Annotated in this window: 37 protein-coding genes; 14 read left to right on the plus strand and 23 right to left on the minus strand. The window is 59.1% G+C overall.

What is annotated here, in order from left to right:
* Positions 1-159 precede the first annotated feature (159 nt).
* Entirely contained in the window at positions 160-819 is a 660-nt protein-coding gene (locus PspCFBP13508_RS20660; RefSeq protein ID WP_137215544.1) for a hypothetical protein, read from the plus strand.
* Positions 820-1086: 267 nt separating this feature from the next.
* On the opposite strand, the gene PspCFBP13508_RS20665 is transcribed toward PspCFBP13508_RS20660, so the two are convergent.
* Together PspCFBP13508_RS20665 and PspCFBP13508_RS20670 are read right to left on the minus strand one after the other, a co-directional pair.
* The gene (locus tag PspCFBP13508_RS20665; RefSeq protein WP_137215545.1) at positions 1087-1986 is read right to left on the minus strand and encodes a nucleotidyltransferase; all 900 of its coding nucleotides are present in this window, start codon (positions 1984-1986) and stop codon (positions 1087-1089) included.
* 12 nt (positions 1987-1998) lie between these two features.
* On the minus strand, positions 1999-2964 hold the full coding sequence (locus PspCFBP13508_RS20670) for a patatin-like phospholipase family protein (RefSeq protein WP_137215546.1): 966 nt from the start codon (positions 2962-2964) through the stop codon (positions 1999-2001).
* Positions 2965-3769: 805 nt separating this feature from the next.
* Between PspCFBP13508_RS20670 and PspCFBP13508_RS20675 the strand changes: the two genes are divergently transcribed.
* A complete protein-coding gene (locus tag PspCFBP13508_RS20675) occupies positions 3770-4618 on the plus strand; it encodes a hypothetical protein (RefSeq protein WP_137215547.1) in 849 nt (282 codons plus the stop codon).
* A 238-nt stretch (positions 4619-4856) separates the two neighbouring features.
* On the plus strand, positions 4857-5444 hold the full coding sequence (gene rimJ / locus PspCFBP13508_RS20680) for a ribosomal protein S5-alanine N-acetyltransferase (protein ID WP_137215548.1): 588 nt from the start codon (positions 4857-4859) through the stop codon (positions 5442-5444).
* Between the two features lie 28 nt (positions 5445-5472).
* Here the strand turns inward: rimJ and PspCFBP13508_RS20685 are convergent, their stop codons facing one another.
* Together PspCFBP13508_RS20685 and PspCFBP13508_RS20690 are read right to left on the minus strand one after the other, a co-directional pair.
* Positions 5473-6294, minus strand: coding sequence for a phosphatase PAP2 family protein (locus PspCFBP13508_RS20685; RefSeq protein WP_137215549.1), 822 nt, complete (start codon positions 6292-6294; stop codon positions 5473-5475).
* A complete protein-coding gene (locus PspCFBP13508_RS20690) occupies positions 6291-6962 on the minus strand; it encodes a histidine phosphatase family protein (RefSeq protein ID WP_137215550.1) in 672 nt (223 codons plus the stop codon). Before PspCFBP13508_RS20690 ends, PspCFBP13508_RS20685 begins: the two co-directional genes overlap by 4 nt.
* Before the next feature lie 253 nt (positions 6963-7215).
* Here PspCFBP13508_RS20690 and PspCFBP13508_RS20695 point away from each other — a divergent pair, with 253 nt between their 5' ends.
* Positions 7216-9135 (plus strand): methyl-accepting chemotaxis protein, encoded by a 1920-nt coding sequence (locus PspCFBP13508_RS20695; RefSeq protein ID WP_137215551.1) that lies wholly within the window; start codon positions 7216-7218, stop codon positions 9133-9135.
* A gap of 880 nt (positions 9136-10015) precedes the next feature.
* Here PspCFBP13508_RS20695 and PspCFBP13508_RS20700 read toward each other — a convergent pair.
* The 3 genes from PspCFBP13508_RS20700 to PspCFBP13508_RS20710 are packed head-to-tail and all read right to left on the minus strand — an operon-like array spanning position 10016 to position 14759.
* A complete protein-coding gene (locus PspCFBP13508_RS20700) occupies positions 10016-11566 on the minus strand; it encodes an FGGY-family carbohydrate kinase (protein ID WP_137215552.1) in 1551 nt (516 codons plus the stop codon).
* The gene (locus PspCFBP13508_RS20705; RefSeq protein ID WP_137215553.1) at positions 11563-13158 is read right to left on the minus strand and encodes a glycerol-3-phosphate dehydrogenase/oxidase; all 1596 of its coding nucleotides are present in this window, start codon (positions 13156-13158) and stop codon (positions 11563-11565) included. The genes PspCFBP13508_RS20700 and PspCFBP13508_RS20705 overlap by 4 nt, the downstream gene beginning before the upstream one ends.
* Positions 13155-14759, minus strand: a complete 1605-nt coding sequence (locus PspCFBP13508_RS20710; RefSeq protein WP_137215554.1) for an FAD-binding oxidoreductase — start codon at positions 14757-14759, stop codon at positions 13155-13157. The genes PspCFBP13508_RS20705 and PspCFBP13508_RS20710 overlap by 4 nt, the downstream gene beginning before the upstream one ends.
* Positions 14760-14947: 188 nt before the next feature.
* Between PspCFBP13508_RS20710 and PspCFBP13508_RS20715 the strand changes: the two genes are divergently transcribed.
* Both PspCFBP13508_RS20715 and PspCFBP13508_RS20720 read left to right on the plus strand, forming a co-directional pair.
* The gene (locus PspCFBP13508_RS20715) at positions 14948-15964 is read left to right on the plus strand and encodes an AraC family transcriptional regulator (RefSeq protein ID WP_137215555.1); all 1017 of its coding nucleotides are present in this window, start codon (positions 14948-14950) and stop codon (positions 15962-15964) included.
* Positions 15965-16443: 479 nt separating this feature from the next.
* Positions 16444-16809, plus strand: a complete 366-nt coding sequence (locus tag PspCFBP13508_RS20720; protein ID WP_122602659.1) for a DUF6124 family protein — start codon at positions 16444-16446, stop codon at positions 16807-16809.
* Positions 16810-17060: 251 nt separating this feature from the next.
* Here PspCFBP13508_RS20720 and PspCFBP13508_RS20725 read toward each other — a convergent pair whose 3' ends face one another.
* From PspCFBP13508_RS20725 to PspCFBP13508_RS20740, 4 genes are all read right to left on the minus strand, one after another.
* Complete coding sequence (locus PspCFBP13508_RS20725; RefSeq protein WP_137215556.1) at positions 17061-17429, minus strand: glyoxalase superfamily protein; 369 nt, start codon at positions 17427-17429, stop codon at positions 17061-17063.
* Between the two features lie 176 nt (positions 17430-17605).
* Positions 17606-19063, minus strand: a complete 1458-nt coding sequence (locus tag PspCFBP13508_RS20730) for a D-aminoacylase (RefSeq protein ID WP_137215557.1) — start codon at positions 19061-19063, stop codon at positions 17606-17608.
* 1 nt (position 19064) lies between these two features.
* Positions 19065-19925, minus strand: a complete 861-nt coding sequence (locus PspCFBP13508_RS20735) for a MurR/RpiR family transcriptional regulator (RefSeq protein WP_137215558.1) — start codon at positions 19923-19925, stop codon at positions 19065-19067.
* 16 nt (positions 19926-19941) lie between these two features.
* Positions 19942-21291: a GntP family permease gene (locus PspCFBP13508_RS20740; RefSeq protein ID WP_039759733.1), complete on the minus strand. Its 1350-nt coding sequence runs from the start codon at positions 21289-21291 to the stop codon at positions 19942-19944.
* A 417-nt stretch (positions 21292-21708) separates the two neighbouring features.
* On the opposite strand from PspCFBP13508_RS20740, the gene PspCFBP13508_RS20745 reads away from it, so the two are divergent.
* The 4 genes from PspCFBP13508_RS20745 to PspCFBP13508_RS20760 are packed head-to-tail and all read left to right on the plus strand — an operon-like array spanning position 21709 to position 34961.
* Complete coding sequence (locus PspCFBP13508_RS20745) at positions 21709-24090, plus strand: Tc toxin subunit A (protein WP_137215559.1); 2382 nt, start codon at positions 21709-21711, stop codon at positions 24088-24090.
* A gap of 10 nt (positions 24091-24100) precedes the next feature.
* Entirely contained in the window at positions 24101-27667 is a 3567-nt protein-coding gene (locus tag PspCFBP13508_RS20750) for a neuraminidase-like domain-containing protein (protein WP_137215560.1), read from the plus strand.
* Positions 27664-32112, plus strand: a complete 4449-nt coding sequence (locus tag PspCFBP13508_RS20755) for a SpvB/TcaC N-terminal domain-containing protein (RefSeq protein ID WP_137215561.1) — start codon at positions 27664-27666, stop codon at positions 32110-32112. The genes PspCFBP13508_RS20750 and PspCFBP13508_RS20755 overlap by 4 nt, the downstream gene beginning before the upstream one ends.
* The gene (locus PspCFBP13508_RS20760; protein WP_137215562.1) at positions 32109-34961 is read left to right on the plus strand and encodes an RHS repeat-associated core domain-containing protein; all 2853 of its coding nucleotides are present in this window, start codon (positions 32109-32111) and stop codon (positions 34959-34961) included. The genes PspCFBP13508_RS20755 and PspCFBP13508_RS20760 overlap by 4 nt, the downstream gene beginning before the upstream one ends.
* Positions 34962-35061: 100 nt before the next feature.
* On the opposite strand, the gene PspCFBP13508_RS20765 is transcribed toward PspCFBP13508_RS20760, so the two are convergent.
* From PspCFBP13508_RS20765 to PspCFBP13508_RS20775, 3 genes are all read right to left on the minus strand, one after another.
* Positions 35062-35955, minus strand: coding sequence for an NAD-dependent epimerase/dehydratase family protein (locus PspCFBP13508_RS20765; RefSeq protein WP_137215563.1), 894 nt, complete (start codon positions 35953-35955; stop codon positions 35062-35064).
* A 103-nt stretch (positions 35956-36058) separates the two neighbouring features.
* Complete coding sequence (locus PspCFBP13508_RS20770) at positions 36059-36970, minus strand: LysR family transcriptional regulator (protein WP_039759645.1); 912 nt, start codon at positions 36968-36970, stop codon at positions 36059-36061.
* A 108-nt stretch (positions 36971-37078) separates the two neighbouring features.
* On the minus strand, positions 37079-37669 hold the full coding sequence (locus PspCFBP13508_RS20775; RefSeq protein ID WP_042608814.1) for an NAD(P)H-dependent oxidoreductase: 591 nt from the start codon (positions 37667-37669) through the stop codon (positions 37079-37081).
* A gap of 181 nt (positions 37670-37850) precedes the next feature.
* Here PspCFBP13508_RS20775 and PspCFBP13508_RS20780 point away from each other — a divergent pair, with 181 nt between their 5' ends.
* On the plus strand, positions 37851-38165 hold the full coding sequence (locus tag PspCFBP13508_RS20780; protein WP_130910271.1) for a putative quinol monooxygenase: 315 nt from the start codon (positions 37851-37853) through the stop codon (positions 38163-38165).
* Here PspCFBP13508_RS20780 and PspCFBP13508_RS20785 read toward each other — a convergent pair.
* Positions 38155-38916 (minus strand): sulfite exporter TauE/SafE family protein, encoded by a 762-nt coding sequence (locus PspCFBP13508_RS20785; protein WP_137215564.1) that lies wholly within the window; start codon positions 38914-38916, stop codon positions 38155-38157. The two genes, PspCFBP13508_RS20780 and PspCFBP13508_RS20785, sit on opposite strands and share 11 nt — an antisense overlap.
* 215 nt (positions 38917-39131) lie before the next feature.
* Here PspCFBP13508_RS20785 and PspCFBP13508_RS20790 point away from each other — a divergent pair, with 215 nt between their 5' ends.
* Complete coding sequence (locus PspCFBP13508_RS20790) at positions 39132-40070, plus strand: LysR family transcriptional regulator (protein WP_137215565.1); 939 nt, start codon at positions 39132-39134, stop codon at positions 40068-40070.
* 42 nt (positions 40071-40112) lie between these two features.
* Positions 40113-40463: a cupin domain-containing protein gene (locus PspCFBP13508_RS20795; RefSeq protein WP_016770579.1), complete on the plus strand. Its 351-nt coding sequence runs from the start codon at positions 40113-40115 to the stop codon at positions 40461-40463.
* Positions 40464-40690: 227 nt separating this feature from the next.
* On the opposite strand, the gene mmsB is transcribed toward PspCFBP13508_RS20795, so the two are convergent.
* Both mmsB and PspCFBP13508_RS20805 read right to left on the minus strand, forming a co-directional pair.
* Positions 40691-41578 carry a 3-hydroxyisobutyrate dehydrogenase gene (gene mmsB / locus PspCFBP13508_RS20800; RefSeq protein ID WP_042608810.1) on the minus strand — a complete coding sequence of 296 codons (888 nt, stop codon included), beginning with the start codon at positions 41576-41578 and terminating at the stop codon, positions 40691-40693.
* A gap of 10 nt (positions 41579-41588) precedes the next feature.
* On the minus strand, positions 41589-43115 hold the full coding sequence (locus tag PspCFBP13508_RS20805) for a CoA-acylating methylmalonate-semialdehyde dehydrogenase (RefSeq protein ID WP_137215566.1): 1527 nt from the start codon (positions 43113-43115) through the stop codon (positions 41589-41591).
* Between the two features lie 149 nt (positions 43116-43264).
* Here PspCFBP13508_RS20805 and PspCFBP13508_RS20810 point away from each other — a divergent pair, with 149 nt between their 5' ends.
* Positions 43265-44212: a LysR family transcriptional regulator gene (locus PspCFBP13508_RS20810; protein WP_051600376.1), complete on the plus strand. Its 948-nt coding sequence runs from the start codon at positions 43265-43267 to the stop codon at positions 44210-44212.
* On the opposite strand, the gene PspCFBP13508_RS20815 is transcribed toward PspCFBP13508_RS20810, so the two are convergent.
* The 6 genes from PspCFBP13508_RS20815 to recC form a co-directional block, all read right to left on the minus strand.
* Positions 44209-44703 (minus strand): OmpA family protein, encoded by a 495-nt coding sequence (locus PspCFBP13508_RS20815; RefSeq protein WP_137215567.1) that lies wholly within the window; start codon positions 44701-44703, stop codon positions 44209-44211. The two genes, PspCFBP13508_RS20810 and PspCFBP13508_RS20815, sit on opposite strands and share 4 nt — an antisense overlap.
* A 5-nt stretch (positions 44704-44708) precedes the next feature.
* Positions 44709-45977, minus strand: coding sequence for a diguanylate cyclase (locus PspCFBP13508_RS20820; RefSeq protein ID WP_137215568.1), 1269 nt, complete (start codon positions 45975-45977; stop codon positions 44709-44711).
* A complete protein-coding gene (locus PspCFBP13508_RS20825; RefSeq protein WP_130910266.1) occupies positions 45974-46543 on the minus strand; it encodes a YfiR family protein in 570 nt (189 codons plus the stop codon). Before PspCFBP13508_RS20825 ends, PspCFBP13508_RS20820 begins: the two co-directional genes overlap by 4 nt.
* Positions 46544-46662: 119 nt before the next feature.
* A complete protein-coding gene (gene recD / locus PspCFBP13508_RS20830; RefSeq protein WP_137215569.1) occupies positions 46663-48771 on the minus strand; it encodes an exodeoxyribonuclease V subunit alpha in 2109 nt (702 codons plus the stop codon).
* Positions 48768-52454 carry an exodeoxyribonuclease V subunit beta gene (gene recB, locus PspCFBP13508_RS20835; RefSeq protein ID WP_137215570.1) on the minus strand — a complete coding sequence of 1229 codons (3687 nt, stop codon included), beginning with the start codon at positions 52452-52454 and terminating at the stop codon, positions 48768-48770. Before recB ends, recD begins: the two co-directional genes overlap by 4 nt.
* Positions 52451-55903, minus strand: coding sequence for an exodeoxyribonuclease V subunit gamma (recC, locus tag PspCFBP13508_RS20840; protein ID WP_137215571.1), 3453 nt, complete (start codon positions 55901-55903; stop codon positions 52451-52453). Before recC ends, recB begins: the two co-directional genes overlap by 4 nt.
* Positions 55904-56084: the final 181 nt, after the last annotated feature.

Raw genomic sequence — 56084 nt, forward strand, 5'->3', positions numbered from 1 at the left:
GCTCGCCAATCCGCACGCTGACTGGCCGCATGGCGCTCGCCAAATGACCGCACTTTTAATCTCGACTCTACCTCAGGTTGAAATTGCGGCAGTGGTATCCGCCGATGGGGATGTACAACTCTATGAGAACGGTGCACAAACGATAAGTGGAATGCATAAGTGAACCATCTCAGTCTAACAACCGCAGAATTCGAACGCCTTCTAAAGGTTTTTGGCTACCTGCTTGGCCTGCTCTGCCTTGCATGCTTCCTAGTTCAATGGAAGTGCTTCCACACACCCGTTGCCTCTGCGGCCTGGAAAGCATTCAGTTCGGCACTTGGATTGGGAGTTCTATTATTTGGTGTATTTACGAAGGTCGCTTGGCGCTGGGAACGACTTGCAAAGTGGATGAGCCGCCCGATCGTTCACGGCATTTGGAAGGGGGAACTGCGGTCCGACTTCGGAGCAGTTGATGGCAACCGATTGATCATCCCCATTTTCTTTGTGATTCGCCAAACTTACCTAACTCTTTCTGTCCAATCCTTTACCGAGCACCAAGAAGGTGAGTCACGCCTCGAGGCTCTGTTGAAAAGCTCAAAAACAGATACAACTCGTCTTTGTTACGTTTTCGAGTTGCGCAAGCTATTCTCTGGCGCAAACTCTTTAACAAGCGGCGCTGGCGAACTAAAGCTGGCTGGCGATCAACTTACACTTAGAGGAACTTACTGGACAAACACACCGACACATGGCGAAATATATTTGGAACACGTCACCCGCAACTGTGAAGGCGTCGCATCGTTCCAAGACGTGCAAAAAAGGGTCCAGCAAACAGGACCTTAAAATCCGTCTAAATAAAAACCATGGCAACTACATATTTTTTAAAGCTTGCGCAGCCCTCTACCTGACATATTTAGAAACCACGAGTGATATTTTATTATGGTCGAAAGTTGGCTGCTTTTTTCCCGGCCGAGGGTGCAGTGGCACACATCAGGAGAAGCGCCGAAATCTTGGCTCGCTCTCTTGAACCAGGACAGCTATTGGATAAAACTTCCTTGGCACCGCAGTTAGTTCGAGGTTGAATTTGTCTGGGCAGCTTTATTTCACGGACTAGCTACCCCACCCTTTCCATAGCTGAGCAGCTGCCTCAAGAAACTCATTGCAATTAGCCTGAGACCAGCAAGTGTGAGCATTTTCCCGCAACAGATAGTACTGCTCATTTGCACAGACCAACTTACTTTTATCCGCCTCCTTTTGAATCCAGTTGAAGACGTTGACAAATGAGTCTGCGTAGCTACCTCCGAACTTTTCAGCGGGAACATTATAAAGCAACCCCTCAATGTAGTAGGACGGTGCAAGCCCGGCCTTGATAACTCCATCATTGACAAGTTTAGTACGCATATTTTTCCATATACGCACCATAGGCTTTAGCCAGCTGCTGGAGCCTTGATGCATTTTGGTAAGATTTGCGGAATGTTGTTTTGGATAATTCGCTATCCGTTCACCTGCAGAATTGAAGAAGCAAATGCCTTCTTCATACGACTGATCCTGGAATCCATTGAATTTGTAGTAGCGTCGAAACTGCATTGACGCAATTACGTCAGTTTTCCTCCTACTACTGCTGGCATCAATCATGATTGCCTTATCTCCGGCCTCCACATCTTTTCCATATGCAGCAGTCAATACCGAAAGCACATCCTTCTTGAAGGTCGTATACGTGTAAGTTGCATCGCTATGGGCGCTCTTCCATGCCTCCTTTTCCGCGTCAGATAACGCTTCAAGGTCACTGTAAAAGCAGTCCTTCATAAGGATGACTACGTCAACGTCGCTTTCAGCATAAATATTGGTGTCGTTGCCATACGACCCCTGCAGAAAAATTTGGTAGTTCCTGTCGGCATAGGGGGTGCTCTTCGCTTCGAGCACACTTTTAACTGCGTTATAGGTAGTGCTAGACCCTTGGATAGCCCCCTGATGGGACCAAGTTTCGAGCTGCGCCTCAGGTATAGCCATCTACATTCACTCCTATAGCAAAAAATCACGCAGTTGAGCCTCACGAGAGGCGAAAGACTCACTTCCCCGTTGCCGTAAAATGTTCAGCTTACCCAAATTGTGCTCCATGAGATCTGTTGCCATTTCCGGACGCTCGAACGTGTCGCTGATACGGATGGTTGGCACGTCCTTAAATAGAATTTCTCGTAACTGATCCATCGACTGAGTATTTATTTCCAGTGTCTTTTGGAGGAGCTGCACGCTAAGCAAGTATTTCTTGGCTAGCCACATTTTCAGACCAGGTTTCGGATCCGGATAGATTCCCACTCCAATGCTAACGACGCGCAAATCCTGATGCGGTCGCTCCATTGCAACAAGCGCATCGGCAATCGCATACAGAGTGGGGTTGTTGGCACAGTATCCGCCATCAACGAGTTCGACTTGGTCTCCCGTTGACGTGATCACAACCTTCCGATTGAAGAAAGGGTATGCGGAGCAAGAGGCTTGAACAGCATCAGCCATCTTTACTCCGAAACCGGGAATGAAAGAGCTCTTGCGTCCGTGCGCTTGAGCTATGTTGGCCTTGAAGATCATCGGCTTCTCGGTCAGCCAGCGGGTGGCAACCACGCCAATGCCCGTTTTCACCTCGTCAAAGGTACGGTCTCCAAATACGTCCTTGGCAAGTTTGGCAAGAGCATCGGTTTTCTCAGACGGTGACCGCTTAGACATGACGGTCGGTACATGCTTCTTGTAAAGCTCATGGATTTCCTCGACTCGATACCCCAAGGCGAGGAGCGAAGCAATGATAGCCCCAGTGCTTGTTCCAAAGATGAGATCGAAGCGCTCAGAGAGCGGGCAACCTATCATGGCTTCGATTTCTCTCAGTACACCGAGCGTGTAGAAGCCCTTGGCCCCGCCGCCATCCAGCGAGAGGATTCTGTAAGGTGACCCCGATTGGTTCTGGGGCCGCTCTTCCTTGCTAACACTTACATCGACCATGTATTGCTCCCTGCTTTTTTAGAAGTGTAACAGTAGGGAGGAACCGGCCCGATTTAAATAGCGGATTTTGACTGCCCGCTTCGGGTTCAGACTGTGTGAAAACGCATGCGCCGTTTTGAAGGCTGCGTGGCTACGCAAAATCTGTCGGCGATTGGTTAGTCAACCAGACTTGAAATTTACGTAGGAATGCGATTTCGTTCCGATTTCGACTGGAGCCGCCCGAAAACTCGCTCTATTAGCTTCGCGATGGCTTGATTAAATTGGCGGAAATCATCGCAGCCTCCGCGTAATCAGCCTCTGTTTTCCCAGCAACTATGAGTGGACGTACAAGACAGACTCACGAACATAGAAATCGTCAGAGCGGCACACGGCGATAGTAAAACAACCGAACTGGCCGGTATTCCAATTGGTATTCCACATAAAAATAAAATTTTATATTAATGTTATAGATCAATATGTTATCGAACGAATTCAAATTACCCCGGCCGACCAACTCTCAACTACAAAGCCCGCCCAGTGCGGGCTTTGTCGCATCAGGGGTTTGGCAATGTGCGCCATTCGCTCTCCATTGGCTCAAACCTGCCGTCGCTGTTCGTATTCGACGCTACAGGTTTTTGGAGGTGAACGGCCCAGCTTCGGCTCCTTCTCCAATTTGATAAAACCCACTTGGCTGTGAAGTAAATACACTTGCGGAAATAGCCAAACCACACCCATCCCCTTACCATTCCGCAGCTGGCTGGATGCCTCGCAGAGAAACCCGATCGGCACGTGAAACACTCAACCTGCACAAGGAAGGCAATAAAACATGAGCTTCATCGAAACAATCCAATCCAAGGAAGTCGATATCTACATATCGGCGTTCTTCACCATCCTCGGCCTGATTCTGGGAGCCATTCTGGATCGGGTACTGAAAGGCGATTCTCCACAATCCGCCAATCAGCCGGGCCATTCGGTAAACCTGACCTTCAACACTGTGGTCAATCCACCGCCGGGCGTGAACGCCGCCAGCACAAGCCAGGATATGACTCCAGTCATCTGCATGATGATGGTGATTGCCGGGCTGATTTATGTGTTTTTCCGGGCTGAGATACTCAACTTGCTTTCCTGGATCACGCTATTCACCATTTCCCTGTGGGCTGGCGGAACCTTGCATAGCCTTTACCGGGGCTTCTTCGCGGGCATTAAGTGGGTCGTTGCGCTGTTGTTTTGCTTGGCATTTTGCGTGGCCGCGACGTATGTCACCGACGAAGCTTTTATGCCCACCCTGGCGCCGCAAAACTTTCAGTACAGCCAGCAGATCATCAATGAGCAGGGCCTGACGGGAATAAAGAAATATTTCGTCCTGCTAGACATGCACTGGTTCCTGCTGCACCTGACAGGCGTAATGCTGTTTATCTATACCAGCATTCGGATGATGCTTTTTTCAACCTACTTCATCGTTGCGGGTGCTCATGCCAACAACAATGGCACTGGCGAACCATGGCTTTCCAGAAAAACCCGCAAGTACGCCAATCTGCGCAAAAACATCATCTTCATGCCTCTCCTGCTGGTTCTCGCGTATCTGCTTACCTCGGGTCTTGCTTTCGACTGGTTCATCCACACGATGCCAAATCAGGTCAATGCGTTGATGAATACGGTGCTGTATGGGCGCTGATATTTTCATCGTGCGTTGAAGATCGACTGTCGGGACATCGACCCGGTCGGCGGAAGCGAGATGAACTTTTCTTCACTAAGCCCACCCGACCAATCCCATAAAATCCCCCCGCTCATTCAAGAAACTACGGTTCGCCCGCGCTCCTAGCGGGCTTTTTTTCGTCCTTCATTCCCCAAACCTTGCCGCTCCCCAGCATATGCGCGACTCTGCCAGCAGATCCCTCGCCAAGGAGCGCTCGATGCCGCTGTTATCCCTGCCCTGCCCGCGCCTGACCCTGGCGATCCTCTCCCCCGATCAGGCCGAGCTCGAAAGCGCTTTTTACCAGCGCAACCTCCGCCACCTGGCGCCGTGGTCGCCCATCCGCACCACCGACTACTTCTCCACCGCCAACATCCGCCGTCGCCTCGAGATCCAGGCCAGTGCTTTCGAAGCCGGGTTAGCCATGCATTTCGCGCTGCTGTCGCCGGACGGTCAGCAGATGATCGGCGCGTGTAATTTCAGCGGGATTATTCGTGGGGCGTTTCAGGCGTGTTATCTGGGTTATCACATCGATGAGGCGCATCAGGGACGGGGTTTGATGCAGGAGGGGCTGCAAGCGGGGATTGGCTATATGTTCGATACGCAGAATCTGCATCGGATCATGGCCAATTACATTCCCGGCAATGAGCGCAGTGCGCGTTTGCTTGAGCGGTTGGGTTTTGAGCGTGAGGGGTATGCGAAGGCGTATCTGAACATTGCCGGGCGTTGGCAGGATCATGTGCTGACGGCGCTGGTCAATCCGGGGTTCGAGGCGCCGGATCAACGTTGGTCGCGGCGCCTGGGTTGACGTTCAATCCAGGTTTTTCTGAACGCGTTCAGAGCGATACCTCAGGCTCTGCGTTGAAAGCTTTCTGCGTGCTTTTGGCCCGCACCGGTAAATCCAATCGTGCGCGTCCGTAGAAGGCCAATGCCGTCAGTAAACAGGTCAGCCAGACGAAGATGCCGGCCCAGAACGTGTGGGACATGTAGTGCCAGCCCTGCAGGACGCGGGTGGTGCCGTAGACCAAGCCCAGCAGCAGCGAGCCCCACAAGATCGCATTGGAAAAACGCCACTGATGCCGTCGCGCCACGAAATACAGCGCCAGCATGGTGAAGCCACCCGACGCATGGCCGCCCGGCCAGCAACGGCCACTCCCGGCTTCGTGGAACAGTTGGAAATTGCTGTACCACTCGATGTGGGGCATTTCCCCCCCGTACAACGTGGTCTCGATCGGGCAGTAGACGCTGGTGTGGGATTTGAGGAAGTGGATCACGCCCGTGCAGAGCGCAAACGCGATCACGACAAAGAAAAAATCCCTACGGTGATCTGCGGCAAATCGCAGCACTGGTGCGACTCTGCTGCGCTCCAGAAAGGCGCCGAGTCGTGGCCGTTCGTGCGGATTGGCCCCTGGCCAGATCAGCGACAGCAGTGCGCCGATCAGCGCGATCTCCGCCGTCCAGTTCGGAATGATCCGCGCCCATTTGTGGGTAAGTTTCTCGAAGAAGTGGATTTTGTCGATCGGGAAGGTTTGGCTCAGTGGGTCGAACAGCAGATTGCTGAAGGCGATGTCGATGTTGGTCATGTCGAACATCAGGAACACCACTGCCGCACAAACCAGCGGAATGCCGAGGTTGTAAGCGTAGAAACGGGATTTCATCGGGTAGTCACCGTGCGCCAGTCGGAGGCTTCAATGAAGCCGAGCATCTTCGGTGCAGCCGGGCTGGCAACGGATATGAACAAGGACGCGCCGTACCCCATGTTCGAGGCTGGCACTTTCAGGTCTTTTTCGATCTGCGCCATGCACTCGCTGTGGGTCACCAGAACCAGGTTACGCCCGGGGACCTTGTGCGCAAGGGCATCCTGCAACATGCGGCCTCTGCAGTTGATCAACCAGTCATCGCCACTGGCGGCATGGTTGAACATATAGCCGGCCGTCTGCACGGTGCGCATTGACGGGCTGTTATAGATGTCGGCGTCGGTCAGGCCCAGTTGTTCGAAACGAGCACCGACTGCCGCTGCGACACTGCGCGAGCGGTCGGTGATGCCGTCACTGCCGCTCAGGCACGCAGCTTTGGAGTGATCGCAACGTTCGACGTGGCGCACCAGCACGATCATGTCGCCCTTGGCCCACCCCGCCGCCAAAGCTTGTGCACCCGCCTGATTACCGTGGGCCAGGTCCGGCACGGCATTTGGCGCCAGCAACCACAGGGTCAGCGGGATCACCAAAATCGATGCCGCGAGCACCACCCATGCATCGCGAAAACGCGCCAGACCGCTCAGATCGATCGAGCGTTTGACGCCGAACAGACTCAGTCTCAATTCCACAAAAACCGCCTCGCCACTCTGCATCACAGGTCATTCGATGCGGTGAAACTACAGAGGCGCGCGTGGGCAGTCAGTGAAACCCATGTGAAAAAGTCCTTGAGATTCGTTGCTTCGTGGACTGTCAGACAAAAATCCTTTCAGCTCTCGGGTTTGCGGCCGATACAGACCTGCTAACACCCCTGCTGGCTCAAAAGAACAACAATCTTCCAGCTTAACTGACGACCAAGAAACCCAACGTTTCTGGAGGATTTGCATGAATAGCTGGTTCGGTAACATCAGCGTGAACATGAAACTCGGCCTGGGCTTCGGCCTGGTGCTGGCCCTGACCTGCATTCTGGCGCTGACCGGCTGGACCAGCCTCGGCGGCCTGATCGACCGCAGCAACTGGATGAGCGACATCACCCAGCTCAACGCCGGCCTGACCAGATTGCGCGTGGTGCGCCTGCAATACATGCTGACCAACGGCGACGAAACCGCCGCGCAGAATGTGCAGACCACCCTGGAAAGTTTTGCCGCTCAGCAGCAGGCATTGATCAGCAAATTCAAGAGTCCGGAGAACGTCAAACTGCTCAAGCAGCAGGCCGCGACCATCGCTGAATACCAGACCTCGCTGAACAAAATGCGCAACGCCTATCGCACCGGCAACAGCGCGCGCGACACCATGAGCGCCAACGCTCAGACCGCGTACAACCTGATCGAATCGATCAGCCAGCGCGTGCAGCAGATGGAGTTGAGCGATCAGCGTTTCGAACAGTTCCAGGCTGTCACTGCGGCCAAGGAAGCGTTCATCCTCGCGCGCTATGAAGTGCGTGGTTACACCGCGACCAGCAACGCCGAGACCGAGCAGAAAGCCGTCGGCCAGATCGACGCGGCCATCGCCAGCCTCAAACCACTGAATGCGCAATTTGCCGCGACTCAGCAGGATGCCCTGCGCCAATTGGAAACCGCGCTGACCAGCTACCGCAGCGCGTTGATGGCGTACAAGAACGCCAACACCGATGCCGTGCAGGCGCGTAAGGAAATGACCGATCAGGGCACCACCATCGTCGCCCTGAGCGAGCAGCTGTACCAGATTCAACTTGACCGTCGTGACGCTGAAAGCGCCCAGGCGCGCACCTTCCAGTTGATCAGCACGTTGCTGGCGCTGCTGGTGGGCATCATTGCTGCCGTGATCATCACCCGTCAGATCACCCGTCCGTTGCGCGAAACCCTGGCCGTGGTCGAGCGCATCGCCAGCGGCGACCTGACCCAGAATGTCACCGTTACCCGTCGCGATGAACTCGGCGTATTGCAGCAAGGCATCGCGCGCATGGGCGTGACCCTGCGTGATTTGATCAGCGGCATCCGCGACGGCGTCACTCAAATTGCCAGCGCCGCTGAAGAGTTGTCGGCAGTGACCGAGCAGACCAGCGCCGGTGTGAACAGCCAGAAAATCGAGACCGATCAGGTCGCCACCGCCATGCACGAGATGACCGCCACCGTGCAGGAAGTTGCGCGCAATGCCGAGGAAGCGTCGCAAGCCGCTGCCGCTGCGGACGGCGAAGCACGTGAAGGCGACAAGGTGGTGAATGAGGCCATCGCGCAGATCGAACGTCTGGCCAGCGAAGTGGTGCGTTCGACCGAAGCGATGAGCGTGCTGCAACAGGAAAGCGACAAGATCGGCAGCGTCATGGACGTGATCAAGGCTGTTGCCGAACAGACCAACCTGCTCGCGCTCAACGCCGCGATCGAAGCCGCGCGTGCCGGTGAAGCCGGGCGCGGTTTTGCCGTGGTCGCCGATGAGGTGCGTGGTCTGGCTCAGCGCACACAGAAATCCACCGAGGAAATCGAAGGCCTGGTCGCCGGTCTGCAGAACGGCACCCAGCAGGTTTCTGCGGTGATGAACAACAGCCGCGCGCTGACCGACAGCAGCGTCGCCCTGACGCGCAAGGCCGGCGCCTCACTGGAAAACATCACCCGCACGGTGTCGAACATCCAGTCGATGAACCAGCAGATCGCCGCCGCTGCCGAACAGCAAAGCGCCGTGGCCGAAGAGATCAGCCGCAGCATTATCAACGTCCGCGACGTGTCCGAGCAGACCGCAGCGGCGAGTGATGAGACGGCAGCGTCGAGTGTTGAGCTGGCGCGGTTGGGTGGTCAGTTGCAGCAGATGGTCAGCCACTTCCGCGTTTGATGTTCGTCTTGCGCTGAGGCTGAAACCGAATCGCGGGCAAGCCCGCTCCCACAGGTTTTCGTGGTCGAGCACTGTTGATGTGTTCATCTCGATAACTGTGGGAGCGGGCTTGCCCGCGATGGCGGTGGGTCAATCAAATCGACGTTGCCTGACACTGCGCATTCGCGAGCAGGCTCGCTCCCACCTTTGGATTTGTGTGGCTCGCTGGATTTTGAGCACACCGCAATACCCCTGTGGGAGCGGGCTTGCCCGCGATGGCGGTGGGTCAATCAAATCGACGTTGCCTGACACTGCGCATTCGCGAGCAGGCTCGCTCCCACCTTTGGATTTGTGTGGCTCGCTGGATTTTGAGCTCACCGAAAATCCCTGTGGGAGCGAGCTTGCCCGCGATGGCGGTGGGTCAATCAAATCAAAGTTGCCTGACACTGCGCCTTCGCGAGCAGGCTCGCTCCCACCTTTGGATTTGTGTGGCTCGCTGGATTTTGAGCTCACCGAAAATCCCTGTGGGAGCGAGCTTGCCCGCGATGGCGGTGGGTCAGTCAAATCAACATTGCCTGACACTGCGCCTTCGCGAGCAGGCTCGCTCCCACATTGGATTTGTGGGGCACGCTGGATTTTGATCAGACCGCAAAACCCTTGTGGGAGCGGGCTTGCCCGCGATGGCGGTGGGTCAATCAAATCGACGTTGCCTGACAGTGCGCATTCGCGAGCAAGCTGCTCCCACATTTGGATTTGTGTGACTCACCGGATTTTGAGCGCACAGCAAAATCCCCGTGGGAGCGAGCCTGCTCGCGAAAGCGGTGGATCATTCAGATCATCATTGACTGACACTGCGCACTCGCGAGCAGGCTCGCTCCCACAGGGGTCTAGGGTGTCAGGACTATTGGGGATACCCGGTGATTCTGCGGATGCTTTGGTACAGCGGTTTGAGCTGCCGGTACATGCGCAAATACACCTCTCTGTACAACTGCTCATAAACCTTCTGCGCCTCAGGCTGCGGTGTGAAAACCGCTCCAACCCGGGTCATCGCCGCAATGGCCGATGGAAAATCCCTGTGCATTCCCAACCCCACCGCGCAGCAAATCGCCGCCCCCAACCCGGACGCTTCATACACATGCGGGCGCTCTGCCGGCAGGCCGAAGATGTTGGCGGTCAGTTGCATGGCGGCGTCGCTTTGCGAGCCGCCGCCGGCGACGCGCAGGCGCAGGATCGACACTTTTGAACGCCGTTCGATGTTTTCCATGCCCTGGCGCAGCGCGTAGGCCAGGCCTTCGAGAATCGCCCGGTAGATGTGCGCGCGGGTGTGCACGTCGCCGAAGCCGATCATCGCGCCTTTGGCTTCCACGCCCGGTTCGCGGATGCCCGGTGACCAGTACGGTTGCAGCATCAAACCCATCGAGCCCGGCGGCACCGCGTTGACCAGCGCGTCGAACAGTTGCTCCGGTTCGATGCCCTGGGCTTTCGCCTGCTGCATCTCGCGCAGGCCGAATTCGTTCTTGAACCAGCTGACCATCCAGTAGCCGCGATAGATCATCACTTCGCAGTTGTACTGATCGGGCACGGCTGAGGGGTACGGCGGGATCAGCGGGACGATTTCCAGGTAGCGTGAGCGTGTGCTGGTGATGGTCGCGGTGGTGCCGTAGGACAGGCACACGGTGCTGGCATCGACCACGCCGGAGCCGATCACTTCGCAGGCCTTGTCGGCGCCGGCGGCAATCAGCGGCAGGCCTTCGGGAATGCCGGTGTGCCGGGCGGCTTCGGCGCTGATATAGCCAAGGGTTTCGCCGGGTTTGTGCAGGCTCGGCAACTGCTGCGGGCGCACCGCCAGTGCCTGCCATTTCCAGTCGCGCGGCGCCGCCCATTTCAGCCGCTTGAAGTCGAAGGGCAGATAGCCGACGCAGCAGCCGACCGAATCGACGAAGCGTCCGCACAAGCGATGAGTGAGAAAGCCCGAAAGCAGCAGAAACTTGTCGGTCGCCGCCCACACTTCGGGCTGATGCCGGGCGATCCAGTTGGCCTCGGCCTGGGCGCGAAAGTAATCCACCGTTGCCTTGGCGCCGACCAGTTTGAACAGCCAGCCCCACGGCCCCTTGGTGCCGCCCTCGACCTCGGCCTGACGTTGATCAAGCCAGACAATCGCCGGGCGCAGCGGTTTGCCGCTGGCATCGACATTGATCACCGTGCCGCGCTGGGTAGTCAGGGACACGCCGGCAATCTGCGCACGGTCGATGCCGGTCTGCTGCCAGAGTTGCTGACAAGCCTCGCCGAGTTTCGCCCAGTAATATTCCGGATCCTGCTCGGCCCAACCGGGTTGCGTCGAGTAGTACGCCTGCAAGTCGACTTTGCCTTTGCCGAGCAGATTGCCCTGCAGATCGAAGAGCAATGCGCGCACGCTCTGGGTGCCGTTGTCGATGGCTAACAGGTATTTCATGGCGTGATCTCCGGCAAGCCGTGATCGCGCAGCCACAACAATCGATAACGCTGGATTTCCGCTTGCCAGCGCTCATCATCCCAAGCCAATCGCGGCTGGCAGAGCGTGCGAATCGCAGGCAGATAGTCCTCGCCACCGCGCGGCAGCAACAGGCCCAAACGGGTGCGGCGCAGCAGCAAATCATCCAAATGCAGAATCATTTCCGCCTCGCAGGCGAACGCCAGCTCTGCCCACAACGTATCGGTGGCGCCAACCGTTTCCAGACCGAGTTCGCCGAGCAATTGCGCCAGCCTCGGCAGGTCTCGACCGTGACGTCCGGCCAAGCGTCGCCATTGACTGGCGCCCAGTCCCGCAATTGTCAGCAGCGGCACAGCGGCGAACACCGGCGCGCCGTCATCGACAAAGGAGCGCCCAAGCATCACCGCACACGCCTTGAGCACTTCGATCGCTTGCGGGCGAAATGTGGTCAGTTTGCCGCCGGCCAAAGTCACGCAACCCGGCTCCTGCCACAGCACATGTTCGCGGGTTTCGTTGGACGGTTTGTCCTGCTGCGCACCCGCCGCGCTGCCCACCACCGGACGCACGCCTGACCAGGTCGACAGCACGTCGTCGACGCCCACTTCGGCGCCGGGAAATTGCTGTTGGCACGCGGCGAGCAGATAGTCGAGTTCGTCGCTGGAAATGCGCGCGCTGTGGTCGAGATCTTCGCAGTGATCAAGGTCCGTGGTGCCGACCACCGTCGCGCCTTCCCACGGAAACACGAACACCGGGCGCCGATCGCGCTCATGCAGAAAAGTGAACGCCTGCGCGACCGGCAGACGCCAGCCTGGCAGCAACAGATGACTGCCGCGCAACGGTCGTAATTGCCGTGGTGCCTCAGTCGGACGCAGCCGTTCGGCCCATGCGCCGGTGGCAACGGCCAACACAGCGGAGCGCAATTGCAGCGTCGCCCCGCCCTCGCCATCTTCCACCTGAACCCCGCACACCCGCCCGCCTTCACGCAGCAGTTGCGTGACGCGCACACCATTGAGCACCACCGCGCCGTCAGCCCGGGCCTCGCGCAGTACGCGCATCACCAGCCGCGCGTCATCAGTCAGCGCATCGACAAAACAGCTGCCGCCGAGCAGGCCGTTTTCCTTCACCCCCGGGGCGAGAAAACGCAGTTGCTCGGCGTCATGAAAACCATGGTTGCGCCGTCCCGCCAGCGCGTCGTACACCGAGAGCAAGCTGCCCATGACGCGCGGCCCGGGAAAGCCGCCGCGATAGTGCGGCATCATGAAACTCATCGGCTCGACCAGCCCCGGCGCTTCGTCGAGCAGGCGCTGACGCTCGCGCACCGAATCGCGGGTCAGGCGCCACTGGCCGTTGGCGATGTAACGCAAACCGCCATGGACCATTTTCGATGATCGGCTGGAGGTGCCCCAGGCAAAATCGCGCTGTTCCAGCAGCAGACAGCGCCAGCCCCGGCGCGCGGCTTCGCGGACGATTCCGGCGCCGCTGATGCCGCCGCCGATGACGATCAGGTCCCAGGTTTCATCCGCCAGTGTCGGCAGAATCTGCTCGCGCCACTGCGCGTTCCAGTTCGCCGTCATGGCCGCGACTCTGGCAACAGCGTGCCCGGGTTGAGGCGCCCTTCCGGGTCGAAATGTTCGCTCAGCGCCTGCAACGTCTGCATCGCCAGCGGGCCTTTTTCCCGTAGCAGATACGGCGCATGATCCTTGCCGACGCCATGCTGATGGCTGATGGTGCCGTGGTTGTCGACGATGGTTTGGCTGGCCGCGTGTTTGAGCATCCGCCAGCGCGCCAGCGTCGCGGCATAGTCGGCTGCCGGGCGAAACACGTAGGTGGTGTAAATGCTCGAGCCCTCACCGTAAACGTGCGAGAGATGAGTGAACACATGCACCCGTTCGCCCTCGGCGGCCAAGGCGTCGCGCAGGCTGTTTTCGATCAGGCTGAGCAAGTGATCGACGTTGCTCCAGTCGGTGGCGGTTTCGAGGGTGTCGACCACGTAACCGGCGTTCCACAGGTTCTCGCGCAGGTAGGGAAAGCGGAAGCGGTTCTGCGCCCACTTCTTGCCCAGCAGCGTGCCGGTGAACACACCGCCGAAGGCTTTCAGATGTTGGCGCGCGTGTTTCAGCGACAGTGCGTTTTGCTGGCGATTGCCGGTCACACCGAAGGTCAACAGGCATTTGCCGTCGCCGGCGCCGCGCAGCTTGAGGTACTTTTCCAGCCAGGCAATCTGCTGCGGATGGCCGGCCAGCGCCAATTGCGTTTCGGTTTCCACCGCGTTGGACAGACGCAGCATCGACAGCGGTACGCGCGCCTGCGCCAGTTGCCGGATTGCTTGCAGCGCTTGCGGCCAATCGGGCAGAAACACGCCGTAGAAACGCTCGTCCGCCGGCAACGCGCTGACTCGCACTTTGACTTCGGAAATGATCCCGAAACGGCCTTCGCAACCGAGCACCATTTCACGCAGATCGGGACCTGCCGCCGACGCGGGAAAGGTTGGAATCTGCAGAGGCCCGGCGAACGTTTCCAGGGTGCCGCCGGCGAACAATTGCTCGATCCGACCGTAGCGCAACGACTGCTGGCCACTGGAACGACTGGCGACCCAACCGCCCAGCGTCGACAGCTCCCACGACTGCGGAAAATGCCCCAGCGTGTAGCCGCGCGCGCGCAACTGGCTTTCCACTTGCGGCCCACTGGCGCCGGGGCCGAATGTCGCCAGCAGGCTCTGTTCGTCGAGGTCGGTCAGGCGATTCATTCGCGCCAGCGACACCGTCAGCACCGGGCGCGTGGAGTTTGGCGGATTGATGTGTCCGGCCACCGACGTGCCGCCGCCGTAGGGAATCAAGCACAGATCCTGATCATGGGCGAGGGCCAGCAATTGGCGGATCTGTTCGGCCGTTTCAGGAAACGCCACGGCATCGGGATAAGTACCCAACGCGCCTTCGCGCAACGCCAACCAATCCGGCAGGCTCTGGCCGCGCGCGTGCAGCAGGCGATCGTGAGTATCGATGCTGTACAAGCGGTGCGGCACCAGGCGCGAGGTCGGCACTTGCGCCAACGCCGCTGCCAGGGTCGCATCGGGCAATGCCCGGCCAGCGCCCAGACGTTCGTGGAGAAATGTCGCGCCCTGGGCCGGCAGTTCGACCACCGTGCCTGCCTCTCCCCAGCCGTTCCAGCGTCGCATGCGTGTGTCCTTTTTCTGCCGTTGGATCAAGCTTGCATACTAGTCAGCGCTGGAGATCTGTCACGGTCGCATCCGGCCAGAACCTGTAGCGAATGGCGCCAAACGTCCGGGCATTTACTTTCGCCGGGCAATCCACTTACCTTGCGCCATTCATTCGCTCACGCGCCGTCGATCAAAGGACCGCGACCATGCCATCGCTCGGCTTCACTTCCGTTCCGCCGCTGCTCAAATACCTGCGCCATGCCGAACAGTTGGGCATGGCCATCGAGCCTGCGTTGGCGGCGGCCGGGTTGCAGGCGCAGCAGTTGAGCGACAACACCTTGCGCCTGCCGGGTGAGGTTCACGAGCGCTTGCTGGATTATTTCTGCGAGCACTCGGGCGATGGCTTGTTCGGGCTGCATGCGGCGAATTTCGTCCTGCCCAATTCGTGGAGCGTGCTCGGTTACATCACCATGAATTGCGCGACGCTGGGCGATGCGATGAGCCGGATCATGCCGTTCGAAAAACTCGTCGGCGACATGGGCGTCAGCCGCGCCGAGGTGCAGGGCGAGCACGTGCACCTGATCTGGACCTGCCGTTACCAGCGGCCACGGATTCGTCGGCATCTGGTGGAAAACGTGCTCGGCTCGTGGCTGCACTACGCGCGCTGGATCGCCGACACGCAGCTGTCGCCGGCCTGCGTATGGCTGGAGCATGCGCGGCCGGATGCGGTGACGCAGGCCGAGTACGAGGCGTTTTTTGGTTGCCCGGTGCTGTTCGATCAGGCGTATTCGGCGCTGGTGGTGCCGCTGGATTATTTGCAGTTGCCGCTGCGACAGGCCGATGCGCAGTTGCTGCGAACTCTGGAAGAACATGCGATGGGCTTGCTGGCGACGCTGGAGGATGCGTCGCTCGGGGAGCAGGTGAAAAACATCCTGCGGGGTTTGCTCAAGGAGGGCTTGCCGCGCAAGGAGCAAGTGGCGGAGCAGCTCAGCATCTCGGTGCGCACGTTGCAGCGGCAGTTGCAGCAGGTCGGGACGTCGTATCAGCAGATTCTCGATGAGCTGCGTCAGGAGTTGGCGGAGCATTATTTGCTTAATAGCACGTTGCCGATTCAGGACATTGCGCAGTATCTTGGTTTCACCGAACCGCGCTCGTTTCATCGCACGTTCAAGAGCTGGCGCGGGATGCCGCCGGGGGAGTTTCGGCTGCGGAATCGGCGGTGATGCTGATGACCTCTTCGCGAGCAGGCTCGCTCCCACAGTAGTTCTCGGTTGTCTGCATTTCCGAGTTCACCGCAGATCCCCTGTGGGAGCGAGCCTGCTCGCGAAGGCGTCATTCGCCACACCGATTAAACACGTCTTGGCACAACTGTTTAAAGCGACACGGCATTCCGCGAAACCACCCACAATTCCTTGCGCCGTTGCCTACGCCTGCGCCAGAATCCGCCGGCTTGTGCGCCTTGGGGCCTGCCGTTAACTTGATTCCGTCACTGATTTCTCAGTGATCGAGCTTAGCGGCTCGGACAGCATTCCGGTTGTACAAGTCCAATCCGGTCAGGCTCACGCCTGCACTCGATGGTGGCTGTGCGCATGGCATCTTCGGATGCACCGGGTTGAATGCTTACCGGTCCGCTAACTTGCGCACAGCTGCCTCCCTTTGCTTAGCGGCGAAACGGATGCAGCTTCATAAGAGGCAAGCATTCATGTTCAAAGTAACCCCAAACCCGCCCCCCACAGACCCGGCATCTCCCTACGAATCCGCCGACTCAAAGAAATTCCACGAAGCCGCCGACCGCGCCCTCGACCATTACCTCGGCCCATCCAGCGCCGAATTCATGGCCCCGCCCTACAAGTCCAACACGCTGTACATGGCCAATCCCGACGCCGACAACGAATCGCTATTGGCCGACGCCTGCGAAACACTAGGGTCGGCGACGGTGATGCTCAACGATCAGGCGGGGCTGGTGAACGGTTCGCAACGCAAGACGTTGCAGGGCATTGCGCAGATTGTGATGGTCGCGGAGATGGCGGTGAATCGGGTGCTGGATCGGTTGGTGCCGACTGATTGAGGACTTTTGCGGGATTTGGTGTGGGCTGGTTTTTGTGGGGTGTCAGGGGTTGCCCTCACCCCAGCCCTCTACCCAGGGAGAGGGAGCCGACCGTGCGATGCTCACGAATTACGCCGACCAGAAATGACCGCTGTGAATCCATATTCGACTCGGCCGTTCAGGTCGACGTTTGAAGCGCGGTCAACTCGGTCGGTCCCCTCTCCCCCCGGGAGAGGGCTAGGGTGAGGGGCTTTTGATCTCAGGCATGCAGATCAAAGACTGATCGCATTGGTAAACACCAACCGATTGCCAAACGGATCGGCAATGGTCATGTCCTGACTCCCCCAAGGCATCGCCTGAATCTGCGGATGCGAGAACGTGTAATCCTTGGCCATCAACTGCTGCTGAAACGCCTCCAGCTCATCGGTCTCGATACGCAGCGCCGAACCCGGGCAGGCATCGCCGTGATGCTCGGACAGATGCAGCACACACTCGCCCCGTGACACCTGCAGATACAGCGGAAAATTCGCTTCGAAGCGGTGCTGCCAGTCGATCTTGAAACCGAGAAAATCGACGTAGAACTCGACAGCCTTGGCCTCATCGAAGATCCGCAGGACCGGGGTGGTTTTGCCGAAGCTCATGGGGTGCTCCCTGACTGATTGGCCCCACAGTGTAGACGGGGAGGATGTCAGCAAATCGGCTTGTGGATGGCTTTCTTTAATTGCAATGTGCCATCACCACAGAAAATCAAAAGATTGCAGCCGGGTGTACACCTGTAGGAGCTGCCGAAGGCTGCGATCTTTTGGCGTCATCACCATCAATCAAATCCTTCGCGCAAATCACCTTCTCGTGCCAGAAACCGACCTGCCCTGCCCCCACTCGCCTGTCCATCGCGATAACTCAACACGCCGTTGACCCAAACCCCGTCAATCCCCTGCGCCGCCCGCTGCGGATCGTTGAAATCGGCCACATCGCGCACGGTCGCCGGATCGAACAACACCAGATCCGCCCAATGTCCTTCACGAATCTCGCCCCTTTCCTGCAAGCCAAAACGCGCCGCCGACAGGCCGGTCATCTTGTGCACGGCGGTGTGCAGCGGAAACAGGCCAACGTCGCGACTGAAATGGCCGAGCACCCGTGGGAAAGCGCCCCACAGGCGCGGATGCGGGAACGGGTCTTCGGGCAGTCCGTCAGAGCCGACCATCGACAGCGGATGAGCGAGGATTCTTCTGACGTCGGCCTCATCCATGCCGTAGTACACCGCGCCCGCCGGTTGCAGACGTTTCGCGGTTTCTTCCAGCGACAGTTTCCATTCGCCAGCAATGTCGATCAGGTCGCGCCCGCTGACTTCCGGATGCGGTGTCGACCAGGTGATGGTGATGCGGTGGGCGTCGGTGACTTGCTTCAAATCCAGGGTCGAAGAACTCGCCGCGTACGGGTAGCAATCGCAGCCGACCGGATGGGTTTTCGCTGCCTCTTCCAGCGCTGCGAGCAATTGCGGACTGCGCCCCCAGTTACCGACGCCGGCGCATTTGAGGTGGGAAATAATCACCGGCGATTGCGCGTGTCGGCCGATCTGGAAAGCTTCATCCATCGCCTCCAACACCGGGGCGAATTCGCTGCGCAAATGGGTGGTGTACACCGCGCCGAACGCCGTGAGTTCTTCGGTCAGTTGCATGACTTCATCGGTCGAGGCGTTGAAGGCGCTGGCGTAGGCCAGGCCTGTGGATAAACCCAACGCGCCGGCCTCGAGGCTGTCGCGCAACTGCTCGCGCATGCCGGTGATTTCGTCGGGGGTCGCGGTGCGGAACAAGTCGTCGAGGTGATTGCTGCGCAGCGCCGTGTGGCCAACCAGCGCGGCGACATTCAGCGTGGTATTGGCCGCTTCGACGGCGGCGCGGTAGTCGCTGAAGCGCGGATAGACGAACGCCGCTGCGCTGCCGAGCAGGTTCATCGGATCCGGCGGATTGCCCTTGAGGCTGACCGGCGAAGCGCTGATGCCGCAATTGCCGACAATCACCGTGGTCACGCCCTGGCTGAGCTTGGGCAGCATCTCGGGTTGGCGGATGACCACGGTGTCGTCGTGGGTGTGCACGTCGATGAAACCCGGCGCCAGCACCCGGCCGGCAGCGTCGATTTCTTCGCTGGCGCGGGTGTCAGGCAGATCGCCGATGCGCTCGATGCGGCCATTGAGAATTGCCACGTCGGCCTTATAGCCGGGCGTGTTGCTGCCGTCGATAACCAGCGCGTTGCGGATCAGGGTGTCGTACTGCATGTCAGTCTCCCAGCGGCAGGTGATCGTCGCCGCCACGGTATTCGTCGAGGGCGAGTTTGATTCGCCGCAGACGTTCTTGATTGTCTTCAGGGCTGGCCAGCGCCAGCTCGGTGGCGAGCACGTCGATGGCCAGCAGCATGCCGTAGCGCGCCGCCGTCGGTTTGTAGATGAACGAGGTTTCCGCGCCTTGCAGCGGCAGCACGACGTCGGCCAGTTCGGCCAGCGGTGAATCGCCGCGAGTGATGGCGAGGATGCGCGCGCCGTAGTTGCGCGCCAGCTCCACGGTTTCCAAAAGCTCCGGGGTGATGCCGGTCAGCGAGCAGGCGATCAGCACTTGCTCGGCGTTCAAACTGGCGGCGGTGACGCGCATCATCACCGCGTCGTGGCACACCGCAATCGGGTAACCGAGGCGCACCAGGCGCACCTGCAATTCATCGCTGCACAGGGTCGAGCAACCGCCCATGCCGAACGCGTGAATCATCCGCGCCTGGCCGAGTAATTTCACTGCGTCGGCGAAGCGCGATTCGTCGAAACCGGCCAGATGCTGGCGCAGCGTGGTTTCGATGTCGCCAACGATCTGCCCATAAAAAGCCGATTGCTCGGGCGTGCTCCCAGGTTCAAGAAAGCGGCTGCCAACGCCGCTGGCCTGGGCCAGTTGCAGGCGCAGATCACGCAGGTCGCGGCAGCCGACCGTGCGGGCAAAGCGCGACAGCGTGGCGGTGCTGACCTCGGCGCGTTGCGCGAGGTCTTCGAGGCTGGCGCTGGCGGCAAACCCGACATCGTCGAGCATCAGCCGCGCAATGCGCCCCTCACCGGCGCTGAAGAAATCCTGGCGGGCGCGGATCTGGTAGAGGATGTCCATGGGCGGCGGGCTCCGGTTACAGCAGGTAGGAAAGGCCGACGGTCAGCGCGAAAGCGACCAGCGAAATCAACGTCTCAAGCACCGTCCAGGTCTTGAACGTCTGCGCGACCGTCATGTTGAAGTATTCCTTGATCAACCAGAAGCCGCCGTCGTTGACGTGGGAAAAGATAACCGAGCCCGCGCCGGTCGCCAGCACCAAAAGCTCAGGGTGGGGATAACCCAGACCAATGGCCACCGGCGCGACAACGCCTGATGCGGTGGTCATCGCCACCGTCGCCGAACCGGTGGCGACACGCATCAGTGCGGCGAACAGCCAGCCCATGATCAGCGGCGACAGATGGAATTCGTGAGCGAGGCCGACGATCTGATCGGTGACGCCGGCATCCACCAGAATTCGGTTCAAGCCGCCACCAGCGCCGACCAGCAAGGTGATGCTGGCAGTGGGCGCGAGGCATTCGTTGGTGAACTTGAGGATCGATTCGCGGTTGAAACCCTGAGCAATGCCCAGCGTCCAGAAGCTCAGCAAAGTCGCCAGCAACAACGCGATCACCGAATTGCCGATGAACAACAAAAACTGGTTGAACGCACTGCCGGGGGTGGAAATCAGATTGGCCCAGCCACCGATCAACATCAGCACCACCGGCAGCAGAATGGTCGCCATGGTAATGCCGAAACCCGGCAGTTTGTCGCGCGGTTCGCGGTCGAGAAATTGCTTTTCCAGCGGGTTGTCCGCCGGCAATTGAATGCGCGGCACGATGAATTTCGCGTACAGCGGCCCGGCGATGATTGCGGTCGGAATGCCGATCGCGATCGCGTACAGCAAGGTCTGCCCGACCGACGCCTGATAGGCCTGCACCGCGAGCATCGCCGCCGGGTGCGGCGGCACCAGCGCATGCACCACCGAGAGCCCGGCGACCATCGGCAGACCGACCATCAGAATCGACACGCCAACCCGGCGCGCAACGGTGAAGGCGATTGGCACCAGCAAGACGAACCCGACTTCGAAGAACAGCGGCAAGCCGACCAAGAAGGCGATGCACACCATCGCCCAGTGCGCGTTCTTCTCACCGAACCTTTCGATCAGCGTGCGCGCCATCTGCTCGGCTCCGCCGGACTCGGCCATCATCTTGCCAAGCATCGTCCCCAACGCCACCACCAGCGCAATATGCCCCAGCGTCTTGCCGACGCCAGCTTCATATGCGCCGACCACCGCCGACGGCGGCATCCCGGCCACCAGCGCCAGGCCCAGGGAAATCAGGGTGATGACAATGAACGGATTGAGCCGGTAACGGGCGATCAACACGATCAGCGCAATGATGGCGACGGCGGCATAGACCAGCAGCCAATAGCCGAAGGAAGGCGTCATGCGGTACTCCTCGAAAGGGTCACGTTCGAATGGGTTGTGAAACTCATAAATCATTTCGAGATCGAGATTTCAAACCGCATGAAAATAATTTTCGTGGAGAGATAAGGTGTGTCGCTAATGGATATGCCAAGTCGCGTTTTATGAAAATCACCCCCATCCATTTTCGCCATCGAAATTTCTTATAAACATTCGCGCCGACGATTGCACCGCACGTTCGGTAACAAACAACTAGCTGAAGTCGAATAAAACGTCCTGAATACCGAGCCAGAACAATCCTTTCAGAACTTTTCCTACAAACCACTTAGTTCAAGTTTTTTCTTCTTACCCTCAGCAGAGAATATTCCTACACCTAAAATTCTTTGGACTAAGTTATGTTCGCCGCCACGACAACTCACAGCACTAACCGGCGAATAGATCATGAGTACAAGAGAACCAGACATACTCAAAAAGACTTGCGAAACGGCAGACACTTGGACTTTGGCTTATGCCAGCAGTCCTGCCCGGCAAATGACGCGGGAACAAATGGAGCGCCAACTGCACAAAGCTGACAAGACAGACGAGACAGATAAAACACGAAACAAGCGCGACCTGACAAAAATCGAGGCAACTTATAACAATCTCTTCAAAGAGAACTGGGGGGAGTTCTGCGCTCATGACGATATCGCTTCGATCGATTCTCCAGTTGCTTATCTGCGCGCGTTGTACTTGTTTGCCAAGCAATTCGACGCGAAAGCTAAACCCGGGCGAAAAATAACAGACCTTCGTCCGGATATCGCCGAGCAAAAGATAGATGCCAGCACTGTTTTTGAATCACTCTCGACATTGAAATTCGTCAACAATGTACTGGGCCGAAAAATAACAAACGATGCAAAAAACGTCAGCCGCAAGCAAGCATTGGAGATAATGTCGAAAAAGACTAAGCCCCTTTATTTCCCCTACCATCACGCTCACCAGCAATGTGTGGTAGCGCTCGCCGCGAAGAATCTGGGACTGGGCATTCTGGATTACAAATTGCGGTTTGAATGGCCACATTGCCATGTTGCGGATTCCGAAAACCTGAAGACAAAAGAGCTTTGCAAAGCCCAGCTAAAGATGTCGAATCTGAGCAACAGGCAAATCGAAGTCCTCACCGTCAAGCTCGCAGAATATATCGACCGGTCAGATATCCCGACAGGCACAGCAAACACTGTAGTCAACAGATCCGAAATAAACGACGGGCGTTACCCGCTGGACCTGTTCGCTTCTCAGACCCATTGCTCACCATCGGAAATCAAGCAGCTCCTGGACCTTCAAGTTAGCAAATCATACCCGTCACAAAATTCACATCCTGTCGTGGAAGATATAAAGGGTAGCGAACTGAAAAACATTTGTCTGGCACACGAAAATGACAATGCACACCTGTTTACCGCCCTCGACCGCCTCCAACGCATAATACGCTTGCATCGATGGAGCAAAATCTCGCTGGGGGATCTCGACACATTGGTCTGCAACGCAATTTCCAGCGATGGCAGCGATGGCAGTGATGGCAGTGATGGCAGTGATGAATTCATCAGTACGTCCACATTGCGCGCCTTGGGTGTTTATCAATATTTCAAACTACATTACGGGATTGAGGCAGAGGAATTCGCCGCGTTGCTGTATCGGTTACCTACCCACTCGGTCGACGGCCGCACGCCGTTGTCTTATCGTGTTTTGCGTCGCAATTCCCTGACGGCCAATTTGTTCCAACAAGAGGGGGGAGAGATTGAAGCAACTATCGCCTCTCTTGCCGAAGGAATGGATCTCGGGATTTCGTACCATTCGCTCAAGCAGATGGCGCAACTAAGCAAAACATATTCGAAAAACCTGCGTCAAAACTTGCAGACCGCTTCATCGCTTTATCGCCAGGCGCGCATCGCAAAGCTGTTTGGTTTGTCCCCGCTCGAATGCGTCGAGTTGGTCAATGTATTGGGAGGCGAAGCCTTCAAGGAATTGCTGGTATCCGGAAAATTAGGCAATGACAAACCGGACATTCTCCATTTGCTGATGGCACTGGACGGAGTAATGGCATGGTTGCGATCCGCCGGCCTGACTGCCGCGCAACTGTTACGCATGCTCGGGCAGCGCGTTCCTTTTGCGCGTGAAACGCTGCCCACGCATATCGCTGCGATAAGAGCCATGCGCGATGCCAGCGCTGAAGAACCACAAAGGCTTGCCGTGCAGCAAATGCTGCAGGACGTCGCCGGGCTTTCGGCGCAATACATTCCCTGCGTCATGAAAATGGTCAACACCAGCGAACAGGCGCTATGTACGCAAATCAGAGCCGGGGGAATCCTGCTGCTGAAACAATCACTGGCCGCCGCTGAAATCTGCCAGACATTAAACCTGAGCAGCGACGTATTGCTAAAGCTGTTGAATACGCCCCAGCTGCTGAAATCAGGCTGGAACAACGTATTTGCACTGGAAGACTTCTATTGCCTTGAACGCTTTGCCAATTACAGCCGAGGCAACGCGAGAGCAGGCGGAGATCTTCTAGGTTACTTAGACATCGCCTCCACCGATGAAAAAAACAAAGCCAATGAAGCGCTGAAAGACTTTCTTGATATCAAGTATTCGTTGAGCAGCCTAACCCAGCCTTTATCCCGGGAGCGTGTTGAAAACATGCAGCAACTGGATTGGGTCACGCGTCACCTTGAAGTCTGCAAAAGCGCTGGGCTTGCATTGGAAAGCCTGCATGAAACGTTGGCTTTGGATAACGAAAGCTCAATGGACGAATGGAGCACCGTCGCAGCCAAACTTCTCCACGCCGCAAATGTTTAAGGAACTGAACATGAACACCCTGAATATGGAAAAGCAGTTGGAGGAAGGCCTGCGCGATGCTCAGGTAGCCTATTACCTTCATCTGAAAGACGGACCAACGAAAAACACTTCTGCTGAAACGCTTTACGATAACTTCCTGTTGGACCCATTCGTCAGTCACGATGTCTCGACGACGCCGGTAAGCTTCGCGATATCCAGTCTTCAACACTACATCGAACTGATCATGACTCGTCATTCCTCTGATCATTCGCCGACCGAGGAGCAGCGTTCCTCGTGGCACAATATTTTGAGCCACTACTCCACTTGGGCAGCCCACCAGCAACTGATGTATTTCCCGTCGCTCTATCTCGACCCTGCATTGCGGATCGATAAAAGCGAAAATTTCTGCCAATTGGAAAACGACTTGACGCAGGGTCGGCTCGACGCTGCGACCGCGCATAAAGCGATACTGGGTTACCTCACGCGCTTTGAGGAAGTGGCGAACCTGAAAATCCTCAATGGTTATATTGATGGCGATGACGTTACTAACGGTGTTTGTTATCTGCTGGCCAAATCACGCACAGCTGATCGCTACTATTGGCGCTCGCTCGATATGTCGCAGCGACCTGAGAAGCTGATCGGCGAAGGGAAGAAAAAGCGCCAGCGTCCTGAACCTCAGGCCTGGAGCCAATGGAAAAAAGCCGATGTACCGATTTCACAGAACGCCATCGAACATACCATTCGGCCCGTCTGGTTCAACAATCGGTTATTCATATTCTGGGCAGAAAGTTACCGTCAGCACCCCGGCCAGCTTGCAGATCAAAGTGCAACGGGCAAGAGCAACCCGCAGCTGAAACTCAATTATGCATGGCGCAAAATCGACGGGAACTGGAGCCTGCCGGCAACCTGCCTTGAACGTTTTTTTGAGAGCATCTGGAACGCCCTAACACCAGAGCGATTCAATCAATACGTCGAAATCTACGCATATGAGCTGAACGATAAGATCGCCATAGGAATTGCGTTGGGTGCGGAAAGCCTGACTGGCGATATCGATAAGAATTTTTCGGTTTCGATAACCGCTGGAACTACCGCAGAAAATGATGCAAAGGAGAACGGTGCAAAGGAGGATTATGTAAAGAAGCAATTGAAGCTTACGATCGACTTCCTTTCACTCCGAGAAGTCTTGATGGCGAAAAACCACAAGATCACTGACTGGAAGATTGCCACTAAAGAGTCGTCGCAGACTTTGCAGTACAAGCCCGACGCCAGCAAAACGTCTCCAGACGCTGATGACCAGATCAGCCTCAATACCGGTTTCGCCTCCGAGATGATCCGGCGCGCGGAGAACAGTCTGGACGAACTGTTCAACCTCGACTCACCGAAATCCGAGTTTTCCGCGCCGAGCTCATCCCCCACGCAGGCGCTGGATTTTCATGGCGCTTACGGCCAGTACTTCACAGAACTGTTTTTATACGTGCCATGGGTGGTCGCGACCCGATTGAATACCGAGCACCGTTACGAAGAGGCGATGACCTGGGTCAATTATCTCTTCGATCCTTGGGGGCAGGACAAGGCTAGCCAGCCACAGCACTGGAAGTCAGAACCCCTGAGTCCTGTCGAAGAGCCCTCCTATGCGCAGAACAATCCGTATGACCCGCATCAGATCGCGCTCAGCCATCGCGTGCATTTTCGCAAGGCCGTGTTTTTTCTTTATGTCGACATACTGCTCAATCGCGCTGACGAGGCTTATCGCCGCCTGACAACCGAGAGCCTTGACCAGGCGAAGTCACTCTATCTGCAAGCGCAACATCTGCTCGGTGCTCGGCCAGTGATCAACCGGCGTAACGCCCTCTGGCAGAGCATCACACTGGGCGAACTGGTAACCGATCAGCCTGAACAGGATCTTGGCGAGAACGACAAGATCTCGCCGAAACCCAGATTGCATATTCCCTTCCACCCGCAATTGCTCAAGCGCTGGGATCAGGTGGAAAGTCGCCTGTACAACTTGAGGCATGGTCTGGACATCGCCGGTAAACGCAAACTCGTTCGCGTGTACGAATCGCCTCAAGAGCCGCGCGCGCTGTTGCAGGCCGGCAACGTCGGTGGCGAGAGCGGTACGCGATCGTCTTTTGCCTCGACGCAGATCCCGCATTATCGCTTCAGTGTGATGCATGGGCAGGCGCTGAGCGCCGTTGATAGCCTGATCCAGTTCGGCATTACGCTGCTGTCGCTGATAGAGCGTCAGGAACAATCGCAACTCCAGGAGGTGCAGCAGCAGCAAGCCTGGGCACTGGCGTCGCTGTCGGTTGACTTGCAGACGCAGGCATTGCGCGCCGAGCAGCAGAATCACAAAGCGCTGCTGGTGGGCAAAACAATCGTGCAGCAGCGGTTTGAACATTTTGAAAGCTTGCTCAAACAGGACCTCAGTGTCGAGGAGGCCAGCGCCAGTCAGTTGTACTTGCGCAGCGGTGTAGCCGAACAGCTGGCGTTAGCCTCCCAGGTCGGTGCCGGCGCGTTGATGCTGGCGCCAAACACCTTCGGCCTCGCCAATGGCGGCATGCGCTGGGAAGGCGCGCTGCATGCCTTGACCGCACTCGCCCAAGGCGGAGCGGCCGCTGACCGAACCGCAGCCAGCCATCTGGATCGTACGGCGCAGTTCAGTAGACGACGTGAGGAATGGACGCTTGCGCGCGACCAGGCCGCACTGGAGTTGACCCAGATTGCCTCCCAGTTGACATCGATGGAAGAACAACAGAAAGCCGCAGAGTTATTGATTCGCCAGGCCCAGACAACATTGTCCCAAGCCAGGAGCAACCACGAGTTCCTCAGCAGGCGCTTCACCCAGGCGCAGTTGTATCAGTGGCTTGGTACGCAGCTTGCTCCTCTTTACAGCCAGGCCTACGACATGACACTGGCGCTGTGCCAGGACGCGCAGGCCGCGTGGCAATACGAGATTGCAGATTTCAACACAACGTTCCTGCCGCAAGGCACCTGGCAAAACAATCAGCGTGGGCTTGGAGCCGGAGAGCACCTGAAGCTGGCTTTGATGAAAATGCAGGCTGAATACTTGCGGCGCAATCACCGGGAACTGGAGATTCGCAAAACCGTGTCGTTGCATCAGCTCAAAACCGGGAAAAAAGAAGACTGGAACAGCGTCCTGAATACTTTCAAATCCACGGGCAAGTGCGATTTCGAACTCACAAAAGAGCTGTTCGAACAGGATTACAGGAATCACTATCTGCGCCGGATCAAAACCATCAGCGTTTCCTTCCCGGCAGTTCTCGCTCCGTACGAGAACGTCCGGGCGACCCTGATGCAACTCTCCAGCGAAGTCCAACTGACCTCAGCAACAGACTCCATCCTGAGAAACCAACGGGTCAACGAAATCATTGCGCTGTCGACCGGTGTTGACGATAACGGCCTGTTCACTCTCAATTTCAACGATGAGCGCTACCTGCCCTTCGAATTCACTGGCGCCATTTCCAGTTGGCGGCTGTGCCTGTCCGATAAGGATGGGCAAACGACTTTCATCGACTCGCTGACTGACGTGCTCATACACATCAACTACACGGCCAGGTCGGCAGGAGGCCAGCAGTGAGCCGCCCGGAGCCCTTGTCCATCAATATTCCCGCGTTGCCCAAGGGCGGTGGCGCCATTCAAAGCGTGGGTAAAGGCTGGGGGCCTGTCGGACCGACCGGCGCTTCCAGTTTCCAGCTGGGGTTGCCGATTTCGACGGGGCGCGGGTTTGACCCGTCCCTGACCCTGGGCTACTCGAGTTCGGCAGGCAACGGTGTGTTCGGCATCGGTTGGAGCCTGCCGACACCGGCGGTGACGCGCGTGACCGCCAAAGGCGTGCCGACCTACACCAGCAAGGACGAAATCGCCGGCCCCGACGGCGTCGAGTGGTATCCGGCAGAATCGAGCAAACAAGATCGGTACAACGACCTCGATCTAAAAAAAAGCTATGCGGTTACGCGCTATCTGGCTCGCGTGGAAAGCGCTTTCGACCGGATTGAACATTGGTCTGCCGACGATGACCGCGCCGGCTTCTGGCTGGTTCATGGTGCCGACGGAACCCTTCACCTGTTCGGCCGTCAGGCCATCGCACGACGGGCCGACCCTGCGGATCCACTGCGTGTCGGTGAATGGCTGTTGCAGGAAAGCGTCAACGCTTCAGGCGAGCACATTTTCTATGACTATCAGACCGACATTGAAGATGGAAAAACAACGGCACAGCGTTATCTGAGCCGTGTCTGCTATGGCAACGAGAAATCCCAGCAACACCTGTATCTGTGGCGTCCCAAGCGTCTGGAGGCCGTGCGCTGGCATTTTGAACTGATACTGGACTACGGAGGACGCCATACCGGGTATTCGCAAAAACCCGATTATGCCTCTGGCAATGCGGTCAATCGCGACGATCACGTTCTTGATTACGCGTACGGCTTTGAGTTGCGCACGAAGCGCTTGTGCCGGCAGATTCTGATGTTCCATTGGTTCCCCAACGAACTGGGTGAGGATCCGCAGTTGGTCCGGCGCTTGCTGCTCGACTACCGGCAGACCGAGGCGGGTTACCATTTGCTCTCGGCAGCTCATCAGCAGGCATTCGCTGACGGGCCGGCGCCCGAAAGTCATCCGCCTGTGGAGTTCACTTACAGCGAATTTGCACTGCGACCATCGCCCTCTGCCTGGGAGCCTTTCAGCCAGATGCCCAAAGTGGCCAGCCACCAGATGGAGTGGGTCGATCTGTATGGCGAAGGCCTGCCAGGGTTGCTCTACCAGCAGCATGATCATTGGCGCTACCGTGAGCCGCTGCGCGGAAAACCGAATAGCGAACAAGTCGTTTACGGCGAAGGGCAGCTTCTGCCCGCCATGCCTGTGTTGAACGGAACATCCCGGCAATCGCTGTCCGACCTGACCGGTGACGGACGCCTGGACTGGGTCATTGCGCAACCGGCCATGAGCGGTTTTTTCTCCATGGCGCCGAACCGCTCGTGGACCGGTTTCAGCGCTTTCGATTCGTTTCCTCTGGACTTCTTCAACGACAAGGCACATCAAGCCGATCTGATGGGCGCAGGCTTGGCCGATCTGGCCGTGATCGGGCCACGCAGCATCCGGCTGTACGCCAACCAGCGCAGTGACGGGTTCGGCGCTGCCCATGAAGTCGCCCGCTCCGCTGACGAAGATAACCTTCCGGTTTTCAGCCATTCGAAGCAGGAGCTGGTCGCGTTCAGCGATTTGCTTGGCAGCGGCCAGCAGCATCTGGTACGCATCCGTCACAATGAAATCAAAGTGTGGCCAAACCTGGGCCGCGGACGTTTTGGCAAGGGTCGGGTTTTGCGTTGGCCGGGGCGTGCGCGGGAATCCTTCGACGCCTCGCGCATCCGTCTTGCGGATCTGGACGGTTCGGGCGCGGCAGATCTGATTTACCTGACAGCCGAACACGCGCTGATCTTCAGCAATCGCGCCGGCCACGGCTTCGATTCAGCAGTGACACTGGCCTGGCCCGAGAATTGGCGCTTCGATGATCTGTGCCGTGTCGATCTGGTGGACACCCGTGGTCTGGGCTGCTCCAGCCTGGTGATCCATGCGCCTGGCCATTCTCCACATCACTGGCGCTATGACTTCGTCCAGCACAAGCCCTACCTTCTGACCACTTCGAACAACAACATGGGACAGTCCACGAGCATCGCTTACCGCAGTTCCGCGCAGGAATGGCTGGACGAAAAAACCGAGCGCATGAAAGGGAACAAGGTCGACCTGACCTGCCACTTGCCCTTTGCCTTGCATCTGGTCAGGAGCCAGACGCAACGGGATGAAATCACTGAAAACCAGCTGACTCAACGTTTCAGCTACCGCCAGGGCTACTACGACAGCAAGGAGCGGCAACTGCGCGGATTCGGACTGCTGATCGAAAACAGCAGCGAAGCCTTGTCCAGCGCCGATCTCATGCCGCCAGGCAGGACCCGCCAATGGTTTCATACCGGCCAGCCAGGCGAGCCGTCGCGCCGCGGCTACGACGCGTCCGACAAAGACGCGCAGCGCTTGGGCAAAGTCTATGTGAGTCGGTATGAGGGAGAAGAAGAACTCGCCGTCGAAGCGAGCGATGAGGCTACCCGCCGGGCGATTGCCAGAGCCCTGTGCGGCCGCCTGCTGCGGCGCGAGGTCTTTGATCTCGGCGCCGGGTCGAAATCGCGCAAGCTGTTGCAGGTTGAAGAACACCGCTACCAAGTGCGCCTGCTGACCCCTCAAAAGGTTGCGCGAGACCACATCCGGGTACTGCCCCTGGAACTCGAATCGATCAGTTACAACTACGACGGCTTCGTTGCAGATCCGCAATGCGTGCACACGATCAATACCCGCCGGGACCGGTTCGGCGCCATAGAGCAGAGTTTCCAGATCCATTACGCCCGACGCCTGACCGCCAGTGACACCGCCCCCTTCGATCAAAGCCATGAATACCAATGGTGGAAAGATGCCCACGACCCGGCGCAACAGCGCTTCTACATCAGTGAGAACCGTGCCCGATACATTCACCTCACCGACGCGCAGGGCTGGCGTCTCGGCCTGCCTTGGCGCCAGCGCAGCCAGGCATACGAAGCTGGCAAGTCAACGGCGGTCGATGGGCTGAAGCCAAGCGACATCAGTTACGAAAAGTTCGAGAAATGGCTCATCGGCTCTGGCGTTGCGAAGAAAGGCGTGTTGACCGGGTTGTCGGTACAACGCTATCAAAACGCCCGGACCGGCGTTGTATTGCCCGACGGCGTGGCTGAATTTGCCGGCATTGGCGCCTACGTCGAAACAGCTGAGTTTGATCAATCTGCTCTGCGCGCTTTCGACACGCTGGCGCCCGATCTCCAGCCAGACGACGCATTGATGACACGTTTTGGCTATGAGCGCATGACCGACTGGCTCGCGCCCGCCGGGACGCAAGACAGGTTCTGGTCGGTCAGGAGCGGTTTCGTGAACGTAGCCTCGGGAAAAGGCTTCCATAAACCCCAGGCCCTGCAAGCCACCGCACTCCAGGGTCGGGTGACCGTAGAGCATGATGCGTATCACTGCTGTGTGCTGGGCATTCGTCAGGAGGATGGCTGCACCACCCGGGCCAGTTACGATTATCGAGTGATGGCGCCAACGCAGATCACCGACGCCAATGGCAATATCAATGAAGTGCTGGTGAACCCTTTCGGTCAGGTAATTGCCAGCAGTGTGCATGGAACCGAGCAGGGCCGACCGGTCGGATTCGCCAGTTTGAGCAGCTACCGACGACCGGACGCGCTCACACCGTCGAGCGTCATTGCCGATCCGCAGGGCGCACTGCAGAACGCTGCAAGTATCGCCGCCAGCGATGTGTTCAGCTGGATGGGCCGCATCGACGAAAACGCACGGCGCGACAGTGAATGGTTCAAGCGCTGCGTAGCACAGGGACTACTGTTGCCCGACGGCCACATCTGCACACGCGCCCGCGAACTGACCACCAGTGGCGCTCGGCTCAACGGTGACGCGCGACAGCTTGCAGCACTGATTACGCAGGCACATCGCGAGCCCGTGCACACCGCCATGTTGAGTGCGGACCGTTATCCCGGCGATCAGCAGCAGATCCGCATTTCCCTGACGTGCCTTGATGGCTTCGGCCGGGAGCTGCAAAGCAAACAGAAGGTCGATCCGGGAATGGCCTACTTCGTCGGCGACGACAACCGGCTCGTCCTCGAGAACGATGTCGCGCAGGAACGCGCCACAACCACACGCTGGTGCGTCACCGGCAGGCAGGAATACAACTGCAAGGGCCTGCCAATCCGCATCTATCGACCGTATTTCGCCGATCGGCACTGCTACGTCAACGATACGTCGATGCGCACACTGGACCATTACGACCTTCAGCATTACGACGCACTGGGCCGGCCGACCAAAACACTTCTGGCAAAGCAGGGCGCGATTTCATACCTGCGTCGCCGCCGTTATCACCCTTGGTATTCAGTCATGGAAGACGAGAACGACACCCTTGAGGAAGTGCTGCTCGCCACCTCCAAAGGAGTGCAAGCATGAGCGCCCGCCTGCACAACAAGACACCTGACGTCAGCGTCGTCGACAGCCGTGGGCTGATGGTGCGCCACGTCGCTTATTACCGCAGCAGTGAGTCGCAGGTACCCGCAACTCCCAGGGTCACGCGGCAAACCTACGACACTGCCGGGCGCCTGATCGAGCAATGGGATGCCAGACAAGACGCACGAAAACTGACGCCTAATCGCACAATGTCGTACTCGCTGACCGGCACGCCACTGGGCGTTGTCTGCGTCGATTCCGGATGGAGTCTTTCGCTGGCTCAGGCCACCGGCCAGGCTGGCAGGCGTTGGGATCAACACGGCCGCGTCTGGAACATGGAATATGATCGGCAGTTACGCCCTGTGAGGGTCGATGAACAATCGCCCGGTCAAGCCATGCGCGTTGCCGAACGCTTCACCTATGGTGACAGTTCTGCCGACTCCGCACAGCGCAATTGCTGCGGCCGGCTGGTGCGTCACGATGACAGTGCGGGCACGCTGTCGAGCAATGCCTACGCGCTGTGCGCAGAACCGTCCGACCAGACACGGCAACTGTTGATCGCTGCACAATTGCCCGATTGGCCAGACACCGTCGAACAACGTGACGCCCTGCTTGAGGATCGACGCCACACCACACGCTGGGAGTACGACAGCAGCGGTACCACGCTCAAACAGACCGATGCGAAAGGCCACAGCCAACGCTACAGCTTCAATGTCGCAGGGCAGCTCAAAACGCTGCATCTGAAAGTCGCCGACCAGCCCGTCGAACGCGTGATCATCAGCGACATCGAGTACAACGCGTTCGGGCAGATCCAGTCCCAACGGGCGGCAAACGGCGTGATCAATCGCGCGAAGTACGATATGGCCAGCGGTCGCCTCTGTGAGCTGAGTGCCTCGAAGGCTGGCCGGCTCCTGCAGGATTTGCAGTATGTCTTCGACGCAGTGGGCAACGTCTTGTCCATTACCGACAAGGCACAGCCCGCCAGCTTCGCGAACAATCAACAGGTACAGGCCGTCAGCCGCTTCACTTATGACAGCCTTTACCAATTGACCAGTGCCACCGGCCGCGAGGCACAGGCAGCAATCACGCAGCCGAAACTGGTGCCCGCAGCCAGCATGACCATCGGGGTCGGAGAGCTGTTCAACTACACCCAGCATTTTGCTTACGACACGGGCAGCAACCTGACGACGTTGCGCCATGTTCGCGATGGCAATCAATACACGAGAACCCTGAACATCGCCCAAGACAGCAATCGTCTTGTTGCCTGGAACCAGGGCGACCCGGCCACCGACACGGTCATGAACTCGGATGTCCATGGAAATCTGCTGACCTTGCAGCCCGGTCAGCCGCTGCAATGGAATGCCTTGGGCCAATTGGCTGGCGTGACACTGGTCAGCCGTGCCAACGGCGTCAATGACGAGGAACGCTACACCTATGACAGCAGCGGCCAGCGAGTGCGCAAATCCCGCACGTTTCACGGCGGAACGCTTACCCATCGCGATGAGGTGGTTTATCTGCCGGGACTGGAGTTGCGTTCACAGAACAAACAGCGCCTGGAAGTCATTACTCTGCAGGCTGGTCGTTGCAGCATCCGTTATCTGCACTGGACCGAGGGCAAGCCTGCAACCATGAGCCCGCGCCAGCAACTGCGCTATAGCCTGGACGAACCCTGTGGATCCTGCATGCTGGAGCTTGATGACGACGCAAATCTGATCAGCCAGGAAGCTTATTACCCTTTTGGAGGTACCGCCTGGAGCGCCGCGCGGTCAGTCATCGAGGCGCAATACACAACGGTGCGCCACTCGGGCAAGGAACGTGACAGCAGCGGTCTTTATTACTACGGACACCGCTACTACGCCCCTTGGTTGCAACGCTGGATCAGTGCGGACCCGGCCGGAACCGTCGACGGCTTGAACCTGTTTTGCATGGTGGGCAACAACCCGATCAGGTACAGCGATCACGGCGGCCTGCAGAAGTACGAATCGTTGAACCATCTGGACATTCCCGCCAGCGCGATCGAACGAGCCCCTCTCGCTCATTTGGTCGATCAACCGAACACTTCCTACGGCAGGTTCTCGGCAAAAACCCGGTGGTTGACCGGTACGCAAGCCGAAAATGCCCCGCCCGAGCCGAGGGCCAAGGCCAAATCCAGAAAAAAAGCGCATAAGCGATCCGAGTCCGACCCTGGCCCGCCCAGCGGAAAAAACCTGAAAAAATACATCGCACATGCCAGTTACGTCATGCGCGGCGCTTCTTCGGAAATGGCTACTTTTCATAATTTTCAAGGCAGCCCATCGGGAAACAATGTTTTTCCGGGCATTACCTCAATGCCGACAAAAATCCCCCAGAATCTGCAGATTCCAACGTTTGAAGGCGTTCGCAAGGATCCGCAATCGAGGAAAGACAATGACTTTCTGCCCACGGGTGATCTGGGTTCGTATTCGGTGACGGCGAGGAAACAGTTCAAGTCGGCCCTGCGTGAAGAGTACAAACGCAACGGGGTGATTCTGCATCCGGAAACAATGAAACTGATCATGAATCATGTTCGGGCACATCCCGAAATCCCGATCCGCGCAGGCGTTGCCGGCTTGCATGCTGACGTGCAGACCGTCAACGACATTGCCAATAAATTGCCTCTCAGGGACGGAAAGTTCGATTCGTCGGGCTTCAAACGAGCGCTGTCGGACAGCGTCGTTTTTGTCCAGAAACTGACTAACCCTGGACTCAATCAGGATTTCCCGGCTTGTGGCAACTGCACTGGCATCATCCCTGACATTGTCACTGTTGCCACCGGCATCCTGCCGTTAGGGCGCCACACCGGGACCTCTCGCCGAAGGCATATTTCCGGTTAATCGGAGAACGCCCTGTACCGGCTCAGACAATGGCGCAGGGCTTGGCAGCATCGGGCAGATTCGTCTGCCCGATGCCCCTTGCAGCATCGGAAGATGCCGCTCACACCATTTCTCGACGAATCCATTCCACCACCGACGTACGCTTCGGCACCCAGCCCAGCAGTTCGCGGGCATGTTTGCCGCGTACCCGGCTGTTGGAGCCGAGGCCGTAGTTGGCCATTTCATAGCCCCATTCGGCTTCGGCGTCTTGCAATGGCCAGTCTTGCGGTTTGCCCAGATTGAGGGCTTCGGCCATGGCGGTGGTCATGTCGATGAACGAGGCTTCACCGCTTTCAACAAAGTAGAACGTGCCCGGCACATTCCTGGTCAACGCCAGCAGATACAGGGCGACGACGTCTTCGATGTGCACGTTGGACCAGATGTTCTGGCCGCTGCCGACGTGACGCACCACGCCGCTTTTACGCGCCTGCTTGAGCAGTCGCGGCAGTTGCACGCTGTCGCGTTTCACTCCCAGGCTGTGGCCGTAGATCAGCGTGTTGCAGACCACCGCCGAGTTCACGCCATCCTGCGCCGCCGCGAGCACCAGATTGTCGATGGCAACGCGGTCGGCTTTATCGACGGTCGGTTCCGGCAGGTTGTCTTCGTAGTAAATGACGTCGCTGGATTTGCCGCCGGAAGCATCGCCGACAATGCTCGAACCGCTGGTGTGCAGAAAGACTTTGTTCGAGCCACGCAAAGCACCGAGCAACGCCTCCACTGCGCCGCGATGATCGCTGCTGGCAGCGTTGATGACGGCATCGGCAGCACGGGCCTGTTGCGCCAGCAACTGGCTGTCATCAAGGGTGCCGATTACCGCATGCATGCCCAACGCTTTGATTTCGTCAGCCTGCTCGGCGCTGCGCACCAGACCAGTAACCTTGTGCCCGGCCTGCACCAGACCGGTGGCAATGGAACCGCCGATAAAACCGGCAGCGCCGGTAACGAATACGTTCATGGAGAAACTCCCTGCGTGAATAAGTGATGCAGCGAGTATCGACCGATGAACCCCGGCGAAAAACCCGCCACAGGCCAATTCACTCTTGCGCAGGGATCACGAATCAGCCCTTGAATTCGGCGCTGGCGTAGGCGGCGAGTTTGCTCTGGATAAAGTCGAGGAAGCACTGGATGCGCAACGCCAGTTGCGAGTTGCGGTAGTACACGGCGTTGATCGGCTGACGGTAGCCGCTGTTGAATTCACCAAGCAGGACTTTCAGGCGCCCGGCACGGATGTCGTCGATGGTCATGAAGTGCGACAGACAGGCAATGCCCTGCCCTTCCAGCGCCAGATGGCGAACGGTCTCACCACTGGAAGCGCTGATTGCCGGGCTGATCGGCCAGCGGTCGCCATGCACATAGCGCAGCGGCCACTGGTTGAGGCCTTCGTTGTGGGTGAAGCCGAGCAGCGTGTGTTCGCTCAGGTCTGCTACCTGCCGGGGCGCGCCGTGTTTTTTCAGGTAAGCAGGGCTAGCGACGATCATCAACGGACTGCAACCGAGCGAACGCGCATGCAGCGTCGAATCGGCGAGGGTGCCGATGCGGATGGCGACGTCGGTGCTTTGTTCCAGCAGGTCAATGATCAGGTCATTGCTGTTGAGTTCGAGTTGGATGTCCGGGTAGAGCTGCCGGAATTCGTCGATGTAGGGAACGATGGCGTGGAGCATGAACGGCGAGGCGGCGTTGATGCGCAGGCGCCCGGAGGGAGTTTGCTGGCGCGAAGACAGACGCTCTTCGAGTTGATCCATCTGATCGAGAATCAGCTTGGCCTGTTCGAAGAAATACTTGCCCTCCTCGGTCAGGTCCATGCGCCGCGTGGTGCGGTTGATCAGCGTGGTGTCGAGCTTGGCTTCGAGCTTCGACAGCGTGCGACTGACGGCCGACGGCGTCTGGCCGACCTGCTCGGCGGCGGCGGAAATCGAACCGCATTCGATCACGCAGACGAAAATCTGCAACTCATCGGATCTGGCTTTCACGGGTTCCCTCTTTCAAATCGCCAAGATCGCAGCCAGTCGCCATGCCCACTGTAGGAGCTGCCGCAGGCTGCGATCTTTTGCTATGACCCCGATATTAGCCTGAAAGCCTCAAGCCTTGAGGCCAAACACCTCAGTCAGATGCTGCTCATAGCGCACCACATCATTCTCGATATTCGGACGCTTCATCACGTCAACGCAGAGGAAGGTCGGCAGCGCGGTCATGCCGAGAAATTCGTTGGCCTTGTGGAACGGGAAGTACACCGCGTCCACGCCTTTGGCTTCGAAGAAATCCGTCGGATCATCGAAGGCTTGCTGCGGCGCGTTCCAGGTCAGCGACAGCATGTATTGCTTGCCCTGAATCAGACCGCCACTGCCGTACTTCTGCGAAGCATCGGAACGGGTGCGACCGTCGCTGGCGTAGAGGCTGCCGTGGCCTTCGGTGAAGACTTCGTCGATGTACTTTTTCACCGTCCACGGCGCGCCCATCCACCAGCCCGGCATCTGATAAATAATCACGTCGGCCCAGAGGAACTTGGCCACTTCTTCGGCAACGTCATAGCCCTCGTCGATAAACGTGGTCTTGACGTCGACACCGCCGCGATCGAGCACGCTCAGCGCGGTTTCGTGCAGGGTAGTGTTATAGCGGCCATCGGAGTGGGCGAATTTTTTACCGCCATTGAGCAACAGCACTTTCTTCATCGGAAAACCTCGGCGCAGCCTTCAAGGCTGGATTGAAACAGGAATTGGAATGGCCGCAGATTAACCATCGATCTCGCGCGGAAACAGCCACGTCGACGCAAAATACATTTGATCAAAACGCACGAATCGATCGCCAATTGTTGCCGTAGCATCGCCGCTTTCTGCTTTTGAGGAAGTTGTGATGAATGAACGCCAGGGTTTCATCCTGCACGCCAAGACCCGCCCGGAAAAATCCGCCGAATTCGAAGCGCTGTTCCGTGCTTACGTGGAGCCGAGCCGCGCCGAACCGGGCTGCATCGAGTACCACATGCTGCGCGACCAGCAGGATCCGACGCTGTTTATCTTCTACGAAATCTGGGCCAGCCAGGCGCATCTGGATGAGCACTCGGCATTGCCGCACATGAAAGCGTTTTTCGCCAGGCGCATGGACTATCTGGAGCGCGATTTCGATATCCGCGCGATCGACATGCTCAGCGAATCGTCGGCTAGCCGCTGATCAGCAAATGGGCGCCGAGCGCGCCCAGTCCGATAAAGAACACGCGCTTGAACAGCACCGCACTGATGCGCTGACGCAACCATTGGCCAAGCCACATGCCGAGCATGGCCGGGATCAGCGCCAGCAGCGAGGCACTCAATTCGCCAGCGCCGAGTGCGCCGTGCCAGAGCAGCCCAGCGGCCAGCGCCAGGGTCGAGACGGTGAAGGACAGACCGAGCGCCTGCACCAGTTCATCGCGGTTCAGCCCCAGTGCTTGCAGGTACGGCACCGCTGGAATCACGAAGACGCCGGTGGCTGAGGTGATGACGCCGGTGATCAGGCCACACAGCGGGCCGAGCCAGCGCTCATGACGCAGGTTGACGTGCAAAGTCGACAGAAACAGTCCGCTCAATGCATACAGCAACAGCGCCGCACCAAGTCCGCGCACCACCCAATGGCCGCCGGACATGCCGAGCCAGAGGGTGCCGATGCCGGTACCGAGGAAGATCAGCAGCAGCATCGGCCAGAGACGTTTGATCAACCCGTGCAGATGCCCGCCGAAGGCCAGTTGCCAGAGGTTGGTGAGGGTCGCGGGAATGATCAACAGCGCGGCTGCCTGCGCCGGCGCCATAGCCAGACCGAGCAGGCCCATGGCGACAGTGGGCAGGCCGAGGCCGATCACGCCTTTGACCGTGCCGGCGAGCAAGAAGGTGGCGATGACCAGCAGGGACAGGGTCAGGCCGAGGGATTGGAAGTAGGTTAGTGTGTGCATTGGGGTAATGTGCACTGATCCGGGCTGGGGGAAAATCTGCCATATACTGAGGCAGCCTCTTCCTTTGCAAGAGGCTGACATCGGCGTTGAGGCATCTGGCCTCTTCGCGAGCAGGCTCGCTCCCACACGGGATCTGCGCTGTACATGAGTCCTGTGGAAGCGAGCCTGCTCGCGAAAGGGCCAGCCCAGCCACCGCAAAACCAGAGGCAAACCCCATGCACTTCGACCTCACCGACCTGCGCCTCTACCTGCACATCCTCGACACCGGCAACATCACCGCCGGCGCCGCGCGCAGCCACTTGTCCCTCGCCGCCGCCAGCGCTCGAATCCGCGCGATGGAAGCCTCGCTGGGCGCCGAACTTCTCGAGCGCGGCCGCCGTGGCGTCACCCCGACGCCTGCCGGCAAGGCCCTCGCCCGGCATGCGCGCATCCTTCTGCAACAGGCCGAACGCATGCAGCAGGAGCTTGCCGATTACGCGCAAGGCGTGAAAGGCCAGGTGCGGCTGTTGTGCAACACCACGGCGATCACCGAGTACCTCCCAGAAGTGCTCGCCGATTTCCTGCGCAGCCATCCCAACCTCGATATCGATCTAACGGAGCTGCCCAGCGCGCGGATCACCCATGCCTTGCGTGAAGGCGCAGCGGATCTGGGCATCGTTTCCGACGCGGTCGACACCAACGGCCTACAGACTCAGGCTTTTCGCGACGATCCCCTGGTGCTGATTCTGCCGCTCGATCATCCGTTGTCTGACGCCGCCGAGGTCAGTTTCAGCGACGCGTTGCAGCACGACTTTGTCGGACTCAGCGCCGACAGCGCATTGGCGATCTATCTGGAAGAACAGGCGCTGCACAGCGGCGCGCGGATGCAGGTGCGCATTCGCGCCGATGGCTTTGATGGCGCAATGCGCATGGTCGCCCGTGGTGCCGGCCTGGCCATCGTGCCGTTGGCCGCGGTCGAACGCGCGAAGGCCGAACACTTCAAATGTGTGGCGCTCAATGAACCGTGGGCGCGCCGCAGGTTATTGCTCTGCGCGAGAGGCTTCGCCGCGCTGCCGGGTTACGCCCAAGCGCTGTTACAAGCACTTACCGCTGCGCGCGTTTCTGAGCACTCCGATGTCGACCCCAGACAACTGAGCGACAACCGGGCGCTATAGGGTGCGACTTCAATTCTCAAGTCCACTTGCCCGGAGTCCCTAATGACCGCGACCGCCCCTATCACCGTTCTGCGCGACACCCACCCGCTGCCGGTACTCGACGCCTGCAAGTGGGAAAAACTCGAAGGCGACCCGCACACCGTCAACCTCAACGCGTATACCAGCGAAGACGGCAGCAAGATCATGGGCACCTGGATCTGCACACCGGGCAAGTGGCGCGTCGATTATGTGAAGTGGGAGTACTGCCATTTCCAGGAAGGCTACTGCGTGATCACCCCGGACGGCATGGCGCCGATCCACCTGCGCGCCGGCGATATCTTCGTCGTTGAGCCGGGCATGAAGGGCACGTGGGAAGTGGTCGAGACCGTGCGCAAATACTTCGTCTTCGCCTGATAAAGGCTGCGATGTTTTTCTTCCTGCACAAAAAAGCCGGGAAATCACCCGACGTGATTTCCCGGCAAATGTCCCGGCGTTGCTAAAACCTGTGGCGAGGGGATTTATCCCCGCTCGACTGCGCAGCAGTCGCAAACCCTGAGCACTCGGTTTACCTGACACAATCCAGGGGGCTGCTGCGCAACCCAGCGGGGATAAATCCCCTCACCACAAAGGTTTGATCGCGATTACTGCGGCTTGCGATAACTATTGATGATCGCCGAGAAATCCTTCCCGCCGTCACCGCGCTGGCTCATCGCCTGATACAACTGCTGCGCCACCGCGCCGAGCACCACCGGCTGGTGCGCCTGCCGCGCCGCTTCCGTCGCCAGGCCGAGATCCTTGAGCATCAGCTCCGCACCGAACCCGCCGGTATAACCGCGCGACGCGGGCGCCGTTTCGACGATACCCGGCCACGGGTTGTACATCTCCGAACTCCAGCAGCGGCCGGTCGAGCTGTTGATGATTCCGGCCAGCACGCCGGTGTCGATCCCCAGCGCATCGCCCAACGCCATCGCCTCACTAACGCCGACCATCGAAATCGCCAGCAGCAGGTTGTTGCAGATCTTGGCGATCTGGCCGGTACCGACTTCACCACAATGCACGATGTTGCGGCCCATCTGCGCCAGCACCGGTTGCAGAGTGGCGAACAGTTCCGGGGTAGCGCCGACCATGAAGGTCAGCGTTCCGGCCGTCGCGCCGCCAGTGCCGCCGGAGACCGGCGCATCGGCCATGGCCACGCCTTGTTTGGCGGCGGCCGCTGCGACGTCGCGGGCGGTCTGCGGATCGATAGTGCTGCAATCCACCGCCGGCACTCCTTGGCGAATGCCGGCAAGCACGCCCTCTTCACCCAGCCAGACACTGCGCACGTGCACAGCCGCCGGGAGCATGGTGATCACCAGTTCGGCATCTTCCGCCGCCTCGCGGGCTGAAGCGCGGATGGTGCCGCCCAGTTGCTCGAGTTCCGCCAGCACGGTTTTGTTCAGGTCGACCAGGTTCAACGAGTGGCCGGCCTTGATCAGGTTGCGCGCCATCGGCGCGCCCATATTGCCCAGCCCGATAAATGCGATTTTCATGATCGAATCCTCAGCGCAGGTTGATGGTGGTGTTCACGCCGTCGTTGACGCTGTCGTCGTCGAACCAGCGCGCCGTGACCGTTTTGGTCTGCGTGTAGAACTGCACCACTTGCTTGCCGTACGGGCCGAGGTCGCCGAGTTTCGAACCGCGCGAGCCGGTGAAGCTGAAGAACGGTACCGGTACCGGAATCGGGATGTTGATGCCGACCTGCCCGACGTCGATTTCAGTCTGGAACTTGCGCGCCGCCGCACCGCTCTGGGTGAACAGGCCGGTGCCGTTGCCGAACGGATTGGCGTTGACCAGCGCGATCGCCTGATCGAGGGTGTCGACTTCCAGCACCACCAGCACCGGGCCGAAGATTTCCTGGGTGTAGATCTGCATGTCAGTGGTCACGCCGGAGAACAGGGTCGGGCCGACAAAATTGCCTTGTTCATAACCCGGCACGCTGATGTCGCGACCGTCCAGTTCAAGCTTGGCGCCTTCCTTGATGCCGCTTTCGATCAGTTCGAGAATCCGCGCCTTGGCCTTTTTCGAAATCACCGGACCGACATCGGTGCCCGGCTCGCTGCCGGCATTGACCTTGAGCTTCTGCGCCAGCGCTTTCAGATCCGGCAGCCATTGTTTCGCCGCACCGACCAGCACCACTACCGAAGTGGCCATGCAGCGTTGCCCGGCTGCACCGAAACCGGCACCGACCAAAGCATTCAGCGCTTGCTCGCGATTGGCGTCCGGCAGTACCACAGCGTGGTTTTTTGCGCCCATCATCGACTGCACGCGCTTGCCGTATTTGCCGGCCAGGTCATACACGTGGGTGCCGACAGCGGTCGAACCGACGAACGACACGGCTTTGATGTCCTTGTGCGTGCACAGGCCATCGACCACATCCTTGCCGCCATGAACGACGTTGAGCACGCCCGCCGGAACGCCAGCCTCAATGGCCAGTTCCACCAGCAGCATGGTCGACAGCGGATCCTGTTCCGAAGGCTTGAGCACGAAGGTGTTGCCGCACGCGATCGCCATCGGGAACATCCACAGCGGAATCATCGCCGGGAAGTTGAACGGCGTGATGCCGGCGCACACACCGATCGGCTGGCGCAGGGTGTAAGTGTCGACACCGCCAGCGACGTTCTCGGCGAACTCGCCCATTTGCAGGGTGCCGATCGAGCACGCGTGCTCGACCACTTCCAGGCCACGGAAAATATCGCCCTCGGCATCAGCAATGGTCTTGCCCTGCTCGGCGCTGAGGACCACGGCGATGCGCTTGGAGTGCTCGCGGATCAGCGCTTGCAGCTTGAGCATGATGCGCATCCGCGCGCCGATCGGGGTCAGTTTCCAGGTCTGGAAGGCACGCTGGGCGGCGCTGACAGCGGCATCGACCTCAGCGGCGGTGGCGAACGGAACCTTGGCCAGCACTTGCTGGGTGGCCGGGTTGACGATGTCGTGCCACTCGGTGGTCTGCGACTCGACCCATTCGCCGTCGATCAGCAGTTTGACCTTTTGCAGCGTGGTGTCGTTGGGCGTAAGCGATGCGTTCATGCTGGTCTCCAGAACTTGTTTTTATCGTAGGAGCCAAGGCGAAAGGTTCGCCTTGAGATGAGGCGTGTGTCACGAATTGGTTGTCGGACTGTTTTTGGAGTATAGATGTGCAAACTTCTAATAAGAACGCACATATAAGCCCGACCATCATGCAAAAAAACATCACCTCGCTAGGCTCGCTGAACTGGGATGACCTGAAGTTTTTCCTTGAAGTCGCCCGCACCCGCAAGGCCAGCACCGCCGCCAAACGCCTGGCCGTCGACTACACCACGGTGTCGCGACGGATCAGTTCGCTGGAAGCGGCGCTCGGCACATTACTGTTCGAAAAATCCCGTACCAGCGGTTTCGTCCTTACCACCGAAGGCCAGCGCTTGCTCGGCTATGCGGAGTCGATCGAAAGCACGTTGCACATGGCCTGCGAGCAGGTTTCCGGCTCGGGCGTGGCCCTCTCCGGGCACGTGCGCATGGGCTGCACCGAAGGCTTCGGCAGTTTTTTCATCACTCCGCAGTTGAGCCATTTTGTCGACGCCTACCCGGCAATCTCCGTGGACATCCTGCCGCTGCCGCACTTCATCAGCCTGTCCAAGCGCGAGGCCGACATCGTCATCGCCCTCGAGCGGCCGGAGCACGGGCCGTACGTCTGCTGCAAACTCTGCGACTACCGCTTGCAGCTGTACGCAACCCAGGACTATCTGGACAAACACCCACCCATCCGCCACCCGGCCGACTTGAGCAAGCATCAATTCATCAGTTATGTGGATGATCTGGCGTTCAGCTCAGAGCTGCTTTACCTGGCCAATGTGCTGCCCGGCGCCAGCGCAAACTTGCGCAGCACCAGCGTGATCGCGCAATACGTTGCCGCGCAGCAGGGCCGCTCGCTGGCGATCCTGCCGTGCTTCCTCGCCGCACAGGACCCGCGATTGCTGCCGGTGTTGCCGGAGGAAATCGACATCACCCGGCAGTTCTGGATGTACTGCCGGGAGGATTTGCGCAAGTTGAAGCGGATTACCTTGTTGTGGGATTACATTCGCGAGGTGACTGAGCGTAATCAGGCGTTGTTGATGGGGGAAACGCGGGAGATGCGCTTTGCCGATTAATCGGCGCTGACCACAATCGACACCCGGCGATTTTCCGTGCGCCCCGCTGCGGTGTCGTTGGAAGCCACCGGTTCGCTGCTGCCCAGGCCTTGCAGCTGGATGTTTTCCGGCTTCATACCGACCGTGCCGAGGACGTTGGCGACGCTCTTGGCCCGGCGCAGCGACAGTTGCTGATTGTAGGTTTCCTTGCCCGATGCATCGGTGTGGCCATCGATCCGCACCCGCTCGATGCCCACGCCGAGCAGCGCCTTGCCGATGCGTTCGACGATTTCCGTGCTGGCTGCGTTCAGGCTTTCAACATCGCTGCCAAACAACACTTTGCCCGACAGGCCGAATTCCCAACCGTCGTCGGTCAATTCGAAACCCTGCTGTTTGAGCACGGCGACCTGCGCCGGTGTGAGGCCCTTTTGTGGGGCGGTCTGGCAACCGCTCAGGGTCAGCGCGGCCATCAGCAGCAATGCGGAAAACAGTCGAACGGCAAGTGTGAACACGGGCATCAGCTCCTGGTGTGAACGGTATCGACCGGGCGCTCCGACCCGGCCGTGAATTGCGCGCCGCGCGACAGGCGCTTGGCCTGATACATCGCCGCGTCGGCTGCGTTGAGCAAGGTGCTCGGCGTGCTGCCATGATCGGGATAAACCGAGATGCCGATACTGAGCGAAGTCACCACACTGCTGTCGCCGGGCAAGGTGATTGGCATATCCATGCTGGCGAGGATCTTGTCTGCGATGTGCTCAGCGTCTTCGACCGTGTGCAGCGGCGCGAGCAGCACGGCGAACTCGTCGCCGCCCAGCCGCGCGACCAGATCATCCTCGCGCAATTGCGCTCGCACACGATTGGCAATGGCTACCAGCACTGCATCGCCCGAAGCGTGACCAAAGTTATCGTTGATGCCTTTGAAGCGGTCGCTGTCGAGAAACAGCACGGCGACCCGCTCATCGTGCTTTTTCGCGTTGCGCAGGGCGCGGATCAAGCGACCTTCAAAAAATGCGCGGTTGGGCAACCCGGTGAGGCTGTCGTGGGTCGCTTGATGGGCAAGGGTTTCGTTTTCGTTTTGCAGGTGGGTTTGCCACGACTCAAGTTCGCCGAGCAAGGCATTGAAGTCGTTGCCCAGATTGTCCAGTTCGGCGATTTGCGCCGGCGGCACGCGCCGGTCCAGCGCTCGTTCGCTACGGGCGGCGTGGGCGACGGAGGCGAGGCTGTGCAGCGGGCCGATGATGGCGCGTAACTGCCGCCGCGCCAGATAAAGCGCGACCCAGGCGCTGATCGCGGTGCACAACACAATGCCGGCCAGACCGCTGAGCAGGAAGCGCATCAGGCTGCCGCCGTGGCCGATGAGCAGGACCCGACCGATTTCACGGTCCTGATGCTCAATCGGCAGGCTCACCGGTTTTTCCAGAATGGCGCGGGCTATCCGCATCTCCAGCTCGGAGAACAAGCCGGTTTCAGCGCGCTGCCATTGCGCAATCAATTGGCCTTGCGCGTCGAGCACCCGGGCATCCGCTACTTCCTCGGTGGCGGCGATGATCGCCAGCGCCTCGGTTGCCGCCGCTTTGTCATTGAACACGACGGCCGCTTCGACGGTGTAGCTGATCGAACGAGCGATCAAGTGCAGGTTGTGATCGGCATACACCCGCAGCGCGAGCACGCCCAGCAAGGTCAGCGAAACACTGGCCATCGCCACCGCCACCAGCGCGACAATCAAATGCCCGCGGCCAATGACCGAACCAAGAGTGGGGCGAGCCTTCCAACTGAACAGCTTCATGGCGCCGCCGCTTTGCGACGGGACAACTGCAACACGCTGGGGTGTATGCGCACACCACTGCGAGCCACGGAGTCGAGATTGACCTCGAACGACACTTGTTCATCGCCAACGCGCAGGCAGAACAGACTGCCGACGGTACATTGATCGTCGGCTTCGCTGATGCTCAGCACTGGATGCCCGATCAACGATGCGAACAGGCGACTGCGTTCATCGGCGGTGAGTTTGCCGATGTACACCGCATCGCATTCGCTGACGATGCCCGGGTTGTCCGCCAACAGACGCCGCACGGCCACCGGCCGGCCCGTGGCTTGCGTGGTGCCTTTGACCAGGTCATCGGTGTATTCGGTGGGGCCGACGATGCACAGGCGCAACTGCGCAGGTTCCACCGGCCAGCGTGCATAACTGAGGATGCCGAGGACCACTTGCGTGACCGCTTTGGCCCGCTGCTCGGCCGGCCCGGTTTGCGCTTGTGCGATCGCAATGCCCGTCAACACCCAGAGCAAAACGATCAGCAAGGCGCGCTGGCAGGCAACCACACGCTCTGTCGTCCGGACGGCGACCTTCATGCAGGGATTCTCTTGGAGCGTAACGAAATGATGCCGCAACGATAGCACAGCGCCAGAACACCAGCGAGGCGCCGGCCTCTGACCGGTTGGTCAGTATTCGTTGTCGGTCATTCAGCGCTTCATCCCTGAGGCTCGGTGCCCTCCTCCAGTTCCAGCATCAGCCCGCTCAGACGCTTGACCTTGCGCTGCACCGCCTCTTCAAACACGCCGGCACGCGGCTCGATCAAAGTGAACCAGTCTCTGGCGCGGGTAATCCCGGTGTAGATCAGCTCTTTGGTCAGTACCGGATTCAGCGCATCCGGCAGGATCAGCGCCGTGTGGGCGAATTCCGAGCCTTGAGACTTGTGCACCGTCATGGCGTACACGGTTTCCACGTCGTTGAGCCGACTCGGCAACACGAAGCGCACGCCGCCCTGACCATCGTTACGCGGGAAGGCCACGCGCAGAACCGTTTTACCGATCTCCGCGCCTTCACGCTCGGGCAGTTTCAGGGCGATGCCAATGTCGCCGTTCATCAGCCCCAGACCATAGTCGTTACGAGTCATCAGCACCGGCCGACCTTCATACCACTGCTGATCGCTCTCGATCAGACGCGCCTTGAGCAACGCAGCGGTAATGCGCTGATTCAGACCTTCAACGCCCCACGGCCCCTTGCGTACGGCGCACAACAACTGGAACGTATCGAACGCCTGCAAGACTTCCCGCGCCCAATCGGTCCAGTCCGCATGTTCAAGTGGCCGCGTCGACGGTGGACGCTTGTCGCGTAGGACGCTCAGGTAATGGCGATAACCTTGCGGGCCGTTGCCGTGACCTTCGAGCAACAGGCGTTCGAGCTTGTGATCGTGCTCGCCTTTGAGCGGTAGCGAATACACGTCGTCGTAGCTGCCGGCCGCGAGCAACTGTCGCGCCTCGTCGGCCAATTGCTGATTGACCCGACGCGCCAGCTGACCGATGCCGCTGCCCTCGCCGAAACGGCGCGAGTGACGCAGCATCACCACTTGCTGCGCCAGCGGGTGGGTGCCGTCGCGGTCTTCATGCAAACCGCTGCCCTGCAACGACTCGCCACTGACCGACTCCAGCCATTGCCGCGTCTGCGGGCTGTACCAACCGCCCTCGGCGTCACGGCACAGATCGCCCAACACCGCACCGGCCTCTACCGAGGCCAGTTGATCCTTGTCGCCCAGCAATACCAACCGCGCATGGGCCGGCATGGCATCGAGAAGGTTGGCCATCATTTCCAGGTCGATCATCGAAGCTTCGTCGACCACCAGCACATCCAGCGGCAGGCGGTTGCCGGCATGGTGACGGAAATGCCGGGTGCCCGGTCGACTGCCGAGCAGACGGTGCACGGTGGTCACATCGCTGGGGATCGCCGCGCGCACCGCTTCGGCGACTTGCAGCGATTGCACTTGCTGGCTGATCGACTCGGTCAAACGCGCAGCGGCCTTGCCGGTCGGTGCGGCCAGACGTATGCGCAGCGGATGGCCAGCCTCGACGGCCGGTGCCTGCAGCAGTGCGAGCAGGCGCACCACCGTGGTGGTTTTGCCGGTGCCCGGGCCGCCAGTGATGATGCTGAAAGCGCTGCGCGTTGCGAGAGCACAGGCGAGTTTTTGCCAATCGATGACAGCTGCGGATTCCGCACGGCCGAACAATTCATTGAGGCGCTGCGGCAGATCCTTTGGCGTCGGCTCCTGTTGCATCAAGCGTTGGCGCAACGCTGCATCAATGCGGCGTTCGTAGGTCCAGTAACGGCGCAGGTACAGGCGTTTCGAGGACAGCACCAATGGACGTGTCTGCGCTGTGTCACCCGCATCAGCGGCCAGAGCGACCAGCGAGCTGCTTGCCAGCACTTTGCACCAATGGGCTCCATCGAGCGTTTCGAGCAGTTGTGAGGGCAGCAGCAACACACCGCCCTGCACATCGCCTTCGGGCGGCAATGACAGTGCAAAATCCGGCGCCTTGAGGGTTTCGAACAGGTCCAGACACACATGACCATGGCCGAGCTGGTGACTGGTCAACGCCGCCGCGAGCAGCACCAGCGGATCGGTCTCGGGCTCGAGTTCATGCAGGAAAGCGACAAACGCCCAGTCCAGCGCGCGCAGCCAGCCGCGCTCGACCCAACGGCTCAGCAACAACAGCAAATCATCGGCGCGGGTCAGCGGCGAGAGTTTCGACAGGCTGTCCGCTTCCAGCGGTGTCGGCAGCAGATCGGCGAATGTGCGGCTCATAGCAGGACTCCCTGTTCCCAGGCGGGCTCTGACTTGGGTTCGGGTTTGCCCTGGAACATCCGGTCGAGGCGTTCGATCAATTCCCGTGGCGGACGCACGAAGTACACGCCTCGACTTTCGGCACGCGTACCGCGCAGGAAAAGATAAAGCGCCCCACCGACATGGCGGTCGTAATCGTAATCCGCCAGCCGCGCCTTCAACTGGCGATGCAGTGCCAGCAGATACAGCACGTATTGCAAGTCGTAACGGTTGTCGAGGATCGACTGTTCCATCGCCTGCACGGTGTAGGCCTGATCATCCACGCCGAGCCAGTTGGATTTGTAATCGGCGACGTAATAACGGCCAGCGTGCTCGAAGGTCAGGTCGATAAAGCCCTTGAACATGCCGTTGAGTTGTACCGGCTCCGCCGCCACCCGGGCGACGCCATTGTGGGTGTGCTGGCGCACCTGTTCATCGAGCTTGAGCACGTCGACTTTGTGGCTGGCGAACCAGAATTCCATCTCGACGCGGTATTGCTTCAGTTGCTCAAGAACCACCGGCGGTTGGCCGCCAGCGATCGGCAACGGCGACTTGAGCAAATGCTGCAGCCAGTCCGTCAGAGTGGTGATCCAGCCTTGCCAGCCGCGCAAGTTGCAGCGCCGGGCAATCGCGTCTTCCAGCGCTTCGCGGGTAACCGCAAAGCCTTCAGCGCCCGCCCATTCGAGCAAGCCATGCAAAAAGGTGCCGGGATTCGGTCCGCGAGGAAAACGGTGAATATCGGCGCCACCGCTGATGATTTCGCGGGGTGCGTCGGGGTCGAGGCGCTCGTCGTCGAAGAGCTTTTGCGCCTGCGGACTGTCCGGTGCTTCATCGCTGCCGATGCTCATTATGTCGCTGATGCGCAGGGCGCTGTAAGACGCGATCCACCAGTTTTCACTGGCTTTGCGCTTGGGCCGTAGCGTCGCTCGTAGCACTGCTTCATTGCGCGGCGGCTGGTAATGTTCGTCAGTGGGCTGAGGCATTTCGCCGATGCCGATGGCCGGGCAGTCTTGCTGCAGATCGCGCAGCCAGCGATTCAATTCGCTGGACTCGCCCAAAGCGGCACCGCCACCGAGCAAGTAACCCAACGCAGACAAGTGCAGCACAGAGCTGTTGTTATTGCCGCGCTTGAGATCGGTGACGCCCAGCCAACAGGCATGTTGTGCACGGGTCAATGCGACATACAGCAGCCGCAGATCTTCGGCCAGACGCTCATCGTCAGCCAGAGCGATCAATTCGGGAGTCGGCTTGAGGCTGATCTGCGCCTTGCCCGCAGCGTCGTGGTAATGCAGCGGCAGACGGCTGCCATCCACCGGTTTCGCCGAGCAAATGAATGGCAGGAATACCAGCGGATATTCCAGGCCCTTGGATTTGTGGATGGTCACCACTTTTACCAGTTGCTCGTCGCTTTCCAGACGCAGAATCTGCTCTTCACCGGCCTGACCGGACAGTGCCAGCAGCTCGGCCAGATGACGGATCAAAGCTTGCTCACCGTCCAGTTCAGCAGCGGCTTGCTGCATCAGTTCCGAGAGGTGCAAGAGGTTGGTCAGTACGCGCTCGCCGTCACTGCGCTGCATCAGGGTTTGCGGCAAATGGAAGTCGTGAAGCAGGCGCCGCAACATCGGCAGAACGCCCTGTTTACGCCACAGTTCGCGATAGCCGCGGAACTGCATGACCCGGGCTTCCCAGACCATCTCGTCCTGGTTCAGACGTTCCAGCTCGACCAGCGGCAGGTCCAGGGTAGTGCAGGCCAGCGCAGCCTTCAGCGAACGTTCGACATCGGGTTCGGCGCAGGCCTTCAGCCAGGCCAGCAGATCGTGCGCCTCTTGCGCGGCGAACACCGAATCCTTGTCCGAGAGATAAACGCTGCGCACCCCTCTGGCGGCGAGTTCGGCGCGTACGGCCTGGGCTTCTTTACCGTCGCGGACGAGGATCGCGATGTCCGAAGGACGCAGACCTCTGAAGTCAGCTTCCTGAACGAAACCAGCGCTACCGGTTTGCCCGCCATTGAGCAGTGCGGTGATTTCACTGGCGCAGGCGGCGGCCATTTGCTGACGATAAACCGCGCCAGAAAGCGGCTGATCGCTGGGCAATAGCCAGACATTAAGTGCCGCGACGTCTTGCCCGGAGATCCGCAGTGTCTCCTTACGTCCCTGAGATTCCACCGGCAGAAACGGTACCGGGTTTTCGCCGGTTTTCTCGCGAAACAAAAACGCGCCGCGTCCCTGCTCTCGGGACTCGGCGCGTTCGAATACGTGATTGACCGCCGTCACCATACCGTGGCTGGAGCGGAAGTTGGTGCCGAGCGTATGCAAGCGGCCGGTGGTGGCCTGACGTGCGCGCAGGTAGGTGTAGATGTCCGCACCGCGAAAGGCGTAGATCGCCTGCTTAGGGTCGCCGATCAGGAACAGGCCGGTGTCAGGGTGATTGTCTTCGATGCGGTAGATGCTTTCGAAGATGCGGTATTGCACCGGATCGGTGTCCTGGAATTCGTCGATCAGCGCGACAGGGAACTGCTCGCGGATCAGTGTCGCCAAGCGCTCGCCGCCCTCTGATTGAAGCGCGGCATCCAGACGCAGCAGCATGTCGTCGAAACCCATTTCTGCGCGACGGCGCTTCTCTTCTTCAAAGCGTGCACCGACCCACTTGGCGGCGTGTTGCAGAACGGCGGCATCGGGTGTCGGCAATGCGTCGAGGCTCGACTTGAGTGCGGACATGGCGTCCAGCCCCGGATGACTCGGGGCCTGGCCTTTCCAGGCTTCGGCCATGCCATCGGGTGTCAGACGAGTGAAGCCGGTGCCAATGTCCAGTTGCTCAAGCGCCTCGTCTGCGGCCCAGGTCTTGAGCTTGTCGAACCAGGGCTCGAAATAACGCGCCTGCATCTTGCGGCCATCGACGGTTTTGCTGGCCACGCCCTCATGGCACAGAGCAAGCAGCTCGTCTGCCCAGTCACGCCAAGGCATTTTCAGTTCGACCAACGCCGCTCGCCGCTCCAGCAAACATTCGGCGATCAGCTCCGCCGGCACCTTGCCTTCAGCGGTGTCACGCTCGCTGGCGAACAAGCCGCGTACCCGAGGCAACAGCGCTGCGGGGCCACCCCAATTGCTGCGCACCCAGTTCAGCGCATCGCCCTGCATTGGGTAGCAGAACAACCGCCAGTAATCGCGCAGCACCTCGCCGAGCAGATCGCTGTGATCGGTTTCCAGCGACTGCGTGAACAGGCTGCCGCTGTCGAACGCATGCTCACGCAGCATGCGCTGACACCAACTGTGAATGGTCGAGACAGCGGCTTCGTCCATCCACTGCGCGGCGATATCGAGGCGGTTGGCACAGCCCGGCCATTGCTGCGGATCGAACTGATCGCGCAGCTCGGCAATCAGTCCGTCGGGGGCAGTGATTTCACCGCGGAAGAATCGCGCGGCCTCAGCCAAGCGTGTCCGAATGCGTTCACGCAGCTCTTTGGTGGCAGCGTCGGTAAACGTCACTACGAGGATCTGCGGCGGCAGCAGTTCGCGTGCGAAACCGCTTGTCTCCCCGCCATGACCAAGAATCAGCCGCAGATAAAGTGCCGAGATCGTAAAGGTTTTGCCGGTGCCGGCGCTTGCTTCGATCAACTGACTGCCGCGCAGCGGGAAGGCCAGAGCCAACGGTGTTTTCGTACTCATGCGCGCGCACCTTCGCTGGACAAGGAACGCCAGGGCGCTTCGAATAATGGGCGGTACAAGGCGTCGCACCAGCCGGTGAAGGTTTCGTCTGCCAACAATGCATCGAAGTCGGGATATTGCCGGAGCAGTGCCGGGCTTTCACGCCGCTCGCCCTCGCTGGTCTGGCCGTCACCTTCATAGGCTTTTCGTGCAGCGGCTTCGGCTTTGACCGGGTCAGTTTGAGACAACCAGGCGAACGCGGTTTTTATCGCAATCGGCAAGGGTTGGCGCATGCCTGATTGCCACGCAAGAAGCAGGTCGCCGAGGAAACGCAGCGCTCGGTCTCGCTCCATTGGCTCAAGCAACAATGTGTCGTCACTGGCGACCAATGCCGTGGTCAACGCATGCTCGCTGGCGCAGGCGACCAGATGAGTGACCCACGGTTTGGTCAGCCGGTGCCACTTGCGCGTTTTGATCGAGCCGATGCTGTTGGGAATGGTAGTGACTGACAGCAGGCCGCCATCGGCACGTTGGTGCAGGCTTGAGAGCCAGCCTTCCAGCCGCACACCTTGCAAGTCGAGACTGACCGGGATTGCGCTGGTCAACGGAGTCGGCCATAACGTCAGCAACTGTTGGTACCGCTGCAGAAGATCCGGTAGCGGTTCGATCAACTCTCGCTGTAGACACTCGCCAAAACCGGCCATAGGCAGCAGACCACTGTTTTGCAGGCGCAGCGCCCGGGCTTGCAGCGCCTGATCGATATTGTCCGGCTGGCTCAGTGCGGCTTCCAGCAAGCTGTCGCTCAGCGTGTAGCGCTGTAGGGCGTCCAGCACGAAAGGTTCTTCATCTGCCAACGGCGCTTGCGCCGCCTCGAAATAGACCTTGAGACGTTGTGTGAAAAAATGCCGAACCGGATTACGCAGAAAGTCCTGCAGTAAAGCCAGTGTCAGCGGTTCTTCCTGAACATACGGCGCGAGTAACGGCGCCTCGCTTTGCTGCGCTTTCTCTTGATGCAACACCTGCCACTCGCTGGCGTAGCTGAACAGTTGCTCGCCTTCGTGGAAATAGCGGGCGCTGAAAGGTTGCAGAGGATGTTCTTCGGTCAGCACGTCCAACAGATCCTGGCTTGGGTCGATTGAACGCCAGCCGCTGGCGAGGTGATCGCGCAACTGGCCGATCAGTACCGAGGCAGGTCGTTCGCTGTTGTCACGGATGCTGCGACCGACCCAACTGATATAGAGCTGAGAGCGTGCGGACAACAGCGCTTCGAGTAACAGGTAGCGGTCGTCTTCACGTCGTGAGCGATCCCCAGGTCGGTAATCGCTGCCCATCAGATCGAAGTCCAGCGGCGGCTGCGCGCGCGGATAATCGCCGTCGTTCATGCCCAGCAGACATACCAGTCTGAAAGGAATGGCACGCATCGGCATCAAGGTGCAGAAATTCACCGCACCGGCGAGGAATCGTTGCGACAAACGGCCCTGATCCAGCCCGGCGAGCCAAGCTTCGCGCACGACAGTCAGCGGCAGTTCGTCAGTCAGCCCGACCGCCTCGCAGGTCTCCAGCCAGGCTTCGCGAAGCTCTTCCAGTTGGGTCAGCAGGTAGTCGTCGTGCTCGTTGCTCGCCTGGAAGAACACCTGCATCAGCGCTTGCAAACGCAGCCCCCACTCTTTCGGTTGAGCCGGTTGCGTGAGTTGCTGGTGAGCGATTTCCAAGGCATCCAGCAGAGCCACCAGTGGACCGATCAGGGCAGCATCAAGCCCACCAATTTCATCGTAAGGTTCTATACCTGCACATGCCTCGGCACTGCCGACGGCGTACCCCAGCAGCATTCGGCGCAGGCCGAAATGCCAGCTGTTCTGCTCCAGTTCCTCTGGCAAACCGAGACCGGCCCGTTGCTCGGCGCTCATGCCCCAACGCACGCCGGCGCCTTCGATCCAGCGGTGCAGAGTTGGCAGGTCGCGTTCTTCTACGCCAAAGCGAGCGCGCAGGGCTGGAACATCGAGCAAGTCGAGGATCTCACTGACTGGGAAACGGCTGTCCGGAAGCTTGAGCAGGTGCTCGACTGCGATTAGTAACGGATCGCGGCCACGCTGGCCCTGATCCGCCAAAGTGAACGGAATGAAGCGCGGGTCAAATCGATCGAGCTGACCGAAAACTGCGCGGATATGCGGTGCATAGCTGTCGATATCCGGGACCATGACGATCACATCTCGCGGGCGCAGATCCGGGTCGGCACTGAAACGCGCCAGGAGTTGATCGTGCAGGATCTCGACTTCACGCTGGGCGCTGTGGGCGATGTGAAAACGTATTGAATGGTCTTGGGTTGCATCGACCGCAGGCCAGAGTTCGCGTGTCTCGTTGAGTGGACGTAACTCCAGAATGTCGTCCTGAAGCTGGTTAAGCATGTTGTGGGGTTGGGCTTCGCTGAACAGGTCGATGCGTCCGTCACGAAAGGCTGCGCGGTAGCTGTTGGGATCGTCGTAGCTGTCGAGCAGGTTGATATAGTCGCGACCTTGCTTACCCCAAGCGGCCAGCAACGGATGCGCGTGCTGATGCAGGGTCTCGGCATCAAGCACGACGGGCATCCCGCTTTTGCGCTGTTGCCGTTTGTATTGATGCCGCAGCAGATCCTTGTCGGCGACGATATCGGCCCAGTGATGGCGACAAGGGTTATGTACGCAAAGCAGCACCTGGCTGAAACGTGCCAGACCGGCCAGCGCTTCAAGTACCTGCGCGGGCAATGAAGAAATACCGAAGACGATCACGCGTGGTGGCAGCGCAGCCGGAGCCTCATCAAGGGTGTTGATTCGCTCCATGAAGCGTTGATGCACGCCGGCACGACTCTGCGCCATGCCTTGTTCGCCGACGTCATCCAGCAGCGCTCGCCACAACTCGGCCTGCCAGCAGCTGGTCGGTGGCAGCGGCTTTATTTCACCTCGCACATTACGCAGTTGGTGGCGGCCGTCCGCCCAATCTTCGAGCCAGTCGGCCCGGTATACCTGATATTGGTCAAACAGATCGGCGAGACGCTCCGACAACTGATAGCGCTTGCGCAGGTCGCTGTCGTGGGTGAGGAAGCGTTGCAGCGGCTCAAAATGTGGGCGGTCGATTACCTGTGGCAAGAGGCGCATCAGACGCCAGGTCAGCGGTGCTTTATCGAGCAGGGATTTCGCTGGAATTTCATCCCGTCCCAAAACCATGCGATACAGCTGCCACATGAAACTGCCGGGTAGTTGCACGTCAATCGCCGCAGCGATCCCGCAACCGCCAAGGTCGTCGTCTTCGGGATCCTCGGCCAGTGCCAGCTTGAGCCATTGAGCGATGCCGTTGCTTTGCACCAACGCGATTTCGTTTTCCAGGGGTGCCAGTGGGTAGCGCCGCATGATGCTGACCACAAGGCTGCGCAGCTCATCGAGACTGTTGCTCTGAACCACCATGAATGCAGCGTTGAGGGACTGGGCGTCCGACATATGGATTCCTTGGAAAATCGCTAAAGCCGAGGCAGAACCTTAGCATTGTCGGCCGGCTGTGACAGCCGGACGAGGTCTGCAAAGGCTGTAAGAACTTTCTCGCAGGCAAAACAAAACCCCAACTGCTTTCGCAATTGGGGTTTCGGAATTTAATCTTGACGATGACCTACTCTCACATGGG

The organism is Pseudomonas sp. CFBP13508 (assembly GCF_005233515.1).
In the GTDB taxonomy this organism is placed as follows: domain Bacteria; phylum Pseudomonadota; class Gammaproteobacteria; order Pseudomonadales; family Pseudomonadaceae; genus Aquipseudomonas; species Aquipseudomonas mercuritolerans.

What these genes read in the sequence shown, in the direction of transcription:
- PspCFBP13508_RS20705 (WP_137215553.1), bottom strand. Translation starts at nt 13,158, where the DNA reads ATGACGGCGAACTGGAACGCGCAGTGGCGCGAGCAGATTCTGCCGACA.
- PspCFBP13508_RS20805 (WP_137215566.1), bottom strand. Translation starts at nt 43,115, where the DNA reads ATGAACGCATCGCTTACGCCCAACGACACCACGCTGCAAAAGGTCAAA.
- PspCFBP13508_RS20820 (WP_137215568.1), bottom strand. Translation starts at nt 45,977, where the DNA reads ATGAAGCTGTTCAGTTGGAAGGCTCGCCCCACTCTTGGTTCGGTCATT.
- PspCFBP13508_RS20670 (WP_137215546.1), bottom strand. Translation starts at nt 2,964, where the DNA reads ATGGTCGATGTAAGTGTTAGCAAGGAAGAGCGGCCCCAGAACCAATCG.
- PspCFBP13508_RS20745 (WP_137215559.1), top strand. Translation starts at nt 21,709, where the DNA reads ATGAGTACAAGAGAACCAGACATACTCAAAAAGACTTGCGAAACGGCA.
- PspCFBP13508_RS20760 (WP_137215562.1), top strand. Translation starts at nt 32,109, where the DNA reads ATGAGCGCCCGCCTGCACAACAAGACACCTGACGTCAGCGTCGTCGAC.
- PspCFBP13508_RS20790 (WP_137215565.1), top strand. Translation starts at nt 39,132, where the DNA reads ATGCACTTCGACCTCACCGACCTGCGCCTCTACCTGCACATCCTCGAC.
- PspCFBP13508_RS20785 (WP_137215564.1), bottom strand. Translation starts at nt 38,916, where the DNA reads ATGCACACACTAACCTACTTCCAATCCCTCGGCCTGACCCTGTCCCTG.
- PspCFBP13508_RS20665 (WP_137215545.1), bottom strand. Translation starts at nt 1,986, where the DNA reads ATGGCTATACCTGAGGCGCAGCTCGAAACTTGGTCCCATCAGGGGGCT.
- rimJ (WP_137215548.1), top strand. Translation starts at nt 4,857, where the DNA reads ATGCCGCTGTTATCCCTGCCCTGCCCGCGCCTGACCCTGGCGATCCTC.
- PspCFBP13508_RS20825 (WP_130910266.1), bottom strand. Translation starts at nt 46,543, where the DNA reads ATGAAGGTCGCCGTCCGGACGACAGAGCGTGTGGTTGCCTGCCAGCGC.
- PspCFBP13508_RS20740 (WP_039759733.1), bottom strand. Translation starts at nt 21,291, where the DNA reads ATGACGCCTTCCTTCGGCTATTGGCTGCTGGTCTATGCCGCCGTCGCC.
- recB (WP_137215570.1), bottom strand. Translation starts at nt 52,454, where the DNA reads ATGAGTACGAAAACACCGTTGGCTCTGGCCTTCCCGCTGCGCGGCAGT.
- PspCFBP13508_RS20780 (WP_130910271.1), top strand. Translation starts at nt 37,851, where the DNA reads ATGAATGAACGCCAGGGTTTCATCCTGCACGCCAAGACCCGCCCGGAA.
- mmsB (WP_042608810.1), bottom strand. Translation starts at nt 41,578, where the DNA reads ATGAAAATCGCATTTATCGGGCTGGGCAATATGGGCGCGCCGATGGCG.
- PspCFBP13508_RS20715 (WP_137215555.1), top strand. Translation starts at nt 14,948, where the DNA reads ATGCCATCGCTCGGCTTCACTTCCGTTCCGCCGCTGCTCAAATACCTG.
- recC (WP_137215571.1), bottom strand. Translation starts at nt 55,903, where the DNA reads ATGTCGGACGCCCAGTCCCTCAACGCTGCATTCATGGTGGTTCAGAGC.
- PspCFBP13508_RS20720 (WP_122602659.1), top strand. Translation starts at nt 16,444, where the DNA reads ATGTTCAAAGTAACCCCAAACCCGCCCCCCACAGACCCGGCATCTCCC.
- PspCFBP13508_RS20750 (WP_137215560.1), top strand. Translation starts at nt 24,101, where the DNA reads ATGAACACCCTGAATATGGAAAAGCAGTTGGAGGAAGGCCTGCGCGAT.
- PspCFBP13508_RS20700 (WP_137215552.1), bottom strand. Translation starts at nt 11,566, where the DNA reads ATGAAATACCTGTTAGCCATCGACAACGGCACCCAGAGCGTGCGCGCA.
- PspCFBP13508_RS20810 (WP_051600376.1), top strand. Translation starts at nt 43,265, where the DNA reads ATGCAAAAAAACATCACCTCGCTAGGCTCGCTGAACTGGGATGACCTG.
- recD (WP_137215569.1), bottom strand. Translation starts at nt 48,771, where the DNA reads ATGAGCCGCACATTCGCCGATCTGCTGCCGACACCGCTGGAAGCGGAC.
- PspCFBP13508_RS20730 (WP_137215557.1), bottom strand. Translation starts at nt 19,063, where the DNA reads ATGCAGTACGACACCCTGATCCGCAACGCGCTGGTTATCGACGGCAGC.
- PspCFBP13508_RS20775 (WP_042608814.1), bottom strand. Translation starts at nt 37,669, where the DNA reads ATGAAGAAAGTGCTGTTGCTCAATGGCGGTAAAAAATTCGCCCACTCC.
- PspCFBP13508_RS20725 (WP_137215556.1), bottom strand. Translation starts at nt 17,429, where the DNA reads ATGAGCTTCGGCAAAACCACCCCGGTCCTGCGGATCTTCGATGAGGCC.
- PspCFBP13508_RS20695 (WP_137215551.1), top strand. Translation starts at nt 7,216, where the DNA reads ATGAATAGCTGGTTCGGTAACATCAGCGTGAACATGAAACTCGGCCTG.
- PspCFBP13508_RS20710 (WP_137215554.1), bottom strand. Translation starts at nt 14,759, where the DNA reads ATGCGACGCTGGAACGGCTGGGGAGAGGCAGGCACGGTGGTCGAACTG.
- PspCFBP13508_RS20735 (WP_137215558.1), bottom strand. Translation starts at nt 19,925, where the DNA reads ATGGACATCCTCTACCAGATCCGCGCCCGCCAGGATTTCTTCAGCGCC.
- PspCFBP13508_RS20675 (WP_137215547.1), top strand. Translation starts at nt 3,770, where the DNA reads ATGAGCTTCATCGAAACAATCCAATCCAAGGAAGTCGATATCTACATA.
- PspCFBP13508_RS20795 (WP_016770579.1), top strand. Translation starts at nt 40,113, where the DNA reads ATGACCGCGACCGCCCCTATCACCGTTCTGCGCGACACCCACCCGCTG.
- PspCFBP13508_RS20765 (WP_137215563.1), bottom strand. Translation starts at nt 35,955, where the DNA reads ATGAACGTATTCGTTACCGGCGCTGCCGGTTTTATCGGCGGTTCCATT.
- PspCFBP13508_RS20685 (WP_137215549.1), bottom strand. Translation starts at nt 6,294, where the DNA reads ATGAAATCCCGTTTCTACGCTTACAACCTCGGCATTCCGCTGGTTTGT.